This window comes from Chloroflexota bacterium (genome assembly GCA_020850535.1).
GTDB lineage: Bacteria > Chloroflexota > UBA6077 > UBA6077 > JACCZL01 > JADZEM01.
Window position 1 is genome coordinate 1 of sequence record JADZEM010000032.1, and the last position, 42,803, is coordinate 42,803.

A 42,803-nucleotide genomic window follows, 5' to 3' on the forward strand; every position below is an offset into this window, starting at 1 on the left:
CACCGCCGTCGCCACGGGTTGGGATGGTGTAGCCACCACCGTCGCCACGGGTCGGGATGGTGTAGCCACCACCGTCACCACGGGTCGGGATGGTGTAGCCACCACCGTCACCACGGGTCGGGATGCTGTAGCCACCACCGTCGCCACGGGTCGGGATGGTGTACCCGCCGCCGTCGCCACGGGTCGGGATGCTGTAACCGCCGCCGTCGCCACGCGTCGGGATCGTGTACCCGCCGCCATCGCCACGCGTCGGGATGCTGTAGCCGCCGCCATCGCCACGGGTCGGGATGCTGTACCCGCCGCCGTCGCCACGCACAAACTGGAGATCGCTCTGCAGCGAGTAGCCGCCGCCGTCACCACGCACCACCTGGCTCTGAGCCGAGTTGGGCATCGAATAGCCGCCGCCATCCCCTGCGGCGAACGCTGCGGTGCTGGACGCGGAAAGAAGAAACGCGCTGATCGCAATCGCCCGAAGTGCACGCATGGCCCCAACATCCTCCTGCGGAAGATCCCGGCGTTTTCGCCTGGGACTGGTCGCTCGTACTCGGAGACGCCGCGACCGTGTTGGGGTCGCATGCGCCGCTCTGACTGATCAGTGGCGGCGCACGCGAGATTTCGTGCAGGGAGAAGAGCTACATCTTCGACATTTCGTCCGAATGGACAGTCAGATGGTCCACATGGGCATGCCAAAGCCCCTCTGAGACGGCCTGAACGGCGGCCGGGCGGCGAACTACACCCCTCCGCCGTTCGCGCGACAGGCGACTGGGGCGGCGAGGTCTCGCCGGGCGCGGGGAGGCAGCCTGACGCTTACGGCGCGCCGACAAGGATGAACGGCGCCCAGAAGTACGGGTGCGGTTCGCGCGAGCGGGTGCTGAGCGCAGCGGCCCGCAGGCTCGCGGCCCGGCTCTGACCGTTCCGCAGGCCCCGGTAGAACGCAGTCATGAACGCGGGGGCCGTATCGTCGTTCGCGGCCCACAGGCTGGCCACCAGCGCCCCCACCCCGGACCCGAGCACCGCCCGCGTCAGCCCAAGCAGCTCGTCCCCCGGGCCGACCCCGCTCACAGCGGTGTGGCACGCGGACAGGCAGACCAGTTGCTGCCCACGGCTCAACTCGGCCAGCTCGCCGACGCTCAGCCAGCCGTCGGCCAGCTCCAGCGCGGAGTAGGTCGGGTTGTCGGCGCGGAAGACGCCGTGCGTGGCAAGGTGCAGGCTGTCGCGGTCGCGGGACTCGTGCCGCACACGCTCCAACGTCGCGTCACGCCCGCTCAGGATGAGCGCCCCCGGCAACTGCTCGGCGATGCGCCGCGCCTCGTCCTGGACCCACGGCAGATCCGCGATGTCCGGCGCCACGATCAGCGGCCGTTCGATGGCCGGCGATGGCCGCCCGGCCGTCGCCGCGAAGACGGCGGCGCTCGGCGCGTAGGAGACGGTCAGTTGATCCAGCAGCATCGCTTGCGCGTACGGGAGCGCATGGAGCGGGACGCCGTGCAGCAGGCTGTGTGGCACCACGACGAGGTGATCGGAGTCTGCGAGCGCGCCGGCAAGCGGCGCGACGAGCAGTTCGCCAAGCTGCTGCAAGGCCTGGTCAATCGCCCGGGCCAGCGAGCGCTGGTTGGCCCGCAGGAACTCCGCGCCGTACGTCCCCTTGCGGATGTGGAACCAGAACCAGCTCAGCGCCTTCTCGGCCTGCGTGCGCGTCCCCAGGTTGCGGAACACGGCGAAATGCTCGCGGCGTACGACAAAGCAGGCGATCTCGTCGCCCAGCACCACGTACTCGACCAGACAGGTCCGCTCGTCGAGCGCCGCCTGGACGCGCCCCACGTCGATCAGCGCCGTGATGTCCACCGCGCCGTCGCCGCGCATCAAGATCTGAAGCTCGCGCGTCGCCCGGCTCAGCTCGCGCTCGGTCCGCTCCAGATCGACGATCGGTGCGGCAGCCCCACGCGCCGCCGGCGTTTCGAGCGCGTACTGCTCGGTATAGGCCGCGTTGAGGCGGGCGCGCAGCTCTGCGACACGCTCGCGGGCGCGGCGCAGGCGCGGCGAGACGGTGGCAGCGTTCGGCTGCTTGCCAAGCGCGTCTTCGAGCAGCCCACGAGACTTCCCGCGTTCGAGCCACCGGAACGCGTCGCGGCCCCGTTTGGCCGTTGCGCGGTGGTAGTGGGGGGCGCACGATTCGCAGTAGGTGGTGACCGGGCCGAGCAGGAGCCGCGCAATGCGCTCGTAGAGGCTCTCGGCGCTGGCGCCGGCCCCCCCCACGACCGCCAGTTTGAGATCGTCGGCGCGGGCACGGGCGCGCAGCCGCTCGAGATGGATCACCGCCTGCTCGTAGGACGCGCGGGCCTCGTCGGGGGCGTTGGCTTCGAGCAGCGTGCCCTCAGCCTCGTGCGCCTGCGACAGGACGGCATCGGACCCAAGACGAGCGCCCAGCGCCAGCGCCGCCTGGAGGTCGGCCTGTGCGCCGCGCAGGTTGCCGAGCCGCGCCTGAATCTCGCCGGCCAGCAGGTGCGCGTTGGCGGCATGCTCCGGCGCACCCAGCGGCTCCAGCCGGGCCGCCACCTCTCGCACCTCGTCCAGCAAGACGGGGAGCTGGCCGAGCGTCGCCTCAATGGCCGCGAGGCGCAGGCCGGCCAGTTGCGCGATCGTCTCCCAGACGGCGTTGCCGATGCGCGCGTAGAACGCCCGGGACTCGGCCAGCTCCTGCCGCGCAGTGGCGAGATCGCCGCGCAGCTCGGCCACCTGTCCCGACAGCAGCAGCGACGTCCCCAGCTCGAACGGCATGTCGTTCGCGCGGAACGTGGCGACGGCGTGGGCCACGGACTCGGCGGCCTCAGTGGCCAGGTTGAGCGCGCGGTAGGCGCGCGTCAAGTCCACGTCCACGGCCGCCCGCTTGCGGTCAAGCCCCAGCTCCTCGCACAGAGCGCGGCTCGCCAGCAGCGCTTCGAGGGCCTGCCCGTACTCACCTCGGCTGATGTGGAGCAGGCCCAGGTTCATCTGGACCGTGGCGAGCCGCTCACGGGCGTTGAGCGCCTGGAAGTCCTTGACGGCGGACAGGTCGGCCTTCAACGCTTCGCCGAACCGCCCCAGCTCGTTGAGCACCAGCCCGATGTTCATGCTGGCCGTGGCGGCCAGCTCGCGGATGCGCTCCTTGCGCCCGTAGTCCCGGGCGTCCGAGAAGCAGCGCAACGCCTCTTCGAGGTCTCCACGCCGCCAGCAGACCAGCCCCAGGTTGATGGTCTGCCGGGCCACGTCCAGCCCGAACGCCGGCCCGCGCGAGCGCAGATACTCGAGGTTCCGATGGGCCAGGGCTACGGCTTCGTCGTACCGCGCGAGGTACCGGAGCGCCTCGACGTGCCCGATCCTCGTCCGCGCGGCGTCGTCGCGCAGCCCGAGCGCGTCGAATGCCGCCTCGGCCTCGGTGAAGCACGGCTCGGCCCGCTCGTAGAGGCCAGCGGTTCGCAGCGCATACGCCGCGGCCCGCAACGCCCGCGCCTGTCCCTCGCCGCCAGCCTCCTCAGCCTGCCACGCCTCGGCCAGGGCCACGCCGGCGTGCGGATCGGTCTGGTAGCAGCCTTCGACCTCGCGGGCGCGGGCTGCCCAACGCTCGCGCAGCGCGTCGAGGCTCGGCTCGCTCACCGCCGCCGTATCTGAAATGCTGACGCTCGGCTCCGGCCCTGTCGCCTCGGCGCGGCTCCCCGGCTCGCCACGCTCAGGCATGCGAGATTCGGTGGCAACCGACTGCGAGGTCGCGCCTGTCATGTATCCATTGTAGCGAGATCCTCCTCCGCCGTTGTGCAGAACAGCGTATTGACGAATGCACAAAATGGCCCATAATGGGCACAGTGGACACCTGGACTGCACGCTTCCGCGCGTATCGTGCTACTGAATGTCTGCTAGTTCATGTGAACCTGAGCGTAAGTTGAGGATCTGCGTGCGCGTCAACCAGTTGCAGGCATCGCGGCTATCCCCCCGCCCGGGGCATTCCAGACCGTCTGTCACTCGGTCCGCTGGTGAGATTCTGGCGCTTGCCGCGCTGCTGCTCTCCGCGCTGGCGCTGGTCGTCGTCCTGGACGACGCCGACGCCCCCGGCTCCCTCCGCGAGCAGGCGGCCGGTTTGCTGATCCGTCTGCACGAGCAGATGAACGCCCTCACGGCGCTCGCGACCGTGGTCGGTCTGGTACTGGCCGTCGCGCTGCTGATCACGATGCGTGCACGGGACGTGGCCGCTGCGCGTGCCGACGAAGCGACTTATGAGCTTGCCGACGCCAGCCAGGAAGCGGACCGCTGGCGTGGCGCTGTCCGCTCGCGCGATGCCGCGCTGCTGGCGGTCGTCCACGAGCTCCGAAGCCCGCTCACGCACGTCGTCGGCTACGCCGAGCTGCTCACCAGCCGCCGGCGGCCCCAGCACCTGGACTCGCCGGAAGAGATGACGGAGGCCATTCGCGCCGCCTCCGGGACGATGCAGCGCCTGCTGGACGACCTGGTTGAGGCGACGCGGGTGCAGGCACAGGGGTTCAGCCTCCACACGCGGCCGGTGGACCTCGGCGCCCTGATTCACGGCATCGTCTCCGGCTTCGGCGCGCACCACCCGACGCACCGGCTGGCGGTGGACATGCCGGAGCATCAGCTTGTGACCCGCGCCGATCCGCAGCGGATCCACCAGATCCTCGCCAACCTGCTGACCAACGCCATCAGCTACTCGCCGGCCGCCAGCGAGATCGTGGTCCGGGCGCTGCTCCAGAGCCAGCAGGTCCGCGTAGAGATCGAGGATCACGGCATCGGCCTGGACGCCGACGATCAGGAGCGCGTCTTCGACCGCTTCTTCCGGGCGCCAGACGGCAGGCGGCTCCGCGAGCAAGGCAGCGGCTTGGGGCTTGCCATCGTCAAAGACCTTGTCGAGGCGCATGGCGGGAGCGTCGGCGTGTCGAGCGTGCGTGGCGCGGGCAGCACCTTCTGGTTCACCCTGCCGCTGGCCGAGGAGCGCCCCGCAACCGCCGACGTGCCCGTCGGCGCACCGGCGGCCCAGGTCGCCCGCGCGCTGCCGTAGCCGCGCTGCCGCAACCGCGCTGCCCGGCGCTACTGCCGCACGTAGATCAGGAAGTTCCCGTACTCGCCAGCGTACTGGTAGCCGTTGCGCAGCAGCAGCCCGTCGTAGGCCCAGCGCAGCGACTGCTCGCCGACCTCCAGCGCCAGCACGCGGATCGGGTAGCCCTCGTAGGTGTAGTCCCAGCGGGCGCCGTTGACCTCCCAGGTCACGTACTGCCAGGAGTCCTGATCCACGTAATGCTTCTCGCGGGCGTACCAGGCCGCCTCCTTGGAGGCCACGTACACCTCGCCAGGGCGCAGGAGCCTGTCCAGCGCCTCGGCGGCCTCGTGCTGCCCGATGCGGCCATAGAAGTATGTCGACGAGCCTTTGCGGTCCCGTTGCACCACGTCGAGCGCCATCGACCAGACCAGCGTCAGCACCAGGAACGCCACCGGCAGCGCCCCGAGCAGGTTGCGCCGCCCGGCCACGGCCAACAGCAGTGCAACGCCGAGGCCGATGGCCAGCGGGATCAGGATCAGCTCGACGTTGAGCGTAACCTCCCACACGATGGCCCACAGGTCTTCGGTGCGCGGGTACATCCACGCCCACAGGACGCCCCCGCCGAGCATCACCACGGTGTACTGGAGCAGCGTCGGGCGGCCGGCCAGCCGTGCCACCAGCGCGCCGCTGGCAGCAGCCCACAGCGGCAGCATCGCCGCGTGGTACTTCGGGAAGTTGCCGGCCAGCTTGAAGATGTACGCCAGGTAGATCGCCGCGCCCAGCACCACCAGCACGTCAGCGGCGTCCAGCCCCTTGCCGCGCAACAGGCTCCAGAGGCGCGGCAGGCCGGCCGAGACAAACAGCAGGCAGAAGAACGGGCCGATCCACAGCAGGGCCGGCGCGACGCCATACACAAACGCCTGCAAGCTCACCAGCCGATCCCGCGAGCTGAGGCTGCTCTCCAACGCCTCGTTGTGGACGACCTCCAGCGTGTACTCGATGGGGAACCCGGCCAGCGCGCTGATGCCAAGCCACGTCACCGTGAAGATGGCCCATCCGAGCGCAGCCACCGCCAGCGCCTGGAGTGCGCCACGCCAGCCGACCGGCTGGAAGAGCCGGGTAAACGCCAGCGCCACGGCCAGCGCCAGGGGCGTCGTGAGCTTGGCCCAGAGGCCGAGCGCGTACAGCAGCGCCAACCCGACGATGATGGACACGCTCCATGAACCGGGCAGCCGGACGGCCAGCCATACCACGCTCACCAGCAGCACCATCAACACCGTGTTGTCGATGTCCAGCACCTGGGCCGCCTGAATCGCCAGCGGATTGAGGGCGTAGACGGCCACCGCCAGCACCCCGGCCACCAGGGCCCGGTCGGCGCTGCCGCCTCGCAGCAGCACCGTCCGGCGGGCCAGGTCAAACGCGAACCCGGCCGCGATCAGCATGCAGAGGACGCTCAGGCCGCGCGCCGCCCGCTCGCCGTCTCCGAACAGCTTGACGGTCAGCCCGAGCGCGTACAGGTACAGTGGGGGATGCCAGAGCGCCCACTGCTCGCGCTCGTGGTAGAGATGCAGCAGGTAGCCCTGATTCCCGAACGGCCGGCCCGTGTCGGCGACGGCCCGCGCGCCCAGGATGAAGTTCACGTCGTCGTAGACGTAGGCCTTGTCGATCTGCCCATCGATGAGCCAGAGCGCCGCGCCAAGAATGGCCAGCACGGCGACGAGTGCGAAGATCCGCACGCGCGGCGAGGCGGCGGCGCCCGCGCCGGCCCGACCAGCGGCACGGGCCGGGTGCCGCGAATCTGACGGAGCGCGCTCGGCGGCGGCGCTCATGGCTGGGGCGTCCACACGGCGGGGCATCCTCACACGACGACGGGGGACAGGATGGCCCGAACGGTACCGGGCCGCGCGGGCGGTGCGCCAGTGGGCGGCCCTGCAGGCCGCACCCCGGCGCGGCTACACCGTGGACGGCGGATCTTGCCGGGTCATCCCCCGCCACAGCAGCACGGCCAGTCGGCGCGTCAGCAGCAGCACGACGCTCGTGGTGGCGGCGGTCAGGCCCGTCCAGACCAGCACCTTGACCGGCCCGCCCGAATCCGCCTCAGCCTGACGGGCCATCACCTGGGCCGCCGCCGCTTCGGCCTCCCGCTTCGGCTTCGAGGGCGCCGGGCAGAGGCCAGAGTTGAGCGCATTCACCAGCGCCCCCAGGCAGAGGATCATCCCCAGGAAGTAGAACCAGGTCATCAGCAGCAGGAACACCCCGAGCGCCTTGTACGCGGCGAAGCCCCCACCCAGGAAGCGCAGGTAGATCGGGAATATCTGCGTCAGCGCCACGAACAGGAGGCCGGCCAGCACCGCCCCGCGCCAGACATTCCACAGGCGCATGCGGGCGTTCGGCACCACCCGGTAGAGCACCAGGAACATCAACACGGCGGACCCCAGCGAGATCAGCCAGCCGAGCAGGAAGGCGAACGCCGGGATGCGGAACGGCAGCACGTTCTCCGACAGGCCGATCACCACGCCCGTCAGGCTTGTGCTGGCAACGGACACGGATACCAGCACGGTGTAGACCGCCATCATGATGAACGCCACCAGCTTCTGCGCCACGAACGTGCGGTCCTCGACGCCGTAGAACCGGTTGAAGACCGCGCCCATCACGCCGAACAGGTTCGAGCCGCTCCAGAGCAGGCCCAGGACGCTGATCACGCCGATGACCCCGCCAAACTCACGGGTCTCGGTGATGAAGCCGACGAGGTCGCTGGCCTGCTCGGGGAACTGCTGCGAGATCGTGGAGGCCAGCGCCGCCAGCCGGTCCGGGTTCCGCAGCACCAGCCCCACGATCGCCAGGAGCCCGACAACCAGCGGCAGCAGTGAGAACAGCAACTGCCAGGCGATGAGCACCGCGCCCTCGCCAGCCCGCAGCTCGCCCCAGGCAGCGGCAAACCGACCGACGGGCGTCCGGTAGAAGCGATCGAGCAGCATGTTCATCGGCGAAGCCCCTACGGAGCAGCGATCTCGCCGCCGCAATCTGAGCGCGTATGCGTGTGGCGACAGGATAGCGCGCCGTGGCCTTCAAGAGCAGAGCGCCGGCGATGTCCGAACGCCGCTGTCCTGACTGTGCCGTCCCGCCGCCTCGCCGTCGATGCTGCTCGCCTGCTACGCTGCCGCGAACTTGTGCGCCCCCGGAGGCATGCGATGACCCAGGTCGAAGCGAAGCTCAAGGCCCTCGGCCTCTCTCTTCCGACTCCCCCGGCACCGGTCGCGAACTACGTCCGCTGTGTGACGGTTGGCACCCTCGTGTTTCTCTCGGGCCACGGCCCCACGCTCGACGGCGCGCCAGCCTTTCAGGGGAAGGTCGGGAAGGAGCGCACCGTCGAAGAGGGCTACCAGTCGGCGCAGTTGACCATGCTCAACTGCCTGGCCTCCCTCAAGCAGGAGATCGGCGACCTTGACCGGGTCACGCGGATCGTCAAGCTGCTCGGCATGGTCAACTGCACGGAGGAGTTCGGCCAGCATCCGGAGGTGATCAACGGCGGCTCGGACCTGCTGGTGCAGCTGTACGGCGACCGTGGCCGGCACGCGCGCTCGGCGGTCGGGATGCAGAGCCTGCCGCGCGGGATCACCACCGAGATCGAGATGATCGTGGAGATCGACGGCGGGCTGGACTGACCCGTTGCCCTGCCGTGTCATTGCGCGCGGCGCACCCGGCGCGACGTCCCGCACGCTGCCGACGCTACACCCACTCTTCCCAGCGGTCGAAGACTCCGCCGAGCGCGGCCAGAAAGACGCTGTCATGATCCCACCGCGTGATGAAGGTGCGCGGCGTCGTCTCGTTCGGCCGGGTCTCCTCAGCCTGCGCGTAGACCGTGGTGTAGCCTGCCGCCCGCGCCGCGCGGCCGGCCTCGGCCGTCCAGTTGGCGGACTGGCCCAGCGGGATCGCAAACGTGGCCGGCGTCAGCCCGATCCGGGACGCGATGGTCCGGCGCGACTCGCCCAGCTCCTGCGCGACGGCGGCCGGCTCCAGCGCGCCGAAGTTCGGATGCGTCACCGAATGGCTGCCGATCTCGACGCCGTCCCGCGCGAGGCTGGCGATCTCGTCCCAGTCAAGCATCACGTCGTCGCCAAAGGCGTGGCGGCCGTCCGCCCAGTCCGACACCGCGAACAGCGCCCACGGGATGTCGTACTCCGCCAGGATCGGCGCGGCCACGGTGCGGACGGACTTCAGCCCGTCGTCAAAGGTGATGGCGAGGTCGCGCGGGCCGCCGCCGGAGGCCGCGATCTCCGATGGCTGCACGAACCGATAGCCGGCCCGCATCGCCGTCTCGATCTGGCGGCGGAACTGGTCCGGATGCACGTCGTTGACGCCCCACATCGGCTGCCCCACCGAGTGGTAGCAGAGAATGCGCCCGCCAGCGCGTGGCTGTCGTCGCCCCACTCTGGCCAGCACATTGCGCTCGCAGCACATCCTGGCTGCAGCGACCGTCGAGCGGCGCAGGCCAGTCCATCTGACCAGCTTTCTGAGCACCTGTTTCACGGTGTTGCCATTCCCCTGTCCGTTCAGCCATGCGGCCCCCGGGCTGCTCCCCATGGCCGCCATCTCTCCGCATATCCGCGGGACGCGACTGCCCCGCACCGCGCCAGCGCGCGCTAGAGCGCCTCGAGCAACGCGGCTGCCGCCTCGTCCTGCTCGGCCTCGGTCATGCCGACGTACAGCGGCAGCAACAATGTCTCGGCGGTCGCGGCCTCCGTCACCGGCAGGGAGAGCGTCGGGTACAGCTCGCGGTAGAATGGCTCCAGGTGGCTCGCCATCACGCCGCGCCGGCTGGCGATGCCTCGGTCCGCCAGCGCGGCCATGATCCGCGTGCGAGACGCGCCGCCCTGCAGCCGCACGCAGTACGACTGGTAGGTGTGCGGCCGGCTGGCCGGCACGAACGGCGTCTGGATGCGTGGCTCAGGCGCGAACAGCTCGTCGTAACGGCGCGCAAGGCGACGGCGCTCGTCCAGAATGCCGTCGAGCTTCCGCAGCTGCACGCGCCCCACGGCTGCCTGGATGTCCGTCATGCGGTAGTTCCAGCCGACTTCGTTGTAGACCTCGATGTCGGTGGTGCCCGAGGCGTGCCGCGCGAACGCGGAGGTCGAGACGCCATGCGAGCGGATCGCCCGGAGCCGCTCAGCCGCCACGTCGTCGTTCGTGGCGATCAGGCCGCCCTCGCCGGTCGTGATGCTCTTGCGCGGGTGGAAGCTGAAGCAGGTGAAGTCGGCAAACGTGCCGACCTTCTGCCCGTTGACCGTCGCGCCGAGCGTCGGGGCGGCGTCCTCGACGACGGCCAGCGAGCGGCGCTTTGCCAGGGCCATGATCGCCGGCATATCCGCTGCCAGCCCGATCTGATCGACCGGCATCAGCGCCCGGGTCTTGGCTGTGATGGCCGCTTCCAGCAGCTCTGGCGTGGTGTTGTAGGTCTGTCGGTCGATATCCACGAAGACCGGCGTCGCGCCAGCGTGCAGGATGGCGTTGGCCGTCGCGATGAAGGAGAACGACGGGCAGATCACTTCGTCGCCGGGGCCGACGCCGGCCGCGACCAGCGCCAGGTGCAGCGCGGTGGTGCAGTTCGAGGTCAGCACGGCGTTCCTGACGCCGATGTAGGCGGCCAGCTCTCGCTCGAACTCCTGGACCTGCCGGCCCTGCGAAAGCCACCCCGAGCGAACGGCCTCGGCGGCGGCGTTCCCCTCTTCCTCGCCGACACACGGGCGGGTGATCGGGATGCGCACCGGGTGTGCAGCACTGACCGTCATGGTGAGCCTTCCCCTCAGGATGCCGACGGACCGCTGCCGGCCGGCGGCGTCGAAACGGATGTGGATGCGGTTGACGCCATCAGATCGCGGTGCCAGCGGACCAGCCGTTGCAGCCCCTCCGCGAGGGAGGTGCGGGCCTCCCAGCCCACCCGCTCGCGGGCCAGTCTGGTGCAGGCTTGCCGCCGTCGCACGTTGTTCACCGCCCGTGCGGGCGCGAACGTCGGCTCGATGTCCGGGTGGCCTGCCGCGATGCACAACTGCTTGCACAGCTCCAACAGGCTCGTCTCGACGCCCGTGCCGCAGTTGAAGACCTCGTCGCTCACGTCGGAGGCCATCGCCTTGAGGTACGCCTCGGCCACGTCCTCCACGTAGATGAAGTCCATCGTCTGGAGGCCGTCCCCGAAGATCACCGGCGGCTCGCCCCGGCCCAGCCGCTCCAGCCAGCGGATCATCACCTCGGTGTACGCGCCGAACACGTCCATGCGCGGCCCGTAGACGTTGAACGGCCGGAACATGACATACTGGAGGCCGTACATCTCGTTGTAGGCCCGCAGGATCTGCTCGTTGGCGATCTTCGCCGCGCCGTACAGGGTGCGGTTGTTGAACGGGTGCTGCTCGTCCATCGGCAGGTAGGACGGGTCGCCGTAGACCGAAGCCGTCGACGCCGCCGCGATCTTCTTGATGCCGTGCTTGCGGGCCGCTTCCAGAATGTTCTGGGTGCCGTTGACCATCACCTGGACCGCGCGAACGGGCTCCTCGGCGGACTGGGTGATGCGCAGCGCCGCCTGGTGAAAGACGAGGTCTCGCCCCGCGGTGAGGCGGTCAACCAGCGCGGTGTCACGGATGTCGCCCTCAACAACCTCGACCCGGCCCGTCCCGACGGCGTCCGCCACGTTCTCATGGCGGCCGCGTACGAAGTCGTCCACAATCGCGATGTGCTCAGCGCCGGACTCCAGCAGCTGATCCACGATGTACGAGCCGATGAAACCGGCTCCACCGGTGACGAGCACGCGTGCGCCACTCAGCTCGATACTCATCGATTACCCCTGCCTGTGCGCTCGTCCAAGAGAAGTATCGCGCCGTCGTGCTCCGCCGATGGGCACGTGGCTGCAACCAATCTGCGTGAGGATAGGACGCCTGATCTGGATGTCACGACCGTCACCTGCACAGCATATCGAATGAACGCAGCGATCCAAGATGATGTGACGTTGTGATCCCGTTTCAGGCATTTTGCACGGCGGCCTCCGCATGCCGGCGTGGACGCGAGACACTGCAGTGCATCATCCTGAACGTGCAAATGTCCAGACCGGCGGCAGAGAGTACGACGCTCAGGCCGTGTGACCTGGGCACCGGCGGCCACGCTCATGAAGCCGGGCGGCAGAGCCCACGGAGCCACGCTCGACTCGCGGAATTACGGTGCGCCGTCTAGCGAACAGCGGACGTGAGCGCGCTAGAGAAGCCCGTCGCGGAATTCGTCCACGACGCTCCGTTGTCTGTTGAGGAGAAGATCGTCGTTCCTGAGGCGGCCCACCAATTCGTAGGTTGCGCCGATTCGTAGCGCATACCAAGCGTTGGGCTAAACCCCCCGGTCACCAGGGTATAGGTCGATCCTCCGTCCTCAGATATGTAGTGACCAGTTGTGCTCCATGGTGGGGGGATGTAGAACAGGGCATGATTCTTTGTGTTGCTCGCGAAATTGCCTGCTCCGAGTCCAAATGGACCAGCCTGAGCGCCAGTAGCGGATGTCTGACTGGTCCAGTCGAATCGATACAGGTTTCCCGAGCTGTAGCCCATATACACCCGCGTGGGATCGGGACTAGCCACCAGGCTGTGCCCAGCGCTGGACCACCCACCGTATCCGCCCCACCAACTAGCTCCCTCGTCATCCGTGTAGTGGAGCATCTGATCGCAGTTGGATCCATTCGAGTTAGGAGTGGCGTGGGCACGTCGGAACCAGACCCGGTTGCTGCCTGGAGCCGTCGGCAAGACGAACGCATGCAGACCCGTCGTGATTCCTCGGTGCAGGCAATGATTCGGGACCGTATACGTTCCGAGCGCCGTTTGGGTCCAAGTTCCGCCTCCCTGAGACTTCCAGAGGGCACCCGCAGCGGCTGCATACCGAGTGTCCGCATCGGGCCGAATTTTCACGTCGTTTGTGGCCAATGGTGAGTCCGCAATCTGAGTCCAGGTCACGCCGCTGTCGGTCGAGCGATACTCTTTCCTGGTTCCGGGCGAACCATTCGTCCTACCAATGATGTACATCAGATGTGGCATATGCGACGGCGCGAGCACGACATCAATCTTGGTGAGGTCGTTGCCAGCATTTGCATGGATCCAGTTCGACGCTCCGCCAGCCCCACCACGAGCCATCAGTCCACTACCACTTGTACCGATGAACACCACGCGACTCAAGCTTAAGGGGGGCAAGCCCAGTAGCCTAAATCGGCCGTTTCCGACACGATACTCCTCAGCAGTTACAACAGGCACAGCATTGGTCTTCACCACTGCAGCGATTTGAGCTCCTGTTAGTCCAGGTTGAGACTGCAGAAGGAGAACTGCACCTGCAGCCACGATCGGCGCGGATGCGGAGGTACCTATAAACGGCCCGCCAACTACGTCAAGGCCAGTCAACGTTACAATGTCTGGCTTGCTGCGACCGTCAGTAGTCGGTCCAGCGCTACTATATGCCGCAAGTTGATCAGACCCGCCCTTCAGAAGACCGCCGACCACGACGACGCCAGATCCTTTAGCGTCAGCAGGGTGCAGGAAGCTACCGGCGGCTGTCCCAAATCCGGAGGCGAAAGAATTCACTGAGACGCCCATCGCCACGAGATCAAGCGTCACGTTGTCAGGTCCGCTGATCCATTTCACACTTATCGTCGTGTTCGGACTCGCATTGTTCACGAGTTCAATAGGGCGCAGGAGCGACGGACCACCAACGCAGAACTGGCTATTCTCCGACTTTCGCGAAAACAGGCCCGTGCCAACATGTAGATCCAGGTTCGTGCAAGGATCCCCCCATTCCGCTACACCGTCGGTTCCTGTCGTGCGCCATCTCAGTGCTATGCTCCCGTTAGGAGAAGCCCACTGCGATGTGCTCAACGTCAAGCTGTTGCCCTGCGGCTGACCAAGCGCATCGGTAAAGTTCAGCCAGCCATCTAGATCTGTATCTGCCCACGACCCTGTCCAGAAGCGTGTTCCAGAGTTCCCAATAGAATGGGTAACAAGGATTCCGAGACTAGAAGCGTAGTCAAAAGCAAATACCGAACCGCCGGATACACCATCGCCGTTGCCTGGTCCTTCGAGAGACGCATAAGGGAATCCCATGGACATATTTATGATCTTCACACCCTTGGTGTGGAAACAATCAATCGCCGGAACGAGTTGAGGCGTTATATCTGCTGCTGCAACAAAGATCTCAACATCCGGCGCAATACCCTTGATAACCTCAGCTACCATTGACCCGTGGTCTGTCATTGTCGTATTGGACATCTGGTGACAAGAGTGATTGCCATCAATCGGAGTCAGGCCACGGGCTGCGTTGGAGTAGTCTTCAAAGCCACCATCGAGAATGCCGATCTTTACACCGGTTCCCTTATATCCATTATCCGACCACGCCTTCGAAAGAATATCGGTAATCACATCATTGTCGATATTCGAAGGCTCCCCGCGATAAGCTCGCTCAATGTAGCGAACTGCTGAGCTCTGGCTCAGGCTTTCAAGCAGCCTGATGGGCACTTCGGCACCGATCACATCTCTGGTGCGCCCGAGCGCAGGTATGGAGAGACCCTTCAGGAGACGGTCAACCTGGTCCCCTTGTGTGGGATTTGCTTGAATATTCACAAGGACTGGTTCGTTAAAATGCAAACTGTACTGTCGACCTTGTTCGGCGGAAATTTCTCCCTTTTCTGCCCGAGTGATCTGTACGAGATTATTCTCCATTTTTGGGTGTACGTTCCGTTGCGGAACCGCCGCACTCGGAGTGCCTGGCTTGATCGGTTCGCCATTTGCTGGAGGTGTACCGGCAGAGGCTGGTGATGGGGCAGGCCGAGCCGTCTGGGGTGAAGGACTCGCGACAGGAGACGCTTGGCGAAGGGTTTGTGGAGAACTTTGGGCAACGGCGGGAGCGGCCTGCGCCGTGAGTGCAAGCAACATGGCCAGGCACAAGACTCTGTTCAGCGTCGGTATCCAGGTGCGATGCACGAGGCGGCCTCCTACGGAAATATCGCTGAGGGAAGGTGAATTACGTGGACGACTTGCGGCAGGTTGGAGAGGGCGCACGCCCGGTTCAATGGGACACGAAGCACAAGTTCGCTGTCACGTCTTGAAAGTTGCTCGGCGTCGAACTTAGCTGGAATCATTGCATCTGCTGGGGCCACATAGACCATCAACGACACCCTTTGTTGAGGATCTCTTTTCAAGCGCGACTCGTAGTACACTTCGTTTGGAAGCCGAGGGCAGTCGCGAAGATGGTCCTGGCGCGTCGGCTCGCGCCACATGCCAGATAAGTGGGGGAGCGGGATTGTGGAGAGCAACGCATAGGATGCGAGCACAAGCACTGGTAAACACCCAGCCACCAATGCGGTCGTAGTCCTCCTGCTGATCCAGTCTCGCCTCATTCTCGCCTCTTGAAGCAGCGGGTAGCCGGATCTGTGGACCACGTGGATAGGACTCGTCTCGCCGGAGCGCAGTGCGCTAAAATTGAGATGTTTACCATTTCCGAGTCCGAAAGCGCTTGGCTAATTGGGGCTTCTCAGCACCGACGTTAGACTCGCAGGCGGGGCATGCCGTTCGCAGCTTGACGGAAGCAAACATGATCGTATGCGAATGCCTGGGGCGTGTCAATGGTGCAACGTGCCATTCTTAAATTCTTATCTGAATTTCCACCACGAATTCTTGAAGGCGTCAGTATATCGTCGAATACGCTCGCTCCAGTCCGGCTGACGCTTAGGATCTGGAGGGTCCTGTGCGAGTAAGCGCTGTAGCATAGGCATGGCTCTGCGAAGTTGCTACATTGGAATATGCGACTAAGGCATCGATACTGTCAAGAATGAGGCTCAGGTTCGCTGGAACTTCGTGCTTGGCACGTGAGAGCTAGAGGCAATGCACGCATGGGATTTGATCGGCATCACGTCATCGCGGTGACGAGCTACAGCAGAGCAGACATCGACCGAGCACACGGTGCTGCGATACGCATCTTCGAAGTAGAGGATCCGCACCTCGGCTTCGGCCTGGGGATGCTCACGCCGATCCAAACATCACCGTCGAACGGCTGGTTTACCTTCTTCGTCGGGCCGGACGGTGGCAAGGAGTCCGGTGACGCATCGAAGTTGGGCGATGCGCGGCGGGCAGCGTTTCGTGCGTGGCTGAAGTCGCAGAACTACGAGCACGGCGAGAGTCGGTACGCCTGGGTCGAGGTCTACTACGGGGACGACATGCTCCAGGCCGCCATCGTGGACGACGGAGACGCCGAGCAGCGCGCGGCAGGAGTCCATCTGCCGCACCCCTACTTTGGGGACAAGCCGGAGGGGCCGACGTAGCGCTCGCCTGCGCGTCAGCCTACCGGGGCGTCAGCGGGCTGCTCGGAGCGCGTGGGGCGCTCCCGAGGCTTCAACGGTGCCGCTCCAGAGGCGCTGATGAACCGCATCAGGTCACGCAGCTCACGCTCGACCCACGGAACGATAGTGGGGTCGGTGCTGAGGCTTTCGGCCACAGAAGCGTAGATGCCGACGAGGCGCGTGTGAACCTCGTCAAGCGTCTCAGCCGGTGACGGGGGCGTGGCCTGCGACTCTCGCCTTGGTGTTTCCATCACTATCATCGTACCTCACTCTTCCCAATACGTGCTGCGCTTCAAGCGGTACACGTCATCCTCGTCAAGTCGGTGGTGCGTCACGATGAATCCCTGCACGTCCGAACCCACAAAGCGTGCGGAGTCGCGATGGTAGTAGCCTACGCGCGGCTCGTTGGTGCGGCTGTCCACATAGGTGAATCGTGTACCCAGGACAATGGTCTCTTGAGCGCTGTCGTCATATTCGTCAACTGAATGGGTTCCGAACTGACCACGGTGCTTGCCGTAGTGGTCTTCCAGATGCTGTGCCGTCTTCCACGTCGCCATCTCGTGCGCCGGGTCAGGGCTTTGACGCTGGCGGCCACGGTCCGACCACCCGCGCCGGGTTTCCCACCACCAGCGTGTGCGGCGGCACATCCTTCGTGACCACGCTCCCCGCGCCCACCAGCGCCCCCGCGCCAATCGTCACGCCGCAGACAATCGTGGCATTCGCGCCGATGGCCGCCCCGTCCTCCACCACCGTTGGCGTGATCTCCCAGTCGTCCGGACCGAGCAGTTCGCCGTCAGCAGTCACCGCCGCCGGGCGCCTATCGTTCGTGAAGCAGACGTGCGGCCCGATGAAAACCCCGTCGCCGATGGTCACCCCAGACGGGATGAAGGCGAACGCCTCCACCTTCACCCGCCGCCCGAGCGTCACGCCGCGCTGGATCTCGACGAACGTGGCGATCTTGCTCTCGTCGCCCACGGTGCAGCCGTACAGGTTGACGAGATCCGGGTGGAAAATGACGACGTTCTGACCGAGCTTGACATCTGCGCTGATCGGCACGAAAGTCCTCCGCATTCTGCTGGGCGCGTCAGGCAGAGTGTCGCAGATTCGCCCGGCAGCATCCCGTCTTCGATGATGTCAAGCGAGGTCTCCGAAAGATGACCGTCCCGTTACGGCGGCGTCACGACCTGTCTCGCCGGTGCGCGCTCGTCTTGAAAACGCAGGCAACCATCGAAACAGAAGATACCTCGTCGACAGAAGCGACCATCCAGCTCGTGCAACTCTTCAGGTACTCTCGTCCCATGTGCTCGGTATCCCCGGTGACGCATCGGGTATTCCATGCAGAAGGGCGCTAGAATATGAAGATCCGTCGCAAGAAGATGGCACTTCTTCTGTCGCTGCCTCGTTAGCATGAGTGACGAGACCTCCGTCCGTGGTAACCGTTTCTCGACCACGGCAGCACTCTCCAGCGACAGCCGTCGCCTAGACTCCGAGAAGTGCGGGCTGTGTCTCTGTCCAAACCTGTTCGTCATGAGCGTAGGGGGAAAGCAACGTGGCGGCGTCGTTAGGACCCGTAACCCGATTGGCCCCAGCCACCTATGAGCGCGTCTACGGCGCGCCGGTCCAGCCAGAGCGGGTGGTTGGCATTGGCGTCGTGGGGTACGGCTACTGGGGTCCGAATCTGGTTCGCAACTTCACTCTGACGCCCGGTGCGCGCATGGTCGCCGTCAGCGACCTGTCGCACAACCGGCTGGTGGACGTGCAGGCGCACTATCCATCCATCAAGACGACGCCCTGCTACGAGGATATGCTCCTCGATCCGGAGATCGACGCCGTCGCCATCGCGACGCCTGTCTCCAGCCACTTCCGCCTCGCCATGCAGGCGATGGAGGCCGGCAAGCACGTCCTGGTGGAGAAGCCGCTCGCGCTCAACAGCGCCCAGGCGGCCCTGCTGGTCGAAGAGGCCGAGCGCCGTGGCCTGACCCTGATGGTGGACCACACGTTCGTCTACCATGGCGCGGTCCGCAAGATCCGCGACCTGGTCAAGAGCGGGCAGATCGGTCGCCTTCACTACTTCGACTCCACGCGCGTCAACCTCGGGCTCTTCCAGCGCGATGTGGATGTGCTCTGGGATCTCGCCGTCCACGACCTCTCGATCATGGACTACGTGATCGGAGAGACCCCGCACGCGGTGGCCGCCACCGGCGCGGCGCACGTCCCAGGCCAGCCGGTCAACATCGCCTACCTGACCTGCTTCTTCGCGGACAGCCTGATCGCCCACATCAACGTGAACTGGCTGGCCCCCGTCAAGGTCCGGCGCACGCTCATCGGCGGTGACCGCCAGATGATTGTCTACGACGACCTCGAGCCGAGCGAGAAGGTCAAGGTCTACGACCGTGGCATCACCCTCGGCGACGGCCCGGCCGGCCCGGACGGCCCCTACGAGATGTTCGTCGGGTATCGGACGGGCGACATGTGGGCGCCGAAGGTCAGCAGCACCGAAGCCCTCTCCCTGGAGGCCGCCCACTTCGTGGAGTGCATCCGCGAGCGGAAGGCGCCGCTCACGGACGGCAAGGCGGGCCTGCGGATCGTCCGCATCCTCGAAGCGGCGACACAGTCCCTGAAGCAGGGCGGCTGCCCCGTCGATCTGTAAGCCGCTCAGCCCCCAGCAGGACCGGCAATTCTGGTCGCGAACGTGAAATTGCACGTTCGCGACCTATTCATTTGGCTTGTCGCAGCCGATGATCTAAGGGACGGTGCGGTCTCTCCTGCTCGGGGCGTCGCTGGGCGTCCCTTCGGCCCGTTATACCGGTTGGGGCGTCGATTCCTCGACGCCGGAACTGTCGACCGGCCGACAGCGGGTGGCGGCCCGTCATGAGATGCTCGTTATGAACAGATCGCGCGGCGAAGGCTATGGACACCACATCCGCTCCCAACTCCACATCACCGCTCCAGCCGACTGACCGGGCCGCCCATCGGCCTTCTCACCGGGCGCGCTGGCGGATGCGCTGGCACTGGCAGGCGATGCTCGCCGTGCTGCTGGCCCTCGTCGTCGTGGATGGCCACATCGTCGCCGACACCTACGCCGCCTCGGGGATCGCCGCGCGCGCTGCCGACGTGGCGCGGCGTGTCGGGACGCCGTCGCCCTGGCCCCAGACCGGGCTGTCAGCGTCCCCCTCGCCGACCGGCGGCGAGCTGCTCAGGGTCGATGCCCGCCCGGACTTCCAGATCGCTTTCGTGCGGGTGGCGGACGGCCAACCCGGCATGGCGGTCAGCTACACCATCCAGATTCGCAATGAGGGCAACGACGGCGGCATGCTGACGGTCAGCACCGTTGTGCCGGTCTTGCTGACGAACGTGCGGGCCAGCGCGCCCGGCTTCGGCTGCACCCGCCGCTTCACGCCCAGCGGCGAACAGGCAGGCACCCTGGTGACCTGCACGCGGAACGACCTGGAGTCGGGCGCGACAGCCGAGCTGACCGTCGAGGCGAACGCCTCCGACATGGCCGGCAGCTACGCGCTGACGGCAACCGTGGACCCGCGCAACGAGGTCGCCGAGACGGACGAGGCCAACAACGCCGCGACCGCGACGCTCCGCGTCCACGCGTAGTGCTGTCCCAGGCCTCAGCTGCAGGGTCGCTCAGTTCCCGTCGTCATCCCGATTGCAGCGAGGAACGAGCGGAATGGAGGGATCTTCCTGGTAGGCGTGTACGAGAGAAGATCCCTCGACGGCGCTCGCAAGCTCGCTCCGCTCGGGATGACGGGGAACGTGTCGGCAGTGACCCAACCCCGTCATGCACGACTGCCAGGCCGCCAGATTGTCAGGGCGTTCAGCTTGGCGGCATCGCCTCTCCGCGCGGCATGATCCCTCCCGGATGTGAACGGGAGGATGGATCACGATGCCTGAGCCAAAGATCGTCTTTGCGCCGATCCTTGATCCTGAAGTGCGCGCCATCGCCGACGGCCTCTTGCCGCCCGGCTTCATCTTCGAGAACGTGGCCGCCTCCGATGTGCCAACGGCCATTCAGGACGCCGATTTCCTCTGCGGCTTCATCGGCAACATCTCCACCGATGCGCTGCTCAGGGCCGCCGGCAACCGCCTCAAGCTCGTCCAGTTGATGAGCGTCGGCTACGACAAGTTCAACCTGGATGGCGCGCGCGCCGCGAAGCTGCCGGTCTCGGTCAACGGCGGCGCGAACGCCATCGCCGTGGCCGAGCACGCCATCATGATGATCCTCGCCTCGCTCAAGCAGTTGACGGCCCTGGACGACGCCGTCCGCCGAGGCGGCTGGCGTGATCCCTCGTTTGGCTCGCTGCGGCTCTACGAGGTCTGGCACTCCACCGTCGGCATCGTCGGGATGGGGCGCATCGGGCAGGAAGTGGCGAAGCGGCTCCAGGGCTGGGACGCCGACCTGATCTACTACGATCCGTTCCGCCTCCCGGCCGAGCGCGAGCAGGCCCTCGGCGTGCGCTACGTGGAGCTGGACGAGCTGCTGCGGACCTCGGATGCCGTGACGGTCCACGTACCGCTCAACGCGAAGACTCGCCACCTGATCGACGCCGAGTCGCTCTCGATCATGAAGCCAACGGCCGTCCTGGTGAACACGGCGCGCGGCGAGCTGGTGGACGAAGAGGCCCTGGTTGAGGCGCTGGGGAAGGGCACGATCCTCGGGGCCGGCCTGGACGTGCTCAACGAGGAGCCGCCCCCCGCCGATCACCCCGTCTTCGCGCTGAAGAACGTCGCCCTGACGCCGCACATGGCCGGCCCGACGTGGCAGTCGTTCCCGCGCCGCTTCGCGAACTGCTTCGCCAACATCGAGCGCGTCTCAAAGGGTGAAAAGGCCCAGTGGGTGGTCCCGGAGCTGGCGGACCTGTTCGAGTAGCCAGAAGCCACGGGCCAGGAGTCGTGGGACATAGTGGGCGAGGCATCCCACCCTGTCATCCTGAGCGGAGCGAAGGACCTCACCCGCTGACGCGAATGTTGACGGTCCGCGAGCAATGCACAAGCTGACCGTCAGCGGGTGACGCGAGCGCCCCACCCTGTCGTCCTTCGCTCCGCTCAGGATGACAACGGCAAGTCGCATGCGTTCTCAAGCATGCCCTGATCACTGACCACTACCCGACGCGGTACTTCTCCACCGCCTTCGGGTTCAGCTCCAGGCCCAGGCCCGGCTTGTCCGGGTACGGCGTCCACATGCCGTTCTTCGGCTCGGGGAACTCCGTGTAGAAGATCTTGTCCGTCTCCTCGGAGACGCCCAGGTACTCGACTACGCGCAGGTTCGGGGTGGCGCAGGCCAGGTGCAGGTGCACCAGCTGCACGGCGTGCGGCGCGACCGGCAGGTTGAACGCGTGCGCCAGGTGCGCTACTTTCATCCACTCGGTGATGCCGCCCACCCGGCCCACGTCCGGCTGCACGATGTCCGCGCCGCCCTGCGCGATCAGCTCTTTGAACCCGTACTTCGTGTACTCGTGCTCGCCGGTGGCCACCGGGATGTCGATGGCCTTCGCGATGGCCGCCAGCCCCTGGATGTCGTCCGCGAGGACCGGCTCCTCGAACCAGCGGACGTTGTAGTCCTGGAAGCGGCGGCCCATCGCGATGGCCTGCTTCGCGTAGTAGCCGTTGTTGGCGTCCACGAAGATCTCGACGTCGTCGCCGACAGCCTTGCGGACCGCTGCCAGCCGCTTCAGATCCTGCGCCTCGTCCTTGCCGAAGTCGATGGCCACCTTCATCTTGACGCGTGGGATGCCCCGCTCGACGTACCCCGTCTGCTCCTTGACCAGCTCGGCCTCGCTGAAGCTCGTCCAGCCGCCCGAGCCGTAGATCGGCACCGTGTCCGTGTACGGGCCAAGCAGCCGGTAGAGCGGCACGCCGAACGCCTTCGCCTTCAAGTCCCAGAGGGCGATGTCGAGGCTGGAGATCGCGCAGAACGCCACGCCCTTCCGACCGTAGCCACGGACCTTCCAGAACATATCGTCCCAGAGCTTCTCGTGGCAGAGCGGATCCTGGCCCACCAGCACCGACTTGAGCTGGCGCTCGATGACGCCCTTCGACTCGCCAATCCCGACGCCGAACCCTTCAATCCCCTCGTCGGTCTTGATGTGCACGAAGAGTCCGCCGCGCCCCTTGCCGGCCGTCCGGATCGTCGAGTCCTTGATGCCCGGCAGGTCGGGGATCAGCAGCTGCGTCGTGGTGACATCGGTAATCCGCATGAAGCCTCCCACTGTGCGCGTCGTCGGGTGGTGCAGGGTAGGCCGGCCGTCGACTTCGCGGCGGCCACACCACCTGACGACGCCGTCAGGCTGCCGAGCGGGCGTCCTGGCCGGCCCGGCGCGGCAGTATAGACCGGACACGCCGGGCTGATGGTTCACCCGCACCCGTTCGCATCCCAACAGCCCGAGTGTTGCTGGCAGAACAGCGCGCCCGCTGCCCGGTCTGCTCGAATATAGAGGGGGCCGGTATCTGGCCGGAGGGGTGATGGCGTTCGGCTATCATGACCAGAGGGGCGCGCGTGAGGCGTTGGGTTACCAGCCGGATGGCGCCGTGCTCGCGGAGGCGGGCGGCGAGCCGGCACGCGCGGCGCTGCCTGTGGCAGGCTCTGCGCGGCCACACCCACGGTCCCCGGCCCTGGAGGATCGATCATCAGCTGGATGGCGCGGTGTCCCCAACGAGCGGAGATCGCATCATGAAGGTGGCGCTGCCGGGAGTGGGGCCGGCCGGCATCAGGCCCGGCCGCTGCATGGTTCGGGACGCCGTATGAGCGGGACGCCCCTGCCGGAGTCGTTCGGGCGGAACGGTGCGTACAAGGTCGTCGGGATCATCGGGCGCGGCGGCTTCGCGACCGTCTACAAGGCGTACCATGCCGCGCTGGATCGGCACGTCGCCATCAAGGTGTTGCGGCCAGAGATGGTCGAGCCGGAAGGCGCGCGGAATCGATTCCAGATCGAGGCGCGCGCCTCGGCCCGGCTGGCCGGCCACCCCAACATCGTCACCGTCTACGACTACGGCGAGGAGGACGGCTCGGCCTACCTTGTCCTCCAGTTCGTCGACGGCCTCACGCTCGACAAACGGCTCGCCAAACCGATCACCGCCCGGGAGATCGACAAGATCGTCAGCGGCGTGGCGTCGGCGCTCGACTTCGCGCACCGCAACAGCCTGATCCACCGCGACATCAAGCCGTCGAACGTGCTGCTGGAGCAGGACGGCACCGCCATCCTCTCCGACTTCGGCATCGCCAAACTGCTCGACGCCACCGCCTCGATGACCAACACGCTGCTCGGCACGCCCGACTACATGTCGCCCGAGCAGATCACCGGCTCGCCGCTCGACGCCCGCAGCGACGTCTACGCCCTCGGCGTGATGGTCTACCGGATCTTCGCCGGCAAGACGCCGTTCCAGGGCGCGCCGATGGCGATCCTCCATCAGCACGTCCATGCGCCCGTCCCGGAGCTGCCCCCCAACCCGCTGACGGGACGTCCCGCGCCGGCCGCCGTCGAGGCCGTCATCCGCCGCGCGCTGGCGAAGCACCCGGAGGACCGGCAGCACACGGCCGGGCAGCTTGCCGCCGAGCTGCGGCAGGCACTCCGCCCGCTGATCCTGGCCGAGCAGGCCCAGGACGCCCTGCGCGCCAGCGACATGAGCCGCGCCGAGGGGCTGGCCGCCGAGCTGGTCCGGGACCACCCCAGCTACCCGGAAGGCTCGCAGATCCAGCAGGAGATCGCGCGGCAGCGGGCGCGGCTGGCCCAGCGCTCGCGGGTGCAGGGGCTGATCGACGCCGAGCAGTGGCAGACGGCCGCCGAGGAGATCGACCGCTTCGGACTGCGCGGCGACCGGGACACCGGCGTCCAGGGGCTGATCCGGCAGGCGGACGCCGGGCTGGCCGCCGAGCGCGCTCGTCAGGAGGCCGCGCGCCGGACCGAGCAGGAGCGCCAGCGCCGGGAAGCCGAGGCCCGCGAAGCCCAGCGCCGCGAGCAAGAGGCGCAGCGCCGCGAGCAGGAGGCCCGGCAGGCCGCCTGGCGCGAGCAGCAGGCGCGCGAAGCGGCCCAGCGCGAGGCCGAGGCGCGGGAGGCTGCCCGCCGCGAGCAGGAGGCCCGCGAGCAAGCTCGGCGCGAGTTTGAGGCCCGCGAACAGGCCCGCCGTGACGCCGAAGCCCGCGAGCAAGCCCGTCGAGAGGCCGAGGCCCAGGAACAGGCCCGCCGCGACGCCGAGGCGCGCGAGCAGGCCCGGCGGGAGTTCGAGGCCCGCGAACTGGCCCGACGACAGCAGGAGGCCCGCGAGGCCGAGGAGCGCCGACAGCAGCAAGAGCAGGCCGAGCGCGCCCGCCGCGAGCAACAGGCCCAGGCTGAGCGCGAGCGCCGCGAACGCGAGCAGCAGGATGCCCGTGAGCGCGCCGAGCGCGAGCGGGCCCGCCTCGCGCATCTGGAGGAGCTGGAGCGGCAGGTCGATCGGGAATCTGGCCTCTCCTCCGAGGAGATCGAGGCGCGGGCCGGCGAGCGCACCCGCCAGCGGCAGGCGAAGCTCGGGCCGGCCGCCGCGGCCGCCGCGGCCCCGGGATCGGCCGGCGCGGGGGGGCGCTCGCCGGTCCTGCCCGTGCTCGTCGGGCTGGTGGCCGTCGCCCTGCTGGTCGCTGGCGGCATCTTCTTCGTGCCGGGGGTGCTGCCGGCCCTGATGGGCCGCTCCGCGACGGCGACCCCGTCGGCGTCCCAGCCGACGGCCACGCCGGCCGCCGCGAAGCCGACGGCCGGGCCGACCACGGCCCCCGCCGCGAAGCCCACTGAGCCGGCGGCGAAGCCGACCGACCCAGCCGCGAAGCCGACGCAGCCGGCGGCGAAGCCGACCGAACCAGCCGCGAAGCCGACCGAACCAGCCGCGAAGCCGACGACCCCGCCGACCGTCGCGGAGCAGAAGCCCGTCGCGCCGACGACCGCCCCGGCCAAGCCGGAGCCACCGACCCCGGTCCCGCCGACGCCCACCGTGGCCCTGCCCGGGCGGATCACCGCCCAGGATGGCGCCGAGATGGCGCTGATCGCGGCCGGCGGCTTCCAGATGGGCCAGGATGGCGATGCATCCACGGGACCGCGCTTCACGCTGGCCTTGCCGGCCTTCTACATCGACGTGACCGAGGTCACCAACGCCCGCTTCCAGCAGTACGTGCAGGAGACCGGCAGCAAGCCCGAGGGCGACTGGCGGCGGTTCTTCGACGCCGCCAACTTCGACGCAAAGTTCTACGATGTCGAGCGGAACGACCATCCCGTCGTCAACGTCACCTGGAAGGACGCCGACAGCTACTGCCGCTGGGCTGGCAAACGTCTCCCGTTCGAGGCCGAGTGGGAGAAGGCGGCGCGCGGCGTGGACGGCCGGCTCTGGCCCTGGGGCAACGAGCCGCACCCCGAGTTCGCTAACATCGAGAACCAGACCGAGGGTGAGCCGGATACCCGGCGCGTCGGCAGTTTTCCACGCGGCGCCAGCCCGTATGGCATCCTCGATATGACCGGGAACGCCCGTGAGTGGACAGACAGCTCACTCCAGCCGTACCCCCTGACCCAACCCACCGGCAGCGCGGCCGGGGCCGGCTCCCGCGTCACGCGGGGCGGCTCCTGGCTGAGCCTGCCGAATTCGATCGAACTGACCCGTCGACTGGCCGAGCCGGTGACCATCGCAGCCAAGGATCTCGGATTCCGCTGTGCGGTCTCGGCAGACCAGGCCAGAGGGAGGTGACGTCACCGAGCATAGCCCGCCCCGTCTACCCCGACCCCAGGAAGCACACTGCGCCCATCGCATTGGGCACCAGGATCGCAGCGGCGGTGGACGGCGACGTCCAGCCCGTCGGCGGACACTGATAAGAGAGGGAGACCGTGGCAAAGCGACTTCTGCTTTCGCTCGCAGCCCTGGCGTTCGGCTTCATGCTGGTGGCTCCAGCGCCGGCCTTCGCACGCATGCACTTCACCACGACGAACGAGCGTCTGAGCGCCCTGGCGCAGCGGGCGCAGTCCAGCGTGAGCCTGACCAACCCGGCCGAGATCGCCACCCAGCTGAACGAGATCACCACCCAGGCCCAGGCCGCCAAGGCCGCCGCCGACGAGGCTGCCCAGCGGCCCGCCAGCGGTGCTGAGGACAAGTCTGTCCTGGCGAAGGTCGGCACGGACATGGATACCGTCGTGGCGACGGCCAACCGTGCCAAGACCCTCACCGGCACCGATCAGCAGAATGCGCTGAAGGACATCCAGACCAAGTCCCAGGAGTCCCTCAAGGCGGTTCAGGATCGGATCGCGGCGCAGCTGGCGGCCCCGCCGGCCCAGGCGAGCCCGTCCGTCCTGCCGGCGTCGGGCTACGCCGATGCCTCCGGCCCGGCTCCGAGCCTGCTGCTGCTCGGCTTCGGCTTCCTCGTCGTCGGCGTGAGCGTCCTCGGCGTCGCGCGGCTGCGCCGGACGGCGTAGGCTGGCCGACGAGCACACCATGCGACGCGCACGGATCTCCCGGCCCACGCAGTCCCCGCCGCGCTGGCGGGGGCCGCTGGCCGGGCGGTCCGGCCTGCGGGCCATCCGCCTGACGGTCCTGACGGTGCTCGCCGCGCTGCTCTGCGGTGTGTCCGGCAGTCCGTCTGCCTACGGACAGGAGCCGGCCGCCATCATCGAGCCGTGGACCTACGGCCCGATCGGCACCATCGCCGCGCCCCACGGGGCCGGCGTGCTCCTGACCAACGTCGCCACCGGTGGAGAGCAAGAGCTGGCTGTTCTGCCGCCAGTCGGCGTCTCCGGCCACGCCGTGTGGTCGCCGGACCGCGCCAGTCTGGCGATCAGCCGCTTCGGACGGCTGCCCGGCGAGCGCGTCGGCGGCTCAGACATCCTGGTGCTGCCGGCCCAGGGCGGCGAAGCCTTGCCGATCGCCCAGCATGACAAGGACGGCGCGTTGCTCGGCGGGCCAGCGTGGCTCCCAGACGGGACCGGCCTCTACTACGATCACCTGCCGCCGTCCGGTGGCGCGACGAACACCCAGGTGATGTTCGCGCCCATCGACGCCAGCCAGGCGACCCGGACGATTGCCGTTGGCGGCTGGCCGACCGTCTCACCCGATGGCCGCTTCCTGGCCTACGTGCGGCCGTCGCCCACCTCTGGCTTCCTGAACGAGCTGGTGGTGATCGACGCCACGGGCGTCATGTCCCGCACGATGATCCCTGCCGATCACCTCGTCCAGATCTCGTCGCCGCGCTTCTCGCCCTCCGGGACGGAGATCGCGTTCATCGGCAGCACCTCGGTCGGCGAAGCCATGTCGCCGCCCGGCCCGGCCGATCTCACCGCCCTGTTCGGCAAGATCGGCCCCCGGCCATCCGAGTCTGTGCGCGGCCCGCTGGCCCACGGCCCGCCCGGCGACGTCTGGGTGATGAACCTCTTCGGCAGCGATGCCACCCGCCTGACCTCCTTCGACGAGGACGAGCCGACGCTGGCCTGGTCCCCTGACGGCTTCTGGCTGGCGATGATGGGCGGCGGCGGCCTGTACGTGCTCCCGCGCGACCTCTCGCAAGCGCCGCGTCGGGTTGGGAAAGGCGGCTTCGGGGGCATCGACTGGCGGTAGGCCGCCGTGGTGGGCTGACGGCTGTGGCCCCACAGTCTCCTGCACGGGCCGGCTCAGATGTCGAGCAGCGACCGGGCGTGCTCGCCGACCATCCGCGTGACCTCGCCCGCGCTGATGCCGTTCTCCAGCATCCCGGCGATGTACATCTCCAGCCCTTCGGCTGGCAGCGGGCTTGTCGGCTGGCCGAAGTCCGTGGCCATGATCGTGCTGCCGATGCCGACCTCGCGGATGCGGGCGGCGAGTTCTGGGACTGTCAGCGTGGCGTACTGCGGCTGGGTGACGTTGAAAGTCCGCTCGAAGTAGATGCCCCGCTCGGAGAGCTTCTTCTGCAGCTCGACGGGCATCGAGATCGCTGGCAGATCCGGGTGGGTCGAGACGATCCTCTTCAGCCCCATCTCGATGGCCCGCGCCGAGAGCCGGTCGACCTCGTCGGGCGTCAGGTGGCCCGTGGCCAGCACCATGCCACGGTCGCGGATGATCTCCAGCACCAGCTCGGTGTCGGTGGTCGGCGAGCCATCGTCGTCGAAGACGCGGACGCCCGCATGCCGGCCCGGCAGGTGCATGGCGGCCGGGTGGGCGCGCACGCCGGGGGCCGACTCGTGCGCCAACTGGTTCTCCGAGTGGGCCGTCGGCATCCAGACGACCTTCGCGCCGCCGCGCCCGGCCGCCTCGACGGCCCAGGGGTTGATGCCGCCCTGCGGCTGGTTCAGCACGATGGAGCCGATCACCGCGATGCCGGGCGCCTGCATCGAGACCAGCCTCGCGCGGAGGGCCGTCGTGAAGAAGTGGTTCTTGAGCACCAGCCCGGCCATGCCGCGCTCACGGGCCTGCCGAACCAGCTCGTAGTCGTCCAGCTTGCGCTCGACGAGGTCCGGCGAGCTGTGTACGTGTGTGTCCACCGCGCCTACAAGCAGCGCGCGCGCCTCTGCCCTGTCAGCCATCCGAGTCCCTCCCAGGTGCAGGGGATGGTCGCACGCGCCGGGCGCGCTGTCCAGGGAGCGTGCAGTCAGCGGCCAGAATCAGGGCGATTGCATGTTGAGCGCGTCGTTGCAGCGTGGTCGGGGCTTTCAAGCCCCGACCGCTCGCTCGACGGCGTTTCGGGAACACCAGTGAACATGCAATCGTTCTACGGTCAGGGTGCGGGCAGCCGGTACAATGCCGCGTGCCGATCTCCCCATCTGCCGCAGCCTCCCTCCCGGCTGTCGTGGTCTACACCAGCAGCCACGGGTTCGGGCACGCCGTCCGCTGCGCCGGTCTGTGCCGGGCGCTGCTGGCGCTCCGCCCCGATGTCCAGGTGGTGGTGCGGACGATGGCCCCGGCCTGGATCTTTCCGCCGGGCGTCGTGGTGGAGTCGTGCGCCATCGACGTCGGCGTACTGCAGCGCGACAGCCTGACCATCGACGCGCAGGCCACACTGGAGCGGTACGCTGACTGGGTTGCCCACGAGCCAGCCGCCATCGAGGCCGAGGCCGCCCACCTTCGACGGATCGGGGCGCGCGCGGTGGTGGCCGATGTGCCATCGGCGGCGTTCGCCATCGCGGCGCGGGCCGGCGTGCCGGGCATCGCACTGGCCAACTTCTCCTGGGACTGGATCTACGAGCCGTTCGTGGAGGACGCGCCCGGGCATGCCCACCTGATCGAGCACATTCGGGCCCAGGAGGCGCTGGCGACCGTGCTGCTGCGCCTGCCGTACCACGCCGGCCTGGACGCCTTCCCGACGGTTGAGGATGTGCCGCTGCTGGCCCGTCAGGCCATGGCCGGCCGCCAGGAGACGCGCCGACGCCACGGCCTGCCGCTCGACGCGCCGCTGGTGCTCTTCAGCTTCGGCGGGCACGCCAGCACCGACCTGGACCTGGACGCGCTGGCCGCGCTGCACGAGTACGCCTTCGTCGCGACGTGCGCCACGCTGTCATCTGACAGACTGGCCGAGCGGCGCGGTCAGAATCTCTTCCTGCTGCCGCCGCTGGACGATCGCTACGTCGATCTGCTGGCCGCGTGCGACGTGGTCGTCACGAAGCCGGGCTACGGGATCGTGGCGGACCTGATCGCCAACCGGGTGCCGGCCCTGTACGCCTCGCGGAGCGGCTTCCGCGAAGAGCCGGTGCTGGTGCGCGCGCTGGAGACCGAGGCGCGCGCCGTGCCGCTCGAGCGCGCGGCGCTGGACGCTCTCGCGCTGCGGCCGGCCCTGGATCGGCTGGCCGTCCTCGACCGTCCCTGGACGGACCGCCCCCTCAATGGAGCGGAGGTTGCCGCGCGGCGGGTGCTGGCGCTGGCCGGCCTCCAACCCTGACCTGAAGTCGGCGAGTCGGTGACCGGCTGGCCGATGGCGTGGTACGGGGGCCTGTCCCGCGCCGGTCCGGTGTGGAGGGTGGCGGGAGATAAGCCCCCGCGCCGCAGGGCGATGTCTTGAATCGGTCTTACGCGGCGTCCGTTTTCGTGGTCGACGTGTCTTCGCCGTCGAGGAGGGCCGTCACCGCGTCGCTGGTCAGCGGGTGTGCGAAGAAGAACCCCTGACCCTGATGGCAGCCCAGCGCTCGGAGCCGGTGCAACTGCTCGGGCGTCTCGATGCCCTCGCCGGTGACGGCCAGGTTCAGGCCCCGCGCAAGGTCGATCACGCTCCGCACGATCATCACGCTCTGGTCGTCGTTGCCGAGGCCGCTGATGAACGAGCGGTCGATCTTGAGCGTATCGACGGGGAACCGCAGCAGGTAGTTCAGCGACGAGTAGCCGGTCCCGAAGTCGTCGATGGCCAGCCGGACGCCAAGCTCCTTCAACTGCCAGAGGATGCGGACGGCCTCATCACCTTCCTGGGTGACGACGCTCTCGGTGATCTCCAGCTTCAGGCAGCCAGGGTCCAGGTCCGCCTCGTGCAGCGCCCGCACGATGTCATCGGCAAGGCCCGGGTGCCGGAACTGCCGCACCGACAGGTTGACGCTGACGATCAGCGGCGGGTCCATCGGCGCGGCGCGCTGCCACGCCTTCGCCTGCCGGCACGCTTCTTCGATGACCCACTGGCCGATGGGCACGATCAGGCCGGTGGCCTCGGCAAGCGGGATGAACTGCATCGGCGAGACGACGCCACGCTCCGGGTGGACCCAGCGCAGCAACGCCTCGACCTCGCGGATGCCGCCGCCTTCGAGCCCGAGGATCGGCTGATACATGACCCGCAGCTCGTTCCGCTTGATGGCGTGGCGCAGGTCCGCTTCGAGCTGCAGCCGGTCGAGGGCCGTCGCGCTCATGCTCTGATCGAAGACCTCGTAGCGGCCCTTGCCGCCAGACTTCGCGCCGTACATGGCGAGGTCGGCGTCGCGGAGGAGCGTCTCGGTGGTGTCCACGCCGGGCCGGCTCAGGACGATGCCGATGCTGACGCCCGGCACGAACTCGCGGCCGTCGAGCGGGATCGGCTCGCGCATCGTCTCCTGGATGCGCTCGGCCACAACGATGGCGTCTGCCTCGTTGCCCACGTCGTTCAGGAGGACGGTGAACTCGTCACCTCCAAGCCGCGCCGCCGTCTCCTGGCTGCGCAGGCAGGCCTTGAGCCGCCCGGCGATGGTGACCAGCAACGCATCGCCGGCCTTGTGCCCCAGCGAGTCGTTGACCACCTTGAAGTTGTCCAGGTCGAGGAACATGACGGTCAGGCGTTGCTGATTCCTGGCTGCGCCCTGGAGCGCGTGCTCCAGCCGATCCAGGAAGAGCGCCCTGTTCGGCAGGCCAGTCAGGCTGTCGTAGAAGGCGAGGTGCTCCAGCTCGCGCTCGGCGCGCCGCCGTTCGCCGATCTCGCGGGTCAGCAGCTCGTTGGCCTCGGACAGGTCGGCTGTGCGCTCCTGGATCCGCTGCTCCAACTGGTTCCGGGAGACGGTCGTCTCGCGCAGCCGCCGTACCATCTCGTTGAACGACTCGGCCAGCACTTCCAGCTCGCGGTCGGCGTGCAGCCCGAGCTGAATGTTGACGTGCTCCAGGTCGCCGCTGGTGATGCGGCGGGCGGCGACGGTGACCGCCGAGAGCGCACTGCTAATGCGCCGGGCCAGCACCACGCCGACGGTCGCGGAGATCGCCAGCGCCAGCGCCGCCCAGAGGAGCGCGTGGCGCAGGAAGTCGTTGGCCGCCGCCTGGAACGTCGCCACGGGCAGGGCTGCAACGTAGCTCCAGGAGGTCGTACTGAGCGGCACGGCGACGGCCCGCAGCTCGGAGGACCCGTTGCTCCAGGTGAGCGTCGTCGGATGCTGAATGCCGACGGCTGGGACCAGATCGGCCTCGCCGAGCGGGCCGGGCGCTGGATTGTTGCCCCAGCGCTTGTCGCTGGCGAGCGCGGCGCTGACGGTTGGTTGGAGGGGTACGATGGGCCGCAACAGCCAGGAGGGGTCGCTGCTGCTGCTGATGACCAGCCCGCTCTCGTCCAGCAGGATGCCCGTTGCGCCGGCTCCGACCCGTGCCTGCGCCGATTGGACGATACCCTGCACCCAATCGAGCTTCGAGCGGGAGCGCAGGATGCCGACGACGATGCCGCGCTCGTTGGTCACCGGGAACGAGTGGAAGATGGACGGGGCGTTGGTGATGGTCGAGATGCTGACGCCGGAGATGAACGGCCGCCCGAACATCGCCTCGGCGAAGTAGTCGCGCTGACTGACGTTCTGGCCGATATCGGTCGGGCTGCTGCTGGCGATGAAGGTGCCGTTGGCGTCGGCCAGGGCGATCGAGTCAACGTCCGGGGCGATGCTGGCGTGCCCACGCAGGATGTCGAAGATCGGCTCAAGCCGGGCCGGTCGCTGCTCGGGGGCCGTCAGGACGAAGTCCCCGATGACATGCATGCTGGCCAGGGCGCGCAACTGGTTCATGCGCTGAGCATGCCAGGCGTCGATGCCGCTGGCGACGCCTCGCGCATCGGCGGTGAGCGCCGCTTGCGCCTGCTCGTCCAGCCCACGGATGGCGCGGTAGGTGCCGAGCCAGGTGAGGGCAACGGCCAGCGTCGCGCAGAGCATGATGTTCAGCAGGCCGATGCGCGCGGCCAGCGACATGGTGGCCCGCCGAGGGCTCCCTCGCTCTGAGATTTCCGGTCCAGTCGCCGTCCCGTTCGTCGTGCCAGCCGTCATGCGATCCTCATCGAGCTGTCTGTGCGTAGACAGCCGCTCGGTGGAATGTGGCGTCAGATGCTCGGCGCATTCCCCTCATCGGCGCGTCGGAGCGCCAAGGCTGAGCCAGCAAGACGACCATGGAGGTGCTGCTACGCAATATATCGGCGGAAGTGGGGCACTGAGATAGTGTTGGCGTCATGGTGATGCGGCGCGCACGCGATCCGGGACCGCTCGGCCATCTCGTGCGTTGTCTCATCTGAGGGCCAGTCCGTATCATTACGGGGACGGAGCCAGGGGCAGGCGTCATGACGATGCAGGCCCGCCCGCCAACCTTCGGAGAGCAGCCACGCACCAGCACCAGCACGGTCACGACCCGCACGCTGGCCCGCACGGACCCCACGATGCGACGGCGGCGAACCAGCGGCGGCTGCTGGTGGTTCTCGGTCTCACTACGGCGTACCTGCTGGCGGAAGTCGTCGGCGGCCTCCTCTCCGGCTCGCTGGCCCTGCTGGCCGACGCCGGCCACATGCTCACGGATGTGTTTGGCCTGACGATGTCGCTGGCGGCGTTGCGTATCGCTGCGCGGCCTGCGACGCCCTCCAAGACCTACGGCTTCCATCGTGCCGAGGTGCTGGCCGCCGTCGCCAACGCGATCCTGCTGTTCGGCATCGCCGTCAGCGTGCTCTACGAGGCCTGGCACCGCTTTGCCGAGCCGGAGGCCGTCGCCAGCGTGCCGATGCTGGTGGTGGCTGTGGGCGGCCTGATCGTCAACGCCGTCGGCTTCAAGGTCTTGCATGGGGCGGCGCACAGCAGCCTGAACATGCGTGGCGCGATGCTGGAAGTCGTCGCGGACATGGTCGGGTCAGTCGGCGCGATCCTCGCCGCCGTCACCATCATGCTCACGGGCTGGACCCAGGCCGACCCGCTGGTCTCGGTGCTGGTGGCACTGTTCATCCTGCCACGGGCCTGGGCGCTGCTCCGGAGCGGCCTCGACGTGCTGCTGGAGGCGACGCCCGCGCACCTGGATCTCAAGAAGGTGGTCGGGGCGATGGCCCTGGTGCCGGGCGTGGCGGCGGTGCACGACGTGCACGCCTGGACGATTGCCAGCGGGTACGTCGCCATGAGCGCCCACGTCCAGGCGACGGGCCGCCCCTCCGCCGACGTGCTGCACGACCTGCAGCGGCTGCTGCGCGACGACCTGCACGTCGGGCATATCACCCTGCAAGTTGAGAGCGCCGACCACATCGATGACGGCGCGTGCTGCGTGGTCGATCCGCGCTGCCTCCCCACCGGCTTAGGGTCGTAGATCGCAAGTCATAGGTTCTGGGTTTCAGGTTTCGGGTCTCGGCTGATGTGTCCCCCGAAACCTGAAACCCAGAACCGCTCCGTGCTACCGTCTCCCTGAACGTACTCATGGGAGAGTCAGATGCCAACGAAGGATGGACGCGTCGGCTTTGGCGTCATCGGGCTGAACTTCGGCCTGGGACGCTGCCGCGCGATTCAGCAGGTGCCCGAGGCCGAACTGGTCGCCGTGGCCTCGCGGACCGAGCAGACGGCCCAGCGCGTCGGCGCAGAGCTGGGGGTCGACGCGTACAGCGACTACCATCGCCTGCTGGCCCGCGACGATGTGGATGTCGTCTGCGTGTTCACCCCGAACGCCTTCCACCGCGACATCGCCATTGACGCCGCCAGGGCCGGCAAGCACCTCGTGGTGACGAAGCCGCTCGAGATCACCCTGGACCGGGTGGATGCCATCATCGAGGCGGCCGAGGCGCACGGCGTCAAGCTGGCGACGGAGTACATGGAGCGGTTCAAGCCCGGGCACTACCTGGGGTATCAGGCCATCGCCGACGGCTCGCTGGGCCGGCTGGTGACCGGCGAGTTCACCTACAAATGCTTCCGTCCGCAGAGCTACTACACCGGCACCCGTGGCACCTGGGCCGTGGACGGCGGCGGCGTGATGCTGCTCCAGGCGATCCACTCGCTGGACGTGATGCTCTGGTACCTGGGCGAGGTCGAGAGCGTGGTGGCGCGCACGGCCACCCTGACCCATGCGATGGAGACCGAGGATACGGCGCTGGCGCTGGTCACCTTCACCAGCGGCGCGATGGCGACGCTCGTCGGCACCACGACGTTCCACAACGACCGCCCGGCCGGCCAGTACGGCGGCGGCTCGATGACGCGCATCGAGATCGGCGGGGACAAGGGCAGCCTGATCCTGACCGATGGGCAGGTGGCGATGTGGAAGTCGCTGGAGGCCGACCAGCCGCCAGAGGCCGTGTCGCCGGTCCTGAACACGTTCCAGGACATGGCGCGCTGGGTCCGCGACGACGCCTACACCTCGCCGACGCTGGTGAAGGCGGCAGACTCGCGCAGGGCCATCGAGCTGATCCTGGCGATCTACGAGTCGGCGCGGAGCGGGCAGGTGATCCGGCTCAAGTAGCACGGGGGCCGCCACCCCGGATGGCCCTCACCCCCCAGCCCCCTCTCCCTGTGCGCGGGCGAGGGGGAGACACACGAGACTGGCGTTGCTCCCCCTCTCCCGCGCACAGGGAGAGGGGGCAGGGGGGTGAGGGCCTTCCGCGTCGTGGAGCGGAGCGTATGCGCGGGGAATTAGCCTCCTGTCTCATCGGCGCAACGTTCTAGCAAGTGACAGGCTCCCGGTGGGATACTCCAGCCATGCAGACGCTCCCCATGACCAATGGTGGTCAGGTTCTACCGAACGGTGAGGTTCGGGCGGAGGATGCTGGCCCGCGTCCGGTCCGCATCCTCGCCATCTGCGACGAGGTCGACAAGCGGCTGTACGGCCAGGGCATCGAGGCCAGGCGCGGCCACTACGACCTGCTCCTGACCTGCGGTGACCTGCCGGCCTACTACATCGACTACATCGCCAGCATCCTCGGGGTGCCGACCTACGGGATCCACGGCAACCATGACGGCTCGTTGGCGCGCAACCAGGATGAGAACGGGCACGGTGCAGACTGGGGCTTCCACGAGCTGCATGGGCGGACCGTCAAGGAGCAGGGGCTGCTGATCGGCGGTTTCGACGGCTCGCTACGCTACAACCAGGGCTCGTACCAGTACAGCGAGTTCGGGATGCGGACGGCGATCTGGGGCATGATCCCGCAGCTGTTGACCAACAAGCTGCTGTATGGCCGCTACCTCGACATCTTGCTGACCCACGCCCCGCCCCGCCACATCCACGATCAGGAAGACCGTCCGCATCGTGGCTTCGAGGTGTTCCGCTGGTTCTTGCGTACGTTCCGCCCGCGCTACCACCTGCACGGGCACATCCACATCTACAACAACCGCACCACGACGCGCACCGTCTACCACGAGACCGAGGTGCTCAACGTCTTTCCGTATCGGGATCTGCTGGTGACGCCGCCGGGCCGCCGTCAGTCGGCGTCGCTGGGGCCGCCGTAGGCGCTGGGGCCGCTGTCGGCGTGGAGGTCGGCGCCGGCGTCGCGGTCGGCGCAGGTGCGGCCTGGCTGCTCCGGCGCCGACCCGGCCGCCCGGCCTGATCCCGCGCGACGTGCTCCGATTCGAGCGTCGCCACGAACCCTTCGAGGGCGGCCTCCCATGAGACGGCCGGCGCGCCGTGCTCCAGCATCTCGCTGCGCCACGCTCCGATGCGCGCGACGAAGTCGGCCGAGCGGTCCCCTGGGAAGTACCGGGTGAACCGTTCCTCGCGGATGCGCTGCCAGAGCGGCCGGAAGACCGAGCCGTACCAGCGCTGCGCAGCGTCGGGGTAGTCGCGGATGCCCTGCTCGGCCTGGAACTCCGCGATCATCTCGCCGAGCCGCTTGTAGCTGTCCGGGTGGATGGCCCCCACGTCCCTGAGGCCCGTCGAGCCTTCGAAGGCGCGCCGCTCGGCAAAGGTCCGTGCGGCCTCCGGATCGGCCAGCGGCACGAACTCGGTGACCTCGGCCTCCATCTCGACCACGTCGATCTCGCGGGCGGCGGCGACGCGGTGATGGCCGTCCAGCACGTAGTAGCCGAACCCGAGCTTGTACAGGTCCAGCGGCGGCAGCGTTCGCCCCTCCTCCATCGCCTTGCGGATGCCGGCCAGCCGCTCTTCGTCGCTCTTGCGGCGCTTGAGCGGGCGGAAGTCGGGGCCGAGCTCGCGCACCCGGCCGACCGTGCCGATGATCCGCCCGACCTCGATGGTCCGCAGCCCGAGCGTGCGGCGTCGGAGCGGGCCAGCCCGGGCGGCGTCGTCGTCAAAGCTGCGGAGAGGGGCGGCGGCTGCCGAATCCAGCTTCGGGCGGACCAGCAGCACGGGGCAGTGGGCCGCCCGCACGACCTCGTCGGCCACGCTGCCGATGACGACGCTCCGGAGGACCGGCCGCACGTTCGCGCCGAGGATGATCAGGTCGACTTGCTGCTCCCAGGCCTCGTCCACGATGGCGGCGGCGGTGGAGCCGGTGCGGATCATGCCGGCCGCGCGGACGCCGGCGGCGGCCATCCCGGCCACCAGGATGTCGAGGTAGGCGCGGGCGGTGGCCTCGGCCGGGCTGATCACCTCGGCAGTCACGGCCCTGGCCGGCAGAATGTGCAACAGGAGCACGTCGGCGTTGAACGCGCGCGCATACTCCTGAGCCACCGGCAGCTTGGCCTCGCCGAGTGGCGTGAGATCGACCGGGATCAGGATCCGTTTGACCATCACGTCACCCTTTCAGGCGGGCCGGCTCAGCCGGCCGCCGCCCGTGCGCTCTAAGGCTACCAGCGCGCGGCAGTGAGCGTCACCGGGTTCAGGGGTGAACGCCCTGCGTACGAGGCTCACGAGGCTACGGTATGCTCGGGGCGTGCCCCGGTGCGGCGAGGTCGTCCAGGTTCAGCCCCAGGCGGGCGACGACCTCGCGGACCGGCTCGAAGTCGGCATCAGCGGCTGGCGCAAACCCGTCGATATTGTCCAGCGCGCGAAGCGCTCGAGCGCCCTCGGCGCTCGCGGCGATTCGCAGCAGCCCCTCCTGCAGGGTTTGCGCCAGCGCTGCCGGCAGCTCCTTGCGAGCGACGAGTGCGCCGTTTGGGACGGGGGTGGTGCGGGCCAGCACGCGGACACGGGTCAGCACGTCTGGGAGCGACGCCTGAACCGCCAGGCGAGCGTCGTCGCCGGCGCCGGGGCGGCGCTCGCCAAACGTTGCGCCGCTCTCCACCTCTCGGCGGTAGACTGCCATGACGACACGTTCCGGCGTGCCGAGGAACGGCGTCTCGGAGAAGGCGCTTGCGGGATCCAGTCCCGCGGACAGCAGCAGGGCGCGCGGCAGCAGGTTGCCCGTCACGGAGGCTGGCTCGACGAAGGCGATGCGCTTGCGCCGCAGCCCCTCGAGCGTGGTGATGCCGCTGTCGGCGTGCACGACGATCTGCCCGGCGATGGTCCGGCTGCCAGCGCGCACGCTGGTCAGGAGCGGCTGTGCGCCGACGCGTTCGCGCGCCAGCACGTAGGCGAACGGTCCGAGCCAGCCGACGTCCACGTTGTGCGTGCCCAGCCCTTCGATGACGGCGGCGTGCGAGGTGGGCGCTGTGAGCTTGATGCGGAGGCCCGTCGCGGCCTCCAACTGCCGCACGAGCGGCTCGCCCGTCGTCACGATACGTTGCGGCTCGATGGTGGCGGCGAGGGCTAGCTTGAGCGGGTTGCGCTCGGCGCCGAGCGGGGCGGTCCGCGGCTGCACCATGGTGCAGCCGGCCAGGACGAAGAGCGTGCAGACCAGGACGGCGCAACGCAGCGGGCTGGGGGGTGAGGTTGCGTCAGGCGTGCGCCACGGAAACCGCATCGACTCGGCGCTACGCCGAGACGTCGCCGTCCAGCACCCAGGCCAGGGCGTCGCGCAGCTCGGCGGTGCGGAACGGCTTCGACACATAGGCAGTCGGGCCGTGGCCGTTGCCCGGCTCGCGGAGGCCGCGCTGCGCGGACGCGCTCAGGAAGACGACGGGAATGTGCGCCAGGTCGGCTCGCTCACGGACGGCGGAGGCCAGCTCGGTGCCACTCATCCGGGGCATGGTCACGTCCGTCAGGATCGCATCGGGCCGCTCGCGCTCGATCAGCGCCAGCCCCTCGACGCCATCGTGCGCTACCAGCAACTCGTAGCCGGTGTCTCGCAGAGAGACCTGTAACAGCTTGAGGATGACCGGGTCATCCTCGCAGACGACAATGCGTGCCATGCTCAGTCTTCTCCCCGGCGAGGTGTCAGCTGCCTGCCGCCTCTGATGTTTCGTCGAGCGGCAATCGAACGTGAAACGTCGAGCCGTGCCCTGGAGTGCTCTCTGCCCACACGTTGCCGCGATGCAGCTCGACGATCTGCCGCACAATCGGGAGGCCGAGTCCCGTCCCACGAATTGTGCGATGCTGCTCGGCCAGCGGCAACCGACGGTACCGCTCGAAGATGTGCTCCAGCGCCTCCGGCGGGATGCCGAGTCCCTGATCCTGAATCCGCAGGCGCGCATGCGCGCCTTCGATCCAGCCGGCGATCGCGATCTCCCCGCCGTCCGGCGAGTACTTGATGGCGTTGTCCAGCAGGTTGATCAGCACCTGGGTCAGCCGGTCGGCGTCGCCGGGGACAGCAGCCAGGGCCGAATCGAGATTCAGGGTGATGACGTGGCGCTGGGACTGCCGCCCGATGGTCGCGGCCACCTGTTCGAGCGTGGCGCAGAGATCGACCTGGGAGATCTGGAGGTTCATCCGCCCGGCCTCCAGCTGATCGAGGTCGAGGAGCACGGCGATCATCCGTTGCAGGCGCTCGGCCTCGCGGTAGATGTCGCCGGCGTACTCCTGCATCTCCTGTTTGGACAGGTTCCCGGCGTGTATCAGCTCGCTGAAGCCCTGGATGCTGGTCAGCGGGCTGCGGAAGTCGTGGGAGACGATCGACACGAAGTCGCTCTTGGCGCGGCTCAGCTCCTCAAGCTGGGTGTTGGCGTCGCGCTGTGCAGCCAGGGCGGCGGCCATCTCCTCCTCAGATTCCTTGCGGAAGGTGATGTCGGTGGCGATCGTGCAGACCGCGTACGGTTGTCCGTCGCCGCCGGTCAGTGGGAACTTGACGGTGAGGTAGGTGCGCCGCTCGCCGTGCTCGACGATGGTCGTCTCGTACTCCACGGGGCGCCCGGTGGTCAGGACGTCGAGGTCGTGCGCGCGCGTCTCGCTGGCCCGGTTGGGCGGGAACAGGTCCGCGTCTGTCCGCCCGAGCGGGCCACGCTCGTCTACCGTGCCGTCGTCGGCCAGAAAGCGCTGCCGCCAGCGCCGATTGGTGAGCAGGTAGCGGCCGTGGCCGTCTTTCAGGGAGATCGTGGCCGGGGAATGGTCGATGATCTGCTGGAGCTGCTCCTGGCTGCGGCGCACTGAGGAGAAGAGCGACGCGTTCCGGATGGCTGCCGCGGCCTGGCCTAGGAAGCCTTCCACCACCTCGCTGTCGGCGACGTCCAGGCGGAACGGCTTCGGCCCGGCCATCGACAACACCGCCACCAGGGACGTGCCGTGCAGCACCGGCAACGTCAGCGACGAGGTCATGCCGGTGAGTCGCCAGAGATCGAGATTCTGACTGCGGCCGTCCGCCAGAACGTCGTCGATGTTGAGCGGCTCGCGTCGCTGGGCCACGAACCCTGCCGCGCCCTCGCCGTAGCGGATCTGGCGCTGATCCAGCAGGGCGGCAAGTCGCTGGTCGGAGACGCCTGCGAGTCGCACGACCTGGTGGGCCTCGTCCGCGAGCCAGAAGACGGCGAGCGCGGCCCCGGTGAGCTGGACCGCCGCCTCGGCGATGCGCGGCAGGATGTAGTCCAGGTCGAGCGAGTCTGACACCAGGCGGACCATGGCGTTGAGCGCCCGGATCCGTGCGAGGCGCGTCTCCAGCTCGGAGTACAGCTCGGCGTTCTCCCAGGCCACGGCGACGATGGAGGCGAACAGCTCCAGCAACTGCGCGTCCTGCTGATCGAACGTGCGGTGCTCGTCGTAGGAGCCGACGGACAGGATGCCCCGGCGGTGGGCGCCGGAGGCGATGGGCACCGCCACCGCGCTGCGCAGCCCGGCCGCCCGTGAGACGGTCGTCCCAACGTTCGAGGCCTGGTAGTCGTTGAGGATCATCGGCGTCTGGGCGACGAACGTTTGCCCGGTGACGCCTTCGCCAGGGCGCAGATCCTGCCGAACCAGCGGCTCGGCCTGTCCATGCGCGATGACGCAGCGCAGCCGCTCGGCGTCCGGCAGCCAGCGGTGGACCGATCCAGCGTCGGCACCGACCAGCTCGACGGCGCTCTTGAGGGCTTCCCTGAGCACGTCGTCGGTCTGGCGCTGCTGTGCGACCAGCGTCGAGACGCGGTGCAGCGCCAGCAGCCGGTCGCGCTCGCGGTCGGGCACGCGCCAGCCCGACACGCGCGCGCTGCCGTCGATGACTGGCTCACGCTCAGGCCCGGGCCTCATCGCGGCGCCGCCCCATCAGCCGGTGGAATGCTGGACCGCCGCCTGCTCATAGACACGACTCGGATGTCACTGCTGCGACGCGGATGACGGTGACTGCAACCCGTACGTCTCCCCTAACTCTCGCATGCGCGATCAGTATGCGTCAACCGAGATGGTGCGGCACATCGCAGGCGTATCCTCCTCGCCATTGGTTCGGAGTTGTTATCTCGTCTGCCTGAGGGCGGGCCGATCCGCTACGATTTTCCTGGTGTTCCGACGATGTCCGGAGATTTCCCCGCTGAGGTCCGCCATGTCCCCCATCTCCACCTTCCCGACCTTTCGTCCCCGCCGGCTGCGCCGCACCGATGCGCTCCGGACGATGGTCCGCGAGACGACGCTCGCGCCGAGCGATTTCATCCTCCCGTTCTTCGTGACCCACGGGCGAGGCGTGCGCGACGAGGTCAGCTCGATGCCGGGGGTGCATCAGCTCTCGGTGGACGAGCTGGTCAAGGACGTGCGGGCGCTGCCGGGCCTGGGCATCCCCTCAGTGCTGCTGTTCGGCCTGCCCTCGGAGAAGGATCCGGTCGGGAAGGAGGCGTACGCGCGGGATGGCATCGTGCAGCAGGCGATGCGCGCCATCAAGGACGCCTGCCCGGAGATCATCGTCGTCGGAGATGTCTGTCTCTGCGAGTACACGGACCACGGCCACTGCGGCGTCGTCGAGAACGGCGAGGTGCTGAACGATCCGACGCTCGAGCTGCTGGCGCAGATGGCGGCCGTGCAGGCCGAGGCCGGCGCGGACATCGTCGCGCCGTCCGACATGATGGATGGGCGCGTCGGGGCGATCCGCGCGGCCCTGGATGCGCGCGGTCGGACGGATGTGCCGATCATGGCCTACTCGGCCAAGTTCGCGTCTGGCTTCTACGGTCCGTTCCGGGAGGCCGCTGACTCCGCGCCGCAGTTTGGCGACCGCCGTGCCTACCAGATGGACCCGGCCAACGGCCGCGAGGCGATGCGGGAGATCGCGCAGGACGTGGCCGAGGGGGCTGACATGATCATGGTCAAGCCGGCCCTGGCGTACCTCGACCTGATCCGCCGGGCGCGGGATCTGGTGGAGTTGCCGGTCGTCGCCTACAACGTGAGCGGCGAGTACTCGATGGTGAAGGCTGCCGCGCGGAACGGGTGGATCGACGAGCGGCGGGTGACGATGGAGATCCTGACGGGGATCAAGCGGGCGGGCGCTGACCTGATCATCAGCTACCACGCCCGGGAGGCAGCAGCCTGGCTCAGCGAGTAGGTCGTGGATCGTGGATCGTGGATCGTGGATCGTGGATCGTGGATCGTGGATCGTGGATCGTGGATCGTGGATCGTGGATCGTGGATCGTGGATCGTGGATCGTGGATCGTGGA

The 42,803-nt window shown here is 68.1% G+C and carries 32 protein-coding genes; 15 read left to right on the plus strand and 17 right to left on the minus strand.

The window, feature by feature from the left end; translation table 11 throughout:
• Together IT306_05745 and IT306_05750 are read right to left on the minus strand one after the other, a co-directional pair.
• Nucleotides 1–484: hypothetical protein (locus IT306_05745; GenBank protein ID MCC7367902.1), on the minus strand; the 484-nt coding region annotated here is incomplete at its 3' end.
• 323 nt (nucleotides 485–807) lie between these two features.
• Nucleotides 808–3,714 (minus strand): CHAT domain-containing protein, encoded by a 2,907-nt coding sequence (locus IT306_05750; GenBank protein ID MCC7367903.1) that lies wholly within the window; start codon nucleotides 3,712–3,714, stop codon nucleotides 808–810.
• 214 nt (nucleotides 3,715–3,928) lie between these two features.
• Between IT306_05750 and IT306_05755 the strand changes: the two genes are divergently transcribed.
• Nucleotides 3,929–5,044: a HAMP domain-containing histidine kinase gene (locus tag IT306_05755; protein MCC7367904.1), complete on the plus strand. Its 1,116-nt coding sequence runs from the start codon at nucleotides 3,929–3,931 to the stop codon at nucleotides 5,042–5,044.
• A 29-nt stretch (nucleotides 5,045–5,073) separates the two neighbouring features.
• Here IT306_05755 and IT306_05760 read toward each other — a convergent pair whose 3' ends face one another.
• Together IT306_05760 and IT306_05765 are read right to left on the minus strand one after the other, a co-directional pair.
• Nucleotides 5,074–6,867 carry a glycosyltransferase family 39 protein gene (locus IT306_05760; GenBank protein MCC7367905.1) on the minus strand — a complete coding sequence of 598 codons (1,794 nt, stop codon included), beginning with the start codon at nucleotides 6,865–6,867 and terminating at the stop codon, nucleotides 5,074–5,076.
• A gap of 108 nt (nucleotides 6,868–6,975) precedes the next feature.
• A complete protein-coding gene (locus tag IT306_05765) occupies nucleotides 6,976–8,007 on the minus strand; it encodes a YihY/virulence factor BrkB family protein (GenBank protein ID MCC7367906.1) in 1,032 nt (343 codons plus the stop codon).
• A gap of 207 nt (nucleotides 8,008–8,214) precedes the next feature.
• On the opposite strand from IT306_05765, the gene IT306_05770 reads away from it, so the two are divergent.
• Complete coding sequence (locus IT306_05770; protein MCC7367907.1) at nucleotides 8,215–8,688, plus strand: RidA family protein; 474 nt, start codon at nucleotides 8,215–8,217, stop codon at nucleotides 8,686–8,688.
• Between the two features lie 64 nt (nucleotides 8,689–8,752).
• Here the strand turns inward: IT306_05770 and IT306_05775 are convergent, their stop codons facing one another.
• The 4 genes from IT306_05775 to IT306_05790 all read right to left on the minus strand — a co-directional run bounded on the left by IT306_05775 (nucleotide 8,753) and on the right by IT306_05790 (nucleotide 15,015).
• The gene (locus IT306_05775) at nucleotides 8,753–9,607 is read right to left on the minus strand and encodes a polysaccharide deacetylase family protein (GenBank protein MCC7367908.1); all 855 of its coding nucleotides are present in this window, start codon (nucleotides 9,605–9,607) and stop codon (nucleotides 8,753–8,755) included.
• 59 nt (nucleotides 9,608–9,666) lie between these two features.
• Nucleotides 9,667–10,812, minus strand: coding sequence for a DegT/DnrJ/EryC1/StrS family aminotransferase (locus tag IT306_05780; GenBank protein ID MCC7367909.1), 1,146 nt, complete (start codon nucleotides 10,810–10,812; stop codon nucleotides 9,667–9,669).
• A gap of 14 nt (nucleotides 10,813–10,826) precedes the next feature.
• Complete coding sequence (locus IT306_05785) at nucleotides 10,827–11,849, minus strand: NAD-dependent epimerase/dehydratase family protein (protein ID MCC7367910.1); 1,023 nt, start codon at nucleotides 11,847–11,849, stop codon at nucleotides 10,827–10,829.
• A gap of 388 nt (nucleotides 11,850–12,237) precedes the next feature.
• On the minus strand, nucleotides 12,238–15,015 hold the full coding sequence (locus IT306_05790) for a S8 family serine peptidase (protein ID MCC7367911.1): 2,778 nt from the start codon (nucleotides 15,013–15,015) through the stop codon (nucleotides 12,238–12,240).
• Between the two features lie 908 nt (nucleotides 15,016–15,923).
• Here IT306_05790 and IT306_05795 point away from each other — a divergent pair.
• Nucleotides 15,924–16,352 (plus strand): hypothetical protein, encoded by a 429-nt coding sequence (locus IT306_05795; GenBank protein ID MCC7367912.1) that lies wholly within the window; start codon nucleotides 15,924–15,926, stop codon nucleotides 16,350–16,352.
• Nucleotides 16,353–16,636: 284 nt separating this feature from the next.
• Here IT306_05795 and IT306_05800 read toward each other — a convergent pair whose 3' ends face one another.
• Complete coding sequence (locus IT306_05800) at nucleotides 16,637–16,927, minus strand: hypothetical protein (GenBank protein MCC7367913.1); 291 nt, start codon at nucleotides 16,925–16,927, stop codon at nucleotides 16,637–16,639.
• 13 nt (nucleotides 16,928–16,940) lie between these two features.
• Nucleotides 16,941–17,441 carry an N-acetyltransferase gene (locus IT306_05805; protein MCC7367914.1) on the minus strand — a complete coding sequence of 167 codons (501 nt, stop codon included), beginning with the start codon at nucleotides 17,439–17,441 and terminating at the stop codon, nucleotides 16,941–16,943.
• A gap of 562 nt (nucleotides 17,442–18,003) precedes the next feature.
• Between IT306_05805 and IT306_05810 the strand changes: the two genes are divergently transcribed.
• From IT306_05810 to IT306_05820, 3 genes are all read left to right on the plus strand, one after another.
• Nucleotides 18,004–19,020, plus strand: a complete 1,017-nt coding sequence (locus IT306_05810; GenBank protein MCC7367915.1) for a Gfo/Idh/MocA family oxidoreductase — start codon at nucleotides 18,004–18,006, stop codon at nucleotides 19,018–19,020.
• A 260-nt stretch (nucleotides 19,021–19,280) separates the two neighbouring features.
• Nucleotides 19,281–19,976 (plus strand): hypothetical protein, encoded by a 696-nt coding sequence (locus IT306_05815; protein ID MCC7367916.1) that lies wholly within the window; start codon nucleotides 19,281–19,283, stop codon nucleotides 19,974–19,976.
• 412 nt (nucleotides 19,977–20,388) lie between these two features.
• The gene (locus IT306_05820) at nucleotides 20,389–21,249 is read left to right on the plus strand and encodes a 2-hydroxyacid dehydrogenase (protein MCC7367917.1); all 861 of its coding nucleotides are present in this window, start codon (nucleotides 20,389–20,391) and stop codon (nucleotides 21,247–21,249) included.
• 232 nt (nucleotides 21,250–21,481) lie between these two features.
• On the opposite strand, the gene IT306_05825 is transcribed toward IT306_05820, so the two are convergent.
• On the minus strand, nucleotides 21,482–22,576 hold the full coding sequence (locus IT306_05825) for a mandelate racemase/muconate lactonizing enzyme family protein (GenBank protein ID MCC7367918.1): 1,095 nt from the start codon (nucleotides 22,574–22,576) through the stop codon (nucleotides 21,482–21,484).
• Between the two features lie 544 nt (nucleotides 22,577–23,120).
• On the opposite strand from IT306_05825, the gene IT306_05830 reads away from it, so the two are divergent.
• From IT306_05830 to IT306_05840, 3 genes are all read left to right on the plus strand, one after another.
• Entirely contained in the window at nucleotides 23,121–26,081 is a 2,961-nt protein-coding gene (locus tag IT306_05830; GenBank protein ID MCC7367919.1) for an SUMF1/EgtB/PvdO family nonheme iron enzyme, read from the plus strand.
• A 137-nt stretch (nucleotides 26,082–26,218) separates the two neighbouring features.
• Nucleotides 26,219–26,800, plus strand: coding sequence for a hypothetical protein (locus IT306_05835; GenBank protein ID MCC7367920.1), 582 nt, complete (start codon nucleotides 26,219–26,221; stop codon nucleotides 26,798–26,800).
• Nucleotides 26,801–26,819: 19 nt separating this feature from the next.
• Nucleotides 26,820–27,935, plus strand: a complete 1,116-nt coding sequence (locus tag IT306_05840; protein MCC7367921.1) for a PD40 domain-containing protein — start codon at nucleotides 26,820–26,822, stop codon at nucleotides 27,933–27,935.
• A 53-nt stretch (nucleotides 27,936–27,988) separates the two neighbouring features.
• On the opposite strand, the gene IT306_05845 is transcribed toward IT306_05840, so the two are convergent.
• On the minus strand, nucleotides 27,989–28,876 hold the full coding sequence (locus tag IT306_05845; protein ID MCC7367922.1) for a hypothetical protein: 888 nt from the start codon (nucleotides 28,874–28,876) through the stop codon (nucleotides 27,989–27,991).
• A gap of 221 nt (nucleotides 28,877–29,097) precedes the next feature.
• On the opposite strand from IT306_05845, the gene IT306_05850 reads away from it, so the two are divergent.
• A complete protein-coding gene (locus IT306_05850) occupies nucleotides 29,098–30,225 on the plus strand; it encodes a hypothetical protein (protein MCC7367923.1) in 1,128 nt (375 codons plus the stop codon).
• A gap of 127 nt (nucleotides 30,226–30,352) precedes the next feature.
• On the opposite strand, the gene IT306_05855 is transcribed toward IT306_05850, so the two are convergent.
• The gene (locus tag IT306_05855; GenBank protein ID MCC7367924.1) at nucleotides 30,353–32,950 is read right to left on the minus strand and encodes an EAL domain-containing protein; all 2,598 of its coding nucleotides are present in this window, start codon (nucleotides 32,948–32,950) and stop codon (nucleotides 30,353–30,355) included.
• Between the two features lie 484 nt (nucleotides 32,951–33,434).
• Here IT306_05855 and IT306_05860 point away from each other — a divergent pair, with 484 nt between their 5' ends.
• The 3 genes from IT306_05860 to IT306_05870 all read left to right on the plus strand — a co-directional run bounded on the left by IT306_05860 (nucleotide 33,435) and on the right by IT306_05870 (nucleotide 36,433).
• On the plus strand, nucleotides 33,435–34,313 hold the full coding sequence (locus IT306_05860; protein ID MCC7367925.1) for a cation transporter: 879 nt from the start codon (nucleotides 33,435–33,437) through the stop codon (nucleotides 34,311–34,313).
• A 120-nt stretch (nucleotides 34,314–34,433) separates the two neighbouring features.
• On the plus strand, nucleotides 34,434–35,450 hold the full coding sequence (locus tag IT306_05865) for a Gfo/Idh/MocA family oxidoreductase (protein MCC7367926.1): 1,017 nt from the start codon (nucleotides 34,434–34,436) through the stop codon (nucleotides 35,448–35,450).
• Between the two features lie 236 nt (nucleotides 35,451–35,686).
• Entirely contained in the window at nucleotides 35,687–36,433 is a 747-nt protein-coding gene (locus IT306_05870; GenBank protein ID MCC7367927.1) for a metallophosphoesterase, read from the plus strand.
• Here the strand turns inward: IT306_05870 and IT306_05875 are convergent.
• The 4 genes from IT306_05875 to IT306_05890 all read right to left on the minus strand — a co-directional run bounded on the left by IT306_05875 (nucleotide 36,357) and on the right by IT306_05890 (nucleotide 41,414).
• On the minus strand, nucleotides 36,357–37,673 hold the full coding sequence (locus IT306_05875; protein MCC7367928.1) for a universal stress protein: 1,317 nt from the start codon (nucleotides 37,671–37,673) through the stop codon (nucleotides 36,357–36,359). The two genes, IT306_05870 and IT306_05875, sit on opposite strands and share 77 nt — an antisense overlap.
• A 124-nt stretch (nucleotides 37,674–37,797) precedes the next feature.
• Nucleotides 37,798–38,784, minus strand: coding sequence for a phosphate/phosphite/phosphonate ABC transporter substrate-binding protein (locus IT306_05880; GenBank protein ID MCC7367929.1), 987 nt, complete (start codon nucleotides 38,782–38,784; stop codon nucleotides 37,798–37,800).
• 10 nt (nucleotides 38,785–38,794) lie between these two features.
• Nucleotides 38,795–39,172 (minus strand): response regulator, encoded by a 378-nt coding sequence (locus IT306_05885; GenBank protein ID MCC7367930.1) that lies wholly within the window; start codon nucleotides 39,170–39,172, stop codon nucleotides 38,795–38,797.
• 25 nt (nucleotides 39,173–39,197) lie between these two features.
• A complete protein-coding gene (locus tag IT306_05890) occupies nucleotides 39,198–41,414 on the minus strand; it encodes a DUF484 family protein (GenBank protein MCC7367931.1) in 2,217 nt (738 codons plus the stop codon).
• A gap of 289 nt (nucleotides 41,415–41,703) precedes the next feature.
• Here IT306_05890 and hemB point away from each other — a divergent pair, with 289 nt between their 5' ends.
• Both hemB and IT306_05900 read left to right on the plus strand, forming a co-directional pair.
• The gene (gene hemB, locus IT306_05895; GenBank protein MCC7367932.1) at nucleotides 41,704–42,690 is read left to right on the plus strand and encodes a porphobilinogen synthase; all 987 of its coding nucleotides are present in this window, start codon (nucleotides 41,704–41,706) and stop codon (nucleotides 42,688–42,690) included.
• Nucleotides 42,691–42,693: 3 nt separating this feature from the next.
• Nucleotides 42,694–42,803: phosphotransferase (locus IT306_05900; GenBank protein MCC7367933.1), on the plus strand; the 110-nt coding region annotated here is incomplete at its 3' end.

What these genes read in the sequence shown, in the direction of transcription:
- IT306_05830 (MCC7367919.1), top strand. Translation starts at nt 23,121, where the DNA reads ATGAGCGGGACGCCCCTGCCGGAGTCGTTCGGGCGGAACGGTGCGTAC.
- IT306_05815 (MCC7367916.1), top strand. Translation starts at nt 19,281, where the DNA reads ATGGACACCACATCCGCTCCCAACTCCACATCACCGCTCCAGCCGACT.
- IT306_05890 (MCC7367931.1), bottom strand. Translation starts at nt 41,414, where the DNA reads ATGAGGCCCGGGCCTGAGCGTGAGCCAGTCATCGACGGCAGCGCGCGC.
- IT306_05880 (MCC7367929.1), bottom strand. Translation starts at nt 38,784, where the DNA reads ATGCGGTTTCCGTGGCGCACGCCTGACGCAACCTCACCCCCCAGCCCG.
- IT306_05875 (MCC7367928.1), bottom strand. Translation starts at nt 37,673, where the DNA reads ATGGTCAAACGGATCCTGATCCCGGTCGATCTCACGCCACTCGGCGAG.
- IT306_05865 (MCC7367926.1), top strand. Translation starts at nt 34,434, where the DNA reads ATGCCAACGAAGGATGGACGCGTCGGCTTTGGCGTCATCGGGCTGAAC.
- IT306_05795 (MCC7367912.1), top strand. Translation starts at nt 15,924, where the DNA reads ATGGGATTTGATCGGCATCACGTCATCGCGGTGACGAGCTACAGCAGA.
- IT306_05770 (MCC7367907.1), top strand. Translation starts at nt 8,215, where the DNA reads ATGACCCAGGTCGAAGCGAAGCTCAAGGCCCTCGGCCTCTCTCTTCCG.
- IT306_05780 (MCC7367909.1), bottom strand. Translation starts at nt 10,812, where the DNA reads ATGACGGTCAGTGCTGCACACCCGGTGCGCATCCCGATCACCCGCCCG.
- IT306_05855 (MCC7367924.1), bottom strand. Translation starts at nt 32,950, where the DNA reads ATGTCGCTGGCCGCGCGCATCGGCCTGCTGAACATCATGCTCTGCGCG.
- IT306_05805 (MCC7367914.1), bottom strand. Translation starts at nt 17,441, where the DNA reads ATGCGGAGGACTTTCGTGCCGATCAGCGCAGATGTCAAGCTCGGTCAG.
- IT306_05765 (MCC7367906.1), bottom strand. Translation starts at nt 8,007, where the DNA reads ATGAACATGCTGCTCGATCGCTTCTACCGGACGCCCGTCGGTCGGTTT.
- IT306_05800 (MCC7367913.1), bottom strand. Translation starts at nt 16,927, where the DNA reads ATGGCGACGTGGAAGACGGCACAGCATCTGGAAGACCACTACGGCAAG.
- IT306_05785 (MCC7367910.1), bottom strand. Translation starts at nt 11,849, where the DNA reads ATGAGTATCGAGCTGAGTGGCGCACGCGTGCTCGTCACCGGTGGAGCC.
- IT306_05885 (MCC7367930.1), bottom strand. Translation starts at nt 39,172, where the DNA reads ATGGCACGCATTGTCGTCTGCGAGGATGACCCGGTCATCCTCAAGCTG.
- IT306_05825 (MCC7367918.1), bottom strand. Translation starts at nt 22,576, where the DNA reads ATGCGGATTACCGATGTCACCACGACGCAGCTGCTGATCCCCGACCTG.
- IT306_05845 (MCC7367922.1), bottom strand. Translation starts at nt 28,876, where the DNA reads ATGGCTGACAGGGCAGAGGCGCGCGCGCTGCTTGTAGGCGCGGTGGAC.
- IT306_05870 (MCC7367927.1), top strand. Translation starts at nt 35,687, where the DNA reads ATGCAGACGCTCCCCATGACCAATGGTGGTCAGGTTCTACCGAACGGT.
- IT306_05775 (MCC7367908.1), bottom strand. Translation starts at nt 9,607, where the DNA reads ATGGGGAGCAGCCCGGGGGCCGCATGGCTGAACGGACAGGGGAATGGC.
- IT306_05750 (MCC7367903.1), bottom strand. Translation starts at nt 3,714, where the DNA reads ATGCCTGAGCGTGGCGAGCCGGGGAGCCGCGCCGAGGCGACAGGGCCG.
- hemB (MCC7367932.1), top strand. Translation starts at nt 41,704, where the DNA reads ATGTCCCCCATCTCCACCTTCCCGACCTTTCGTCCCCGCCGGCTGCGC.
- IT306_05840 (MCC7367921.1), top strand. Translation starts at nt 26,820, where the DNA reads ATGCGACGCGCACGGATCTCCCGGCCCACGCAGTCCCCGCCGCGCTGG.